Raw genomic sequence first — 48,784 nt, forward strand, 5'->3', positions numbered from 1 at the left:
CAGTAATGGTGTGGAGGGTAAAACCAAGCCGACTATCAGCATTGTGTTTGATAGGATCCATTTTAGCCAAAAGCTTAAATGGATTGCGAAGGGGGGAAGCAGACTTAAGACTCTGATGAGTTGTGAGTTTTTTTATCATTGATACACAAGCCGCCTGATCAGCGGGACAAGTCGAATCGGTGCGCTAGGAATAGTGATGTCTGGTGAGACAGGCCGTATATGGGAAGTAATTGTAGTCAAATTTGGTAGATTGCCTCAGTGCTAGAACGCCAAACCCTGCAATGAAAGTTACCACAATGTTAGAAAATGAACGATGTCCATAGGGCGCACGATACTAGATTGCAAATTAGCATTGTGTCACTTAGCAAGTGATATGAAGTATGCAGGAGCCGTATACGAGGCCCGTACGTACGGTTCTGTGAGAGGGATGAGGCGCAAGCCTCACCCTACTCGATATGTAAATATTGAAGGTGAGGCTGTTGCTATCTGTTGCAGTGATATAGATCTGTTATTATCTTTCTCTTTTTCTATCGGGATAACCATGACATTCAGCAACACCAATGACCTTGTTCAAGCAGTGAGCAATTCTCCTCAAGCTATCGAGTTTAACGACGTTATCGCGCTCGTTGATAGCGCCTTTGCCTTCACGCCAACCGCTTTCACCAATGGCGATGTGTCAAACGATGCAAATCAGAACAACGGCTCATGCAAACTACTCGCACTCGGTCAGTATTTAAACCTTAGTCAAGCACAAACACTGGCCTTGTTCGGGCGATTTTATCGTGAAGACGTACTCAATAACCCCGAAGGTGACGATCACGCCAATATCCGCAATTTTATGGAAACAGGCCATGAAGGCGTGGTATTTGAGGTGTTTCCGTTAGTTGAAGTTAGCAAATAAACGACTTTTCAGTGTGGTTTAAATAGGTGTACTTTGATGAAAGTACACCGTTTGGTTAAACTTAATTTCTCTCACTTAAAATCAATTCATTCGTCTTTGGCAGTATGGCGAAGTCGAACTCACCCAACACATTCATGCCCAACAGGCCATCGGTATCGGGAAGGGCGTCTTCGGGTAAAACAATGGCGGAAACATCATTGAACTCGTATCCCGCAAAGTAAAAGCGCGGTATTTGAACAAGTGGAGCTTCTATCGTTCCCGACGCGGTTCTCACGTTGAAGTTACCAATAAACGTGAGGTTACGCATACGCCCTAATCGAGCAAATAGCCGTGAGGATATTGCGGTGGTACTGGCACCGGTATCTAAAATCATCGTGGCTTTTTGGTTAAGGGCCTTTGTCTCAAGGCGGTATTGATCGCCAATGCGTTCCAAGGTCACGCGGGTTTGATATCGAGCAGTTCCCGGGCTTGTGGGTTCAATTTCGCTATCGTTCGGCGTGGTGTCTGCGCTAGCCATATCACGTATTTCATAGGCTTTATCGCGAATGATATTGGCGTCTCTGTCGTTTAATGGCAGAGCGGCGAGTACATCCTCCATTAGCGTAAGTTTTTGCTGGTAGGCGTACGCTTCGGCCAAATTAAGGGTGTAATGTTTAGCATCGGGTATTCGCTGGTATAAGGGCTCGTTTAGTCGGGCGACTAATTCCCATTGTTCGTCTTGACTGAGTTGAGTTTGCGCCTGCTGATAAAGGGTGGCAATTTTTGTATCGATAAGCGATAGCGTTTCGTTTGAAAGAGGAAGTTCAGCCACGTCGTAATAATGCACGAGCGCCGTGGGGAGGGGCTTTGTTAACTCAATCAGCTCACCTTCTAGCAACAGCAGCGATTCGTTGAACGGGTCATTTTTTAAAAAGTTCGATAGCTCAGTAGCGAGCAACGCGTACTGTCCGTTGTTGAGCAGGGTAGTCAGTGAATCTACATCGTCTTGGTTAAGTTGTGCTGAAGTTGAGCGCCGATCTTCACCTTCACTTGATAGCGTATTAGCGCCGTTAGCATTCAACAATGAGGTGGGAGAACGTCTTTTATGGAAGGGCTCTGCCTTGCCCTTTAGGTGTGCTTCGCTGTCTAACGCTGATTCGTCTTCTAAAAGGTGTTCATAGCTAGCCTCTATCCCATAAGCTGTATCGTTATGCTGCTTTAAGCTAAGCCATAGGTAAACGTTTATGCCTAACGACACACACAGAAATAATGTAAGCAGAACAGCCAGCCATTTTTTCATTATTTTATACACGCCTTTCCGTAAACATCTATAAATTGCTTCGGCATACGCTTTGGTGCGCCAGTATCAAGGCTAACGCATACGAAGGTTGTCACGGCATCAAAAACCGTTTTGTTTCGCTTGGGGCAGATAAACTGGAACTGGCGTTTCAAGGTCAGTTTGTTATCACAATGCACAATCCAAGTGGCGCATTCTAAGATGTCGCCAAGATGAGTTGGCAGATGATAGTTAAGTTCGTGACGCTTAATCACCATGCCTCGGTTTAGCGCCTGGTAATCTGCAAAGTGTAAGCCCAGCGAATTTGAATGTGCCCAAGCCAGATTTTCTACTTGAGACAGGTACGCTACATTATTCACATGCTGATAGTGGTCAATGTGCGTCTCATCTATGTGCCATTGCTGAACGTAGGGATTCTCTAACACCCAGTTTAGGTTAGTGTGGCTCAAATTTTTTCCTTGTTGCTTAAAATTCTCAGTAGAAAGCGGTATAAGTCAGCGATTAGACTAACTCTGTTACACGTTAGGTAAAGGGTTATCTTCAGGCAGCGCTACGTTTGCATCTAATAGCGCCTGCATTAATGCTTTTTCTCGTACCAGCACGGGTTGAATAAAGCTTTGTACGTCGCCCAGCGCTTTAAACGCATTGAAGCCCCGTTCTAAAAATTCATGAAGCGCAAGCAAGCCCGCAAGTTTAGCGGGGCGGCGAGACAGTGAAATCAACATACCGATACCACGAACTTTTATCACATCGGAAAGTTGATCGCCCAAATGTGAAATGATATCGATTTGATGCTTACGGTCGTCCATTCGGCCAACGGCTCGGTAAGCCAATGCGTAATTATCCCGATTAATAGGCTCATCGGGAAAATGTGTTTGAAGGTACTGGGCCATTTCCATGTCTAAATCAAAAGACAGGGCATTTAGCGCTAACGCGTCATCCATCGCATTCATGGCTTTGTCTGGCAACACTTTGGCTAACTTGGGAATGACCCGAACCAAGTCGGCATCTCGCTGGCTGAAATCTTTGGGTCCGTATAGCTCTTCAACGAAGAACCCCATGGCTTTTTGATAGCGACTTTGCGTCGCTAAGTCGTCGTGGGATACTAACAGGCGCTCACATTGCCAGTGTTGCAGTTGATGAATAACTGACATCACCCCTAACTGATTGGCTAAATCGCGAAGGGCATTTACCCTGTGAATATGTTTTGCTATATCTTGCGCCAAGTGAAGCACTCCGTAGTACGTCGTTTTTTATTCATGTCCGTTGTAAACCTAGATTGACCCATGCAAGCACGGCTTTCAAGTGAGATGACAAAGTTTTACTGATATACTCTTGCGCCATCAACTCAGCTTGCTTGTTAATATTTTTTGGACGTAATGAACACCCAACGTAGTCAAATTTCTCCTGAAGACATTGCTATCAAAGATATCACCATTGAAGAAAAAGGCGGCGCACAAATCGCAAACGCTGAAATAGACAATGATGTTCCCACGTTAATCTCATTATTTAATAGCACCTTTGAAGATTACAACACCCGATTGGTGTTAGGTGACGATGAGCCCATTTATATCCCGGCAGGCGACGATACGGGTTACCACCAGATAGTTTTTGCACACGGCTTCTTCTCGAGTGCGTTACACGAAATCGCGCATTGGTGTATTGCCGGTGAGAAGCGCCGACAGCTCGAGGACTACGGCTATTGGTATTGCCCCGATGGGCGAGACGAGGCCCAACAAGCAGACTTTGAAAAAGTGGAAATTAAGCCGCAAGCCATTGAGTGGGCTTTTACAGAAGCCGCCGGCAGAAAGTTTCAGGTAAGTACCGATAATTTGAATGGGGCAGAGCCTGATAGAGAAGGCTTTACGCGAAACGTAGCGGCTCAGCGTGCTCATTACAACGAACACGGCTTTCCCCCACGAGCAAAGCGCTTCATAGAGGCTTTATCGGCAACATTTAACGGTGATAGGCAAGCTAAACCAACAGGAGCAGATGCGGCATGAATGAAACTGGTAGTAGTAGCCCAGCCTTGTTTAAACTTGGGGTTGTGGTAAACCCGTTTGCCGGTATAGGCGGCGCGCTCGCGTTAAAAGGCAGCGATGGTGCTGAAATTCGTGAAAAAGCGCTGGCTATGGGGGCCGAGAAAAAAGCCAATGAAAAAATGGCGAAAGCGCTCAGTATTCTTGAAGCGCTGTCAGGTCAATTTACCGTATTCACAGCGTCCGGTGACATGGGTGAGACGGTGTGTGAATCCTTGGGTGTTTCTTACAAGGTAATCTACGCCTCTGACGCTGAACAAACCGAAGGTGAAGATTCAGAGCGCGCGGCAAAAGCCATGGTAGATGCTCAAGTCGACTTACTGCTATTTGCCGGAGGCGACGGTACCGCGCGCAATATTTGCAGTGTGGTTGGCACTCAAGTACCGGTTTTAGGTGTGCCAGCGGGCTGTAAAATTCACTCAGGCGTTTACTGTGTATCACCAGCGGCAGCGGGGCAGGTAGTAAGCCAAATGATCGCCGGTGAACTAGTAAGCGAAATGGATGCCGAAGTGCGTGATATTGACGAAAACGCGTTTCGCGAAGGGAAAGTTATTGCCAAACACTATGGTGAAATGCGCGTGCCGGCCGAGTTAACTTACGTACAAGCGGTAAAAATGGGCGGCAAAGAAGATGAAGCACTGGTGCTTGATGATATTGCTGCCTATGTAAGCGAGATTATGGATGATGAACCCGATACGTACTTTGTCATGGGGTCAGGCTCCACTGTAGGCGCTGTCATGGAGTTTCTTGGCTTAGACAACACCATGCTAGGTGTGGATGTGGTAAAGCAAGGAGAGTTAATAGCAAGTGACGTTACCGCTGATGAACTTGTTTCATTGACTCAAAACAAACCGACCAAAGTCATTTTAACTGTGATTGGTGGTCAGGGCCATATTTTAGGGCGTGGAAATCAACAGTTAAGCCCGGCTTTTATTCGCCAAATTGGCAAACAAAACATGCTTGTTGTGGCTACAAAGCAAAAGCTACAGGCATTAAACGGCAAACCGCTTCGCTTAGATTCAAGCGACGCCGCGCTTGACGCTGAATTGGCAGGTGCGTTTACGGTTATTACCGGCTACAAAGACAAAGTACTTTGCCAGGCTGTTTAAACGATTGGCGTTTGGTGCGAACCAATTCCATCTCGAATTGAAAATTAAAATATAGAAAACTGATATACAACAACAGGAAGGAGTAAGACGTGTTACCACCTGCTGCAGCCCCTCAAGGGGTAGTGAAAGCTATCGCTGAAATTGAAGCATCACTTGATGACGTGGTGAACCACGGCAGTGACGATGAACTTTTCATTGCAAGTTATTTGCAAGGCCACTTCGCGGTAGAAGCGCGACAGCTAGAAATGCGTGAAGACGCTTCATTGGAATTGTTAAACGAAAAAATGCTATCAAGCCTTGAAAGTGCGTTTAAAAACAATGAACTGGAAAGCGAGGATGCAAAGCAAGTTAAAGCGCTTTGGGCACGACTAGTCGCAATATAATTGCGACCTCTAGCCTTGAGCCTAGACATTTAAATCTCCACGCTCGATATTTTTTCTCTTTTTACAATCCGTTACAGTTTTCAACGTCATAATCCTTTATTAACTGCCAGATTGATTTATCTTTAAGGCAGGCATAGCGCCGCTTTGTGGTATTTAGCACAATTAAAAAGATTAAGGATGACGAAATGAGTGTACTTAAACACCTCACCAAGCGCTTAAAAGTAAGCGTAGGTGTATTGGCAGTAAGTAGCACGCTGGTAAGCTCAGCGTTTGCTAAAAACGACATAAATATCGACTACGAAAAGTTTACTGCCGATAATGGGTTAACCGTAATTGTCCATGAAGACCGCAAGGCGCCAGTGGTAGCTGTGGCGGTATGGTACAAAGTAGGCTCCAAAGATGAGCCTGAGGGTAAATCTGGGTTTGCGCATTTATTTGAACACTTAATGTTCAATGGCACCGAAAATTATGACGACGAATGGTTCGGTCCGCTTCAAGAAGCCGGTGCTACTGGCTTAAACGGCACCACAAATTTTGACCGCACAAATTACTTCCAAACCGTTCCTACTCCAGCCCTTGACCGCATATTGTGGATGGAATCAGATCGCATGGGGCATCTTTTAGGTGCGGTAACACAAGAGAAGTTAGACGAACAGCGTGGCGTTGTACAAAATGAAAAGCGCCAAGGTGAAGATCAGCCTTATGGAAGCGTGTTTACCCACATCTTTGAAGGCTTATTTCCTGTAGGGCATCCTTATCACCACACGGTGATTGGTTCAATGGAAGACCTTAACTCAGCGTCTTTAGACGACGTAAAGGGCTGGTTTAATAAATATTATGGCCCCAATAACGCAATTTTAGTGTTAAGCGGTGATATTAACGCCGAAGAAGCGAAGCCGCTGGTAAACAAGTACTTTGGGGATATTGAGCCGGGTCCTGCGCTATCTAAATGGCAAGCATGGGTGCCGAAACGCAGCGTAAATACCCGTGAAATTATTCAAGACAAAGTGCCTCAATCACGTATTTATCGCCTTTGGGTGTCGCCTGAGAATACATCTTCAACCGCAACTGATTTGTTTATTGCTGCAAGCGCGTTAGGTGACGGCAAAAATTCTCGTCTTTATAAAGAACTGGTTTACGACCAACAAATCGCAACCAATGCTTCAGTGTTCAATTACGAGCTGCAAATGGCATCAATTTTTGGCGTTACGGTTGACGTGAAAGACGGCGTTGACGTGGCTAAAGTGGAAAAAGAAATCGACAAAGTCATTAGTGAGTTTTTGCGTAAAGGTCCAAGTAAAGATGAAGTCAAATTGGTGTCGACTAAACGTCGAGCTTCAATTATTCGTGGTCTTGAAGAAGTGGGTGGTTTCGGCGGTAAAGCCGATACGCTTGCTACTGGTGAATTTATTGCTGGCGATCCTAATTACTTTAAAACCGAATTAGATGAGCTGGGACAGGCAACACCTAAAGGCGTTAAAGCGGCAGCGAATAAATGGCTAAAAGAAGGGTGGCACCAAATTACGGTTGTACCTTTCATTGAGCATGCAGCCGTTGCTGAAGGTGTTGATCGCAGTTCAGGTTTGCCATCAATTGATAGAGAAACACAGTTAAGCTTCCCTGACGTTACGGAAACTACGCTTTCTAACGGCGTTAATGTGGTGTTTGCAAAACGCTCGACGGTTCCACTGGTGAATGTAGCGGTGCAATTTGACGCAGGCTACGCCGCTGACGCAGGTGGCAAGCTGGGCCTTGCAAGCTTTACCACGCAGATGCTCGACGAAGGCGCGGGTAAATACGATGCCTTAGAACTAGCAGCAGAGCTTGAACAGTTAGGAACCAATTTAAACGCTGGCTCAAATTTAGATACCACGACAGTTGGCATGTCGATGCTAACGGAAAATATGGAACTTTCTTTGGAACTTCTCGGTGATATCTTAAAATCACCTACGTTTAAAGAAGAAGAGATTGAACGTCAACGTGCGCTTATTTTGAGTAATATAGCACAGCAAAAAACTCGCCCTGTAAGTATTGCCCTTACTTTGCTTCCACCGCTTATCTATGGTGATGACCATGCCTATGGTATTCCATTTACCGGTACCGGAACCGAGCAAGACGTGAAGGCAATTACGCGAAGCGACTTGGTTAACTTTAAGAATACATGGCTTCGCCCTGATAACGCGACTATATTTGTTGTTGGCGACACCACATTAGACGCGATTAAGCCAATGCTCGAAAAAGAGTTTGGCAAATGGAAAGTTGCAGGTGACAAGGGCACCAAGCAAATTGCCCAAGCATCAATGCCTGATCAAGGCCAAGCAATTATTATCGACCGTCCTGGAGCACAGCAGTCTCTTATACTTGCTGCGCATTTAGCACCACCGACTGGTGCTGAAAACAATATTGCCATCAAGGCCATGAATTTAACCTTAGGTGGCGCTTTTACTGCTCGCATTAATATGAACTTACGTGAAGATAAAAGCTGGTCTTATGGTGCGTACACTTTCTTACAAGATGCTCGAGGTCGACGTCCATTTATGGTTTATGCTCCGGTTCAAACCGATAAAACAGGCCCGTCGTTGCTAGAACTTAAGAAAGAGCTTAATGCCTACATAGGTGATAAGCCGCCAATGGCACAGGAACTTGAACGAGCACGACTTGATGAAGTTCGCTCACTGCCAGGTCAGTTTGAGACAGCCAATGCGGTGCTGTACAGCCTATTGTCGAGTGAAAGGTTCAACAGACAATACAACTACCCAGAGTCTTTGGTCGAAAAGTACAACAGCTTGTCTTTAGGTGACCTCAGTAAAGCGGCTGAAGAAGTATTGCACCCAGATAAACTAACGTGGATCATCATCGGCGATGCTGAAAAAATCAAAGCAGAAGTTGAAGCTGCAGAGCTTGGTCCTGTCAGTGTACAAAGTATGAATTCACTGTAACGACCTAAACCTTAAATTGAATTTTAGGGCCGAAAATAATCGGCCCTTTTTTCTTACTCACTTTCACTAAATTCATCGAAAGCACGCAGAGCGTCTGCCGCGTACATGAACGAGGGGCCGCCACCCATGTATACAGACATACCGCAGACTTCTTCAATTTCAGCTCTTGTTGCACCTAAATGAACCAGCGCTTTAGCGTGAAAACCAATACAGCCATCGCACCTTGTCGCTATACCAATAGCAAGAGCAAGGAGCTCTTTTGTTTTTTTATCCAGTGCGCCGTCGGCAGTCGCTGCTTTAGCCATAGCCGAAAAGCCTTTCATTACTTCAGGTACACCTTTTTTCACCTCTGCAAGATAAGGATTAAGGCCTTCTGTGATTTCTTTGTAGGATTTAGACATGATGACTCCTTTTTGTTGTCGGTATGGTTATTTACCGTGTTATCAGATAAACAGCAATTATTGTGCAAACCGAAGAATAGATTACATGATTCAAATCAATAAAAACGGTAAGCTAGGTCAATATATGCACCTTTGGTAGAATGGATAAGCTAAAAGGGATCATCTAATATTGCGAACGTATATCTTCGTCTTTTCTTTTTCTAGTAAGAGCATGTTTCTTTGCAAAATATAACGCGTTATCGGCTCCTGTTTCGCCACTTTCTACTATGTGCATTCGTTTATTTGGTGAGTGCCCCACACGCTTATTCCTCGAATTCCGACAAGCTTATGAACGAATACTCCGTCGAGCTGCTTACCGCTGACGATGGTTTTGTTTCTTCTGAGATATATTCCATTATTCAGGACCGCCAAGGCTTTTTGTGGTTCGGTACAGCTGAAAACGGCGTAATGCGCTACGACGGTCGGCAGGTCAAGCTTTTCGAGTCTAACGCAGAGCAAATAAACACTTTATCTCATGATGACGCTGGCAACCTGATGTTAGACAAAGACGGTAACATATGGGTAGGAACTTGGGGAGGCGGCGTTAATAAGTACAACCCAAAGACCGGTATATTTCAGCGCTTTTTACACGTTCCAGGCGACAAAACAACACTCTCTTCTAATCGAATTCAATCGTTACTTCACGATACAAATGGCGACATTTGGCTTGGTACTTACGATCAGGGTTTGAATAAGTATCTTGGCGAGAACGCATTTCAGCGGGTTAAAAAAACAGAGGGTAATTCAGCGGGTTTATCGCATAATCGTATTTGGGATATGCTTGATAATGACGAAAATAGCTTGTGGGTAGCAACCAGTTTCGGCTTGAACTTACTGAACAAAGAAACCTTAACAGCAACCCACTTCTTCCCGGATAAAGACAACAATACCGCCACGGGCGCCAATGAAATACGAAGCCTGCTTTTAACCACATCAAACCAATTTTTTGTTGCTACACAAGATGGGCCTTTTCTTTTTCTTCCACAAGGCGGGGAGTTTATTCCGCAAACCACGAGCGATGGAAAAGAGATAGGCCAAGTGAACTCTATGCTTGAAGACAGTGAAGGGAGTGTGTGGTTTGTAACGACAAACGGTTTATATCGCCATACAGACACTGGCAACGTGGTCGAGAAAATGGATTTTGGCTACACAAATGGCCTGAGGATCATATTTGAAGACCACACCGGTACGAAATGGATAACGAGTGAAGTTCACGGCATTTTTAAGTTGTCTCCACGACGCACAGTGAAGCTTATTAATAGCGATGCGCTTGTTGCCCCTAATGGGATTGAGCTCGATGAAAATGGCGATGTACTCATTGTTACTGCCAAAGCAGAGATTTACACATGGCGTGTAAACGAGCAGCGCTTAGAAAAAAACGCTTCTTCGATTTTTGCTTCCTTTGATGGGTATGCTGAAAGTGGGGTGATAGAACGACCTATAGTCGTCCAAGACGATAACGATACCCTGTGGGTTGCGCAGGACAACTACCTAGCGAGATTAAATCGTCAAACAGGCGAAGTAACACGTATAGAGTACCCTAAATCAGACAATAGTTATCGTCGGTTTCAGGAGTTTAGAGCATTGGCAGTAGATGATAATGGCGATTTGTGGGTAGGTACCTACAAAAATGGCGTGTATATCTATCGCATCAGTGACAATAGTTTTGAGCACTTAACGCAAGCACAAGGTTTATCTCACCCTGAAATTCATATTCTTTTTAAAGATAGTGCTGGCAAAATGTGGGTTGGCACGGGCAAAGGCGTCAGCGTGTGGCCTCGTAATGGCAACAAGTTTGTTACTTATTCTGCCGATGTGGCGCGAGAAAACAGCCTATTAGGTAACATAATTGAAGATATACACGAAAGCCAAAGTGGGCAGATATGGATCGCTACACAAAAAGGGTTAAATCTTTATTTACCGAGTACCAATACGTTTCAGCAATTCAATGAACAGCACGGGCTACCGACACCGCTTATTCGCGGGCTAGCGGACGGTGAAAATGGCACCTTGTGGCTTACGACTAACAAGGGAATATTTCTCTATGATCCCGAAACTCAAAAAGCGACCAACTATAATAGTAAAACCGAGTTAGCAGGAAAAAATTACTACTCAAACAGCTTGCTTAACGCGGCTCAAAATACCTATTTTACCAGCAGCCAGCGGGGAATAGAGTATTTTAACTATCAGAAGGGGCAGCGGGAAGTTCGCGATTCAAATATAGTGCTGACAGGTTTTAATAAAATGGGCCAAGAAATACGGCTTAGTAAACCGCTATCCTATGTCACCGATATCTACCTTTCATATACAGACTATTTCTTCTCCTTAGAGTTTGCTTTACTGGATTTTTCAGCGTCGCAAAAACCGCACTTTGCCTACAAACTGGAAGGTTATGACGAGCAGTGGATAGATACGGGAGACCACAATAAGGTTTCCTTTACCAATTTAAACGGTGGTACCTACACATTGTTAGTAAGAGCAATGAAGCCAAATGGAGAGTGGGGCGAAAATCATCTGTACGTGAACTTACACGTAGCTACGGTTCCTTGGAAAACGTGGTGGGCATACACACTATATTGCGCCTTACTTATTGGCGTAATAATACTGGTAGTGTATTTGCGCACCCGGTTACACCAAACGGAAATAACCAAACAGAAGCGCTTTGTTCATGCGCTTGAACAACAGGTTTCAGAAAAAACTGCATCCCTCGAAGCACAGGCCCACAACCTTAAAAACGCGCTGGAAAAAGCTGAAGAAGCAACCAAGCTAAAATCAGAATTTCTTGCCAATATGAGTCACGAGATAAGAACACCGATGAACGGTGTTATTGGTATGCTCGACTTGCTTAAGAAAAGTGACTTAACCGTTGAACAAGGGCAACGGGTTAACATAGCGAGTTCAAGCGCCAGCTCTCTGCTAGTACTTATCAATGACATTTTAGACTTTTCAAAAATAGAAGCTAACAAGCTTGAAATTGAATCGGTTGATTTTGATTTGCGAAGTTTAATCGAGACCTTGGCGCAATCTATTGCGCACACGGCTCAGTTAAAAGGTTTAGCGGTTATTGTTGATGTTTCTAAAGTCGACGCATCAAAAGTTAACTCCGACCCCACACGAATTCAGCAAATTCTCACTAACTTATTAAGCAACGCAGTGAAGTTTACCGAGCAAGGCGAATTGAGTATTACCGCAGCACTATTACCTTCAAAAAATGAAGGGCAATATGTACTGCGCTGCGCTGTCAAAGACACGGGTATAGGCATAGAGCCGCGTAAGCTAGCACAGTTGTTCGAAGCGTTTACGCAAGTCGATGCATCGACGACAAGGCGCTATGGCGGAACTGGACTTGGTTTATCAATTACCAAAAAGCTTTGTGAACTGTTAGGTGGTGATGTAAAGGCCTCTAGCGAAGTAGGAAAGGGAAGCTGCTTTGAAGTTATTTTTGAAGTGAACAAGGTTAATGACGCTAAAAGCGTGGCGCCTTCAGATGTTGCCCCGCATACACACTGCCTAATAGTTGACAGCAACGTTTCAAATAGAGAAGTCCTGAAACGCCAGTTAAATGTTTGGGGTGTAGAAACTTCAGTGGCAGATTCATCCAAAGGTGCGCTTGCACACTGTAAGGCCAGTTTGAAGTCTTCATCGCCAATCACTTTAGTTATTATCGACAATAAAATGCCAGATATGTGCGGTAAAGACTTTGCTATGGCGCTTTTTGAAGAACCAAGATTTGCCGATATTCGGATAGTGGTAATGACTGAACTTCAAGATATCGAAAGTGCGCAGCACTTTAGAACACGAGGGATCGCATCAATTTTCCCGAAACCCCTCACCACCGAGAATCTTAGACACATCTTGGCCAAGGTCCCCAACGAAATAGAACATAAGGCTGATGATTTTGGGCGCAGTGCGCCTGTAGAGGAGGCCAGCCATAACGCTACACCTCACAATTCGCCTGAGGGTTTGCGGGTACTGTTAGTTGAGGATAACGCGATAAATCAGCTAGTAGCAACAACGATACTCGAAGGTGAAGGGCTCACAGTAGATGTGGCAAACAACGGTAAAGAGGCCTTAGCGTTTTTACAGCAGCCGCAACAGGCAAAGCCTTATTCACTCGTGGTTATGGACTGCCAAATGCCTGAAATGGATGGTTTTGAAACAACAAAGCATATAAGAAGTGGGGCAGCCGGTGCGCACTATCAAAGCATACCTATTGTGGCTATTACTGCTAACGCTATGCAAAGTGATAAAGATAAGTGCCTTCAGTCGGGCATGAACGACTTTCTTACTAAACCTATTGACCAAGAGAAAGTAATCCTCACGTTACAAAAGTGGCTAGCTTAAAATAATAAGAACACTCCTCAAATCATAAAAATACGTTAATATGCAACATGTATTTAACAAGTTGTGAGAGCGTTAATGCTAAATCGTGCATCAAAACCCTTTGTAAAACTCGTCGAAAGATATCTTCCCGACCCCTATATTTTCGTTTTATTGTTAACGCTCATAACGCTTGTCTTTGCGGTGGTCATTCAAGATCAATCTCCACTTGCCACAGTTCAACAGTGGGGAGATGGATTCTGGGGGCTGCTAACCTTTTCAATGCAAATGCTCTTAGTGTTAGTAACCGGATTTATGCTGGCATGCACGCCGCTAGTCAAGACACTGCTGGAAAACCTCGCCCGTTTAGCTAAAAGCCCAGGAAGCGCTATTGTACTGGTTACTTTAGTGTCGCTTACAGCCAGTTGGATAAACTGGGGCTTCGGGCTAGTGGTAGGCGCGTTGTTCGCCAAAGCACTTGCAAGAAAAGTGTCGGTAGATTATCGACTATTGGTGGCGAGCGCATATTCAGGTTTTATCGTATGGCATGGCGGCTTGGCGGGCTCTGTACCGTTAACTATTGCAACACCGGGCCATTTTTCAGAGGCACAAATAGGCGTAATTGGTACCAGCGAGACTATTTTTAGTGGCTTCAACTTACTGTTGTTGGTAATTATGTTTGTAGTTATTCCCCTTGTGAATCGTTTAATGCTACCTCCTAAATCTGAAAGCGTGATTGTTGATAGCACAAAGCTACAAGACGATGTTTTACCTTCATCAGCAAACGAAAGACCCGCTGATAGACTCGAAAACAGCAAAGCTCTTGGTTTACTTGTCGGTTTCGCTGGGCTTGCTTATCTTACGAACTATTTTATTTCTGGCGGCGGGTTAAACCTAAACATCGTTAATACGCTATTTCTTTTTCTTGCTATTGTCCTTCATGGTACGCCACGTAATGTATTACATAGCTTGCAGCAAGCCGTTCAGGGCGGCAGCGGGATTGTAATACAGTTTCCGTTTTACGCGGGGATCATGGCGGTTATGGTGCAATCTGGATTAGCTCAGAGCATGTCAGAATGGCTAATTAGTTTTGCATCTGCAGAGTCGTTGCCCGTGTGGAGTTTTATAAGTGCAGGCATTGTAAATATTTTCGTACCCTCGGGAGGAGGACAGTGGGCGGTGCAAGCCCCTGTAATCCTACCCGCTGCTGCTGAACTGGGTGCGCAAGTTAATAGGGTAGCAATGGCGGTGGCATGGGGCGATGCCTGGACGAACTTAATTCAGCCGTTTTGGGCATTACCCGTACTTGCCATAGCGGGCTTAAAAGCCAAAGATATAATGGGTTTTTGCTTAGTTCAGCTTATCGTAACTGGCGTTATTATTTCCTTGGTTTTACGATTTGTGTGAAGAAGCTTTGCGTTAGCCGTTGTAGTGTTATATGAAAAAGGGCATGTTTAGTAACTAATGCACTACCACCGTTGATTTAAGTGCCTTGTGCGGTGGTGCTTATACTATCTCAAACATTATAGTCTTTCATATTTAACGTGTTGCGAATGCTGGGAATGCACTCTTCTGGATTGTGATTAACATACAAGAGAGTACTGGTGCCAGCCTTAGCCAATTTATCAATAAGCTTAAGCGCTTTTTGCCGATTGAAGTCGTCTAAACCGTTGCAGGGTTCATCTAATATAAGCAGTGCAGGGTGTTTTACCATAGACCTCGCTATAAGCACTAATCGCTGATCGCCAAACGATAGCGACTGAAACGGTGTGTTCTTCTTCTGTTGTAAACCCAGAACAGCAAGCCATTGTCCTGCTACGTTTCGCTCAGCAACGTTGGGCGGGTGTATAGACCAATGCTGTCGTGAAAGCCTGATATGATTACATGTTCAACACTTGCGTTTACTTTGTATTGCATGTGCAGCGAATTCGACATAATGCCAATGTGCTTCTTAATATCCCATATGCTTTCGCCAGTTCCCCGTTTTATGCCAAACATTGTTAAGTCATTGGTATAACAATGGGAATTATCACCAGTAAACATTTGAAGCAAACAGGTTTTACCTGACCCGTTCGGGCCCGTTATCTGCCAATGGTCATTTTTATTAAGCGTAAAGTTAAGCTTTTCAAATACAGTGCGTTCATCGAAACGCACAAAGCCGTCATTCAGCTGAATTAAGGTATGGGGTAGTGCATCAAGCTCACTGTTCTGCTTATTGTGATTTTGGTCCTTGCGGTTTGTGTCATTAGCGTTAAGCGCTGCAGGTACATCGATATCATCAGACTCTAGCGCAAACCACGTACTTAATTCTGAGCGCAAGTCATCATAATTAAGTGCGCCGTCAGATTTCCACGTAATAGCAAGATCATCCATAACAATGAGTTGTGCATGAAGGCCCTCAGGAATGTCTGCAAGCTTGTTGGCGGTCAACGCCAGTGCGGCTTGTTGTTGAGAAACAAGAAAGCGACTAAATGCGTTAATCGCTTCAACATCTAAGCCTTCGAAAGGTTCATCAAGCAAAATAATTGCGGCATCGCTCAACCACGCCAGCATGATAATTACCTTGCGGGTTTCACCTGTTGAAAGTGAAAGAAACGCATTATCTAGCAAATGCTCAATTCTAAGAGCGGAGGTTAGCTCGTTGTAATAAAGGTGATTTTGATAATCCTCATTGGTGCGTAAGAATAACTCTCGAACTTTTGTTGGCTCAGCGATTACGTCTAAAATATCCGCACTGTCTTTTTGTTTTTCTTCTTCAATTAACGCTTGTTGTTTAACAACCGATATTTCTGCAACAACCGAACTACTCTCGCGAACACCGCTTTCTACTTTACCGTTACCCGCAAGCGCAGAAATTAGAAGCGACTTCCCGCTACTATTTCTACCTGCAATAAGGTAGTGCGAGGGTGGTTTTTCATTATTTAGTGTTAACGAAAATGCAGGGGTAATATATTGGTTAGAAAGCTTTGTTTGAAATTCAGAAAGATACAGCATTAATGATCGCGAGTGGATAAGAAGTAGAACTATTGTGAAGTTTTCTGTTTATGTGTCAATGTTGAATAAGGCTTCAGCACCTCGCTTTGCTACCGAATTCCACAACGATAACTATCTAACCGCAAGGCGGCTTAAACACAAATTGTAAAATTTACGGCTATTTTCTAACCTTTTCCCGTAAGAATCTTACTGAAAAGCTGAATTACCTACACATAATAATTCTGTTATCTAAACCTTGTCATTTCCTGTTCGTTAGAATAATTAATGTATTTCAATGGTTTGTGTCTTCTCTTATTGCTTGGCACTTGTTTTGCGACCTTATGTATGTGTGTATTTTCAAGGAAAGGAACAATGGAAACCGAACAACGAGCCATCAAGCATACTGTTCAATTGCGCAATAGTAATCAATTGGGAGCGAATTCTTCAGGTCGCGTCTCAGCGCCTAAAAAGCGAACTTCTAGCATAACGAAAAGACTCATTATCGCTGCTGCTTCTTTCTGGTTACCCTTGGTAGGTGTTGCCTCGACCGTTTCCACTTCAACGCCTAGAGCATTGGAAGAGGCTAGTACTGCTTCTGCCTTACAAGCACAGTTAAAGCAAATGAAAAGTGCCTATGCTTTTTATTCCTCTATCGCCCAGCAAGGTGGCTGGAAAGCCTTAAATGAAGACTTACTTCTTAAAAATGGCGCGTTAAGAAAAGCTGCTGCTGATGAAACGCCCATTTACAGTGAAGAGCGGGCTCAAGCAATAACTGCATTGGTCTCTCGTTTGGGCAGAGAATACCCCTCAATAAATACAAACTGTACTCATGCATTAACAGCAGTTAACTCCGCGCCATGCGTTTTCAATAAAGACGTTGAAAACGCTGTGAAAGATTTTCAACGCCGTCACGGCCTTCTAGTAGATGGTGTAGTTGGAAGAAAAACCCTTGCAGCGCTAAATGTGACAGCAAAAAAGAAAGCGCAGCAACTAGCGCTAAACATTACGCGCTTGGAAATGTTTGAAGAAAAAGACAGTGACGCTTATGTGTTAGTTAATATTCCCGAGTTCCGTCTTCGATATATTAGTAACGGTAAAGTAAAAGCCACTAAAGACGTGGTAGTAGGTAAGCCAAGCTGGGCGACGCCTTCATTTAGCGATCACATAGAAAAATTTGTAGTTAACCCAGAATGGCGTATCCCGATTTCTATTGCCACGAAAGAAATAGCACCAAAAGTGGCGGATAACCCAAACTACTTAGAAGAAAACAACATTGTTATTCGCAAAGACAGTTTTGTTGATGATGAGTTGGTTGACCCCAATACGATTGATTGGGAAGACATGAAGCCTTATCAGTTCGACCATTTTTTAGTAAAGCTCCCCAACGAAAAAAATCCGTTAGGCAAGGTTAAATACCTTTTTCCAAACCGACACGCTGTATACGTGCACGATACCCCTTATCAGCAATGGTTCAAAGAAACGAACAGAGCCGCCTCTCACGGTTGCATTCGATTAGAAGACCCTTTTTCTTTAGCCCAACTTATAGCGGAAGAGCAGGGCGTAGATAGCTTAATGGATAATGTTATTTCGGCTCGCGAGCTAAGTCAGTCTAAAACCTTTCACCTTGAAGAGCCTTTGCCTATTCATTTGGTGTACTGGACCGCGTGGGCCGATGAAAACGGTAAGGCTAACTTTAGAAACGATATTTATCAGCGCGATAGACGCGATGCCGAAGCGCTAACGCAGGTAGCGTCTTTGTGAAAATAGGGTAAGTGATGATGGTAACAAAAGATATGAAGATGATAGTGAGCACCTTAAAAGCTTCGGTAGTGGCCCTAGTAATGCTCTCGACCGCGCAAAACGTAAATGCGAAATCCGTCGAAATGGTTCAGGGTAAAGCTTCTCAAACGGCCGCTCGTGCTGCGCCACATGAGCCAGTTGTAGTTGAAAACAAAGCTCACTTAGAAGACGCGGAGTTTAGTTTAAAAATTGATAATATTGTGGTGCCTTACAACGCTTTCTCGCTATTTGTATTGCCTGAAGAGGTTACCGAGCTAGAAATTATTTATCCACAACCGGACAAAACCTATCAGTTGTTTGAAAACGGTGTAATGGTTGAAAAATCCGAGTCTATGACATGGCATTGGCAGGCGAAAGATGTCCCTGGTGAGCAGCGCCTAGAAATAAGAAGCGAAGACGGACAGGTCAATATGTCGTTAAATGTGTTTGTTATGGTTCCTGCCGAGGAAGTCCAAGGCGGACGATTAAAGTATTATCATATCGGGCCTTATCCAGATGAAAGTGAAATTAAAAACAAAGATGTTTATGTTGAACCTGAAGGGTTTATTGAAGTAACAGAAGAAAACCAAGAGCTACTTTTATCTCCTCATTTCAAGTTAAAGGAGTTCACCAGTAAACAGCGCTCTGGCTACCCTAAGTTTGTATATCTTCGCCCGTCTCTGCTGTTAAAGCTGGAAATGCTTAGAAGAGAGATGAACATGAACAGTATCAATGTATCGAACATGGTGATCATGAGCGGTTACAGGACTCCCCAGTACAACAAAGCTATCGGCAACGTTAAATTTAGCCGACATGTCTATGGCGATGCCGCCGACGTTTTTGTAGATAATGACGGTAACTACAGAATGGACGACCTAAACAAAGACGGCGCGGTAAGTATCAAAGATGCTGACGTTATGGCTAGAATGATAGCCGAGCTTAATAAACGTAGTGAATATAAAGGCTTAATTGGCGGTCTAGGGGTATACGGCCCAAAACCTCACCGGGGGCCGTTTATTCACGTTGATACCCGAGGGATCAAAGCGCGATGGAGAAAGCCTTAAGCTCAGCAAATCTAAGGGACTGTTCAACCGTTTAAATATAAAGCTGAATAGCGTAGCTACTTTGCATGAGCGACAGGCATACGTTATTTTAGCGTACTAATTGTTATTAATTCTAAACTTAAGAGAGATTATGAGTATTACTAGCTTGCTTGGCGACAAGCAAAGATTCGATGTAAAACCTGATGATACGACTATGAAGGCTGTGGTGACCATGGCGAACGGTGGTTATGAGCAGTTAAATTACACCGATGTCCCCATGCCAAAACCACTTGCTGGCGAGGTGCTAGTTCAGGTTTTAGCAGCTGGTGTCAATAATACAGAAATTAATACTCGATTAGGTTGGTATTCTTCTAAAGTCACTCAAGGCACTGACGCGTTGGACGAGAATGACGAAGAGAAATCAAGCGCAGCAGAAGAGTTAGACGGTGGATGGAATGAACAAACCCCGTTTCCGTTTATTCAAGGGACTGACTGTTGTGGTCGAATCGTGGCGGTTGGGGAAGGCGTGGACCCTACACGTATCGGAGAGCGAATTTTAATACGTTCTTGCATCCGTAAAGATTCTTGGGACTCACTAGAAAATATTTGGATGGCGTCAGACTTCGATGGTGCTTTCGCCCAGTACGTAAAAATAACGGCGAGTGAAGCCTTCGCTGTAGAGTGCGATTGGTCGGATGCCGAACTCGGAACCATACCTTGTGCTTATGGTACTGCTGAAAATATGGTTCATCGAGCCGGCGTTTCTAAAGGGGAGCATGTTTTGGTGACTGGGGCTTCAGGTGGTGTAGGTTCTGCTGTTGTGCAGTTAGCTAAACGCCGTGGTGCGACAGTTACCGCCGTTGTTGGTAAAAATAAAATGGATGTGCTTAAGGAAATAGGTGCAGACCGCGTTATCGAACGCAACAGCGACCTAGTTGAAGTGTTAGGAGAAAAGTCCGTAGATGTAGTTGTCGATAACGTTGCAGGTGAAGGATTCACTCAAATGTCCGTGGTTATGAAACGCGGTGGTCGCTACGCTTCTTCCGGCGCCATCGCAGGGCCAATAGTCACGCTTGATATGCGCAACTTTTACTTGAAAGATCTTACCTTTATTGGTTGTACTGCGTGGGACGAGCCGGTTTTCCCGAATCTTATTTCATATATCGAGCGCGGTGAAATAAAACCTATGTTAGCTAGAACTTACCCGCTGGAAGATATCGTAACAGCACAAAAAGATTTCTCTGAGAAAAAGCACATGGGTAAAATTGTGTTGTTGCCACCCGAGCAGACTACAGCGCAACAAACGTATATTGATAAGTTGAATCGCTAGCTCAGTACTGGAAGAAAACGTGCGCGAATGGCAAATGCATAGCATATGGCGATGCTAACCGCATTTGCCTTGCACCCCATAATTCACCTAATTAACCAAAATGTTTTGTACTAAATCTTCAGTATTCACAATAGGGTCTTTGCCAAACCATATGGACCACAAGGCATCGGCTAACGCTTGATTTTCAGTTTTGACAACTAAGGTATTGTTGAAAAATACATTAAGCTCCTTTTGAGACAATCGAGACAACGTTAGGGTGGAATGCTTTTCTACTTCATCCTGAAAGCCAGAGGATAACCTTTCGATATCTTCTTTAATCTTACTCAGGTCAGAATCAGCGTTATTTTGCTCAATACCTTGCATGAGGGCTTCTTCTATTTGCTCTCGGGGTACATCTCTCAGGAACTCTAGTTCGATGCGCTGTTGTGTGTTTGCATTCAAGATGAACGTGATAAGCGAATCTTTTGTAGGGAAATCACTTTTAGGCTTTTCCATAAAGTGGCTCAGTCTGTAGACGTTAAAGAAAAAGCGCTTTTTAATTGTTGTACCACTCAACGAAAGGGAACTGTGGATGTTTATTACAGTGTTTTCACTAGAATCGTTATGGGTATATGACGAATCAGTCGCGGCAACTACCGACAAAGAAAAGCAAGACATGACTAAAAAACTATAAACGCGGCTAAAAATTACTTGCGACAAAACTGTTCCTTTGAAAAAGCTGTTGAAATAGGTAACAAGGGTAATACTGATATCGTTAATTACAGTTAACGACTACTTACGATCAATTTCGATACTTTCTCAGTACGAAGATAAATGACAAAAAATAGAGACTATCTTGAAGTTTATACGCTTTCTTCTTTTCGTTCCCCTTATTATTACTTTGAGTAAACAAAGCCATGCAGATTACCTACAAGGCTGCGATGATTCCGAGTACCTAGCGTATATCGAGCAGCGTTTTGCGTATCTTGAATCAAGGAATCGTCGATTGCTTAGTGATACATTGCAAGATTATCAACTGAGTTTATCTAACAACAGTAATTCATATAAGGTCCTTAATAACTTAAGCCGGCACATAAAATATAGTGCGCAGTTTGAGCCTATTGAGGTAGCTGAATTGAAGATAGAGCGCGCATTCGACAATGCAAATAAAATGAGCATTGAACAACAAATTGCGGGCGACGTTTACGATGGCTTTAGCAGTGAAAACCACTACGTAGATATCGCGAGAGCGTGGATTGCCTACCGAAAAGGTAACGTTGAGAAGGCATTTAGCGCCCTTCAAAATTCAATAAATGATATAGATTCTGCGTTAATAGGCGCTTTTGGCCCAGACTTTGATTTGGTGCGTCAACTTTATAATGATGGTTATGTTGAACCGGTGGTCGCATATATTAAAAAGACCGAATCGTTCTGGACTGGAAAGCGACCGGATGCATTGCGTGGTGCGTGGCTTGGTATGATAAACGCTGGCTGTAAAATACAGTTTGACTCCATTGATACGATAAAAGCTGAACAGTTAGGGGTTAGTGCGATTAACGTTCAAAAAGCGCTTGGTCTCGATTAACAGGGATGTTTTGTTTCAGTCATAAACGCTAAGCGTATTTATCCAACCCACCAAAAGCATATAGTGTGATCGCAAACTCTACCTATATTCATCAAAAAATTTACAGAGCACTATTAGACACAAGCTCGAATATTTAACTAGAACCATTTAGAAACTTTTAAGTGCTTAAGTTCAGACGAAGGGGAGGGCGGTCACTTCAAAACGGCATTTTATTTAACACAAGCGGCAACAAGTTACCGTCTTTTTCTTTATTTAGTCATTTAACACTAAACATGGTGTGCGGGCTATCGATTTGTTTGTGACCTTTCGGGACGCACTAAAACAGGCATTTAGCTTAAAAATCGACATATGGCGCTTTGTAGAGCCCGTCCGCATCTTCATAGTGCCGGTGTTTGGTGCGATTATTGCAGTTTGCGTTTAAAAAGATTTATTAAAATGTCAGCCTTAAAAGCTGCGCAACGGTTCACATCGGCTTTTGCGTTTTTAGGCGGTGATAATTTGACGTTTTTTAACGGACATATCTAATGAATAGTATGATAAAAAATGACGCTTACGCTTTTTTGAAAAACAGCGGTAGTCGGTTAGCAAAGGTGATGTCATGTGCAACACTGTGCGTTGGTTTGCTCGTGGGCTGTTCAACACTTGAAGAACCAAAAGGGCAGTTTTCGCAAATCGATACCAGTGAGGTAACTGCCTTAGGCAATGTGGAATATCACACATACATGTTGGCCAACGAGCTTTTTGCTGATGTGGGTCCGGCACGTCAGTCACGCTACGCGGTAGTCGGCTTTGTACCTGCCGATACCATGAAATACAGTGCCGACCATCAACATCCGTTAATGTTGTTGGGCCATCAACTTGAACAGGGAATAATTACTGAGGCGACGAAAAGAGGCTTTTCTACTCAAGAATTTAAGCTTTCGAACGATATAATTGTTAGTAACGAAAGCGACAGAGTGTTAACGCGCAATATCGACCAGCTTTCCAACATTGAGCGCGTCGATTTTTATATTACCGGCACTATGGTGTACCAAGAGTCTGGTGCGGTGGTTAACGCTCGAATTATCAACGCTAGAAATAAAAACATTGTCGCTGCGGCAACACGCTTTTTCCCTGCCGAACTGTTTTGGCGAGAAGGGCAAGTAACAACCCGAAACGGCAAGTTATACAGAACTGAAGGTACGAGGTAACCCCATGAAAAGACGAAATCAATACGCGGCGCTTTCGCTCTGTGCCTCACTGCTAAGCGTTAGCGGGTGCTCTATGATGATGGGGGAGGAAGAGGTAGCAGAACAAGCGCCTCAGCGCCCGGCCATGAATGTTATCGATATTACAGCCGCTGACCGTGCTCCCTCAAAGCCAGTCGAAAGTACCAATGATACCCAATCTCAGGGTATGGACGCGTATGGCGCCATTGGTCAACCTCCTTTGTATTCGAGCGTACAGGGCGCGTATAAAGGTCGACCTCTAACCAAGCACATTGGCGACTATGTGAAGAACATGGCGCAAGACTTAATTGCGAATATGGAATATGTGAATAACAAGACACCTATCGGTGTAACCCATTTCGCATTGTTAGACACTGACTTGCAGAAAACGGATTTGCTAGGCCGTCAGATGGCGGAATCTTTTGTTCACGAACTGCATAAATTCCGCGTGCCGGTTATCGACTTCAAAGCCACCGAGTATATTCGCATTACTGACGATGGCGATTTTGTATTAAGCCGAGACTATTTGGAATTGAGCAGCAGCCTTCCTATTGAATATGTGCTAACCGGAACCATGACCAAGCATCAAGGTGGCGTTTTGGTTAACGCGCGTATTTTAGGCATGGAGTCACGTGCCGTCGTAGCAACCGCACAAATGTTAGTGCCGTTCTACGTGGTAGATGCACTTATTCCAAGTGACGGTAGTCAGCAAAACGGCATGCGCGATGGCGTAAAGTTAAGTCGAGGCTAGGAGCAGCAACATGATGTTTAGCCGTAACCTCAATGTAGCGCTTAAAAAGCGACTGACCTGCGCGCTGGTGTTTTGTGGTTTGTCGCTTAGCGGTTGTACAAGCACCAAATCCATAGGTTCTTTTTGGCTAGGTGAAGATGGCGAAATTACCCATCATGAAGAGCCGGTCCCTGTGCCCAGCCGTTCAGGCTTACAATACACACCAGACTCGCGAGATAGAGAATATCAGCAGCATGTTGCGGTAGAGCCCGGCTATAAAGACCCGCTACATAATGGGTACTCACCGTCCCAAACCCACAAGCGGCTGAACGATTACGCCTCGCAGCTGGCCATGGAGTTAATGGAAAATACAACCCGGTTAACTCAACAAGACATGGTAGGTGTGGCGAGTTTTGTTCGGCTTAATCAGTCGCTCAACAACAGCACAGTGCTTGGGAATCAACTTTCTGAATATTTAATTGCCGAACTTCAAGATTTTGGATTAGCGATTGTCGATTTTAAACTGGCAGGTGGGATTACCGTTACACCTGTAGGCGATTTCGTTTTAACTCGTGATGGGGCAGCCCTTGCTAAACAGGTTGAAATGGACCATGTGGTAACCGGCACTATTATCGAGGATGACCGCGGTGTGCGTGTTAATGCGCGTATTGTGTCGCTAAAGAACAAGCAAGTTGTGGCAAGCGCAAACGTGTATATTCCTGCGTTTATCGTAATGGACTTAAACAAAATGGCGAGGGCCGTCTCGCCATAATCCTATCGAGTAACGCCCACCTAATAGCGTTACTCATTTCTTTAGCATAACCGCTATCTATCTACGTTCAACTAAGTACGCTATACAGTGCGTAACATATTCTCTAGCCTAGCTCTGGCTTCTTATCATCTCTCTTGTCATAAAGCGGCTTGTGTTCACCGCATTGAGAAGGTCATTGCTTAGTGGCAATGGCTCCTTGCATAAACTGCTTACTAGTACCTCAGCCATCAATGGCGCCGTAGTTAAACCACGTGAGCCTAAACAGGTTAGGGTACTGACCACGCTGTTAGGCAGCAACGGCGCGCTTGTCAGTGGTTTACCTACGCTTAACATGGCGAACTGGCTTTTGATCACGTCAAAGTTATGCAGAGCACCAACCACAGGCTGATGGTCAGGCGAGCCCAAACGCGTAGCCGCCCTTGCTTTGCCGTCGTGTTGTAATGCCTGAACTATGCTGGTGTTTGCCAGTGCCTGTTCATGTGTGGCAAGGTTCGTTTCAGTTTCTTCGTTTCGAACCTCCGTAGTTAAGTCGTTTTTCACGTAGGTTGAACCTAGCGCATGCCTACCCTCTAATGCCGGAGTCATATAGCCCTTGTGACATAAAACCGTATTAAGACCGTCGATAGGAGGTTGCGTAGGAATGGCTTCTACTTGGCCGCGAACAGGGCGAAGAGAGAGACTGTTAAAATCTTCTGAATTTATTGCCCCTGCGCCCAACGCAAGGATAAGGTGATCGGCAATAACGTTTTTTTCATTACCGCTGAGTGCCGGCTTCTCTTGGGGTAAACCGGCATTGGCAGTAGCGCACGCCGTTTCATTTCCACCATATTTTTCAGGCTCACTAACATTAAAACGAATTTGTACTTGCTGTCTTACTGCCCCGTTAACGGCCTCGCCTGAAGCTATTTCCACATCATCCGCATCAAGAACGCCGGGTGAAGCGCCACCTTCTTGATTGTGTGGCGTTCCCTCAATCACTTTATGCGATACATAGGTGTGATTGGGTTTCAGCGTGAGTTTGCCGCTTTGAAGTGCTTCTTCAATCATGGCATTAACTAGCTGTGGAGGAGAAAGCCATCCGCCCAAGCCAATGTACAAGCCAGAGTAAGGAAAGGCTAGGTTAGCGATATCGCTCACTTCTTTACTGTCCACGGGCTTAATCAAAGCTTCAGGCCATACATCGGCTGTCGCAAGTTTATTTTGGCGCTCTGCTACTTTGTCGTTAAAGCTTAGTTGAATTACGCCACAGAAATCATGGGCAACGTCGGCTAGACCATTGTCTTTTACATGTTTAATAATATGGTCGTAGGCTTGGCGCGCATATAAAAAACCTGTGTGCCTGAATGCGGCTAGCAATGCTTGCTTCACTGTGAAGCTGGGGGTAAAACCCACCTTGCGGGTTGCCAGACGCACCACTTGCAAGGGTGTCACCATCAAAATATAGCGTGGTGTTAATGCCGCGCTTCACTAACGCAAGGCACGCCGTGGCTGCCGCAAGGCCTGAACCAACCACTGCAACTTTGCTCGCCTCGGTAACTGCACTATTAACGTAGCGGTAGTATGGACCATTTGGCAGGCGAAGCTTATGTTGTACACTGTCGTTAGCGGTGTTAAAAACGCCGGTCAGCATGTCGCGCTTACGGCCAAACCCCTTACGCTTTTTGATGTCAAATCCTACGCCAGCAAGCCCACGCTTTACGATGCCCGCAGCGGTAAATGTGCCAAAGGTTGTGCCGGTTTTTGACAAGCGAGCCATTTGGCTAAACAGAGCATCGGTCCACATATCAGGGTTTTTGCTTGGAGCAAAACCATCTAAAAACCAAGCATCGATGAGGCCATTTACAGGAGAATGCCATTGAGGTAGAAGTTCGTGAACATCACCAATCCACAGGTCGAGCGTTGTAGAGTGGCTATCGAAATGTAAGCGATGACAACCTTCAAGTCCCATAGGGTAAAGCGAAGCGAGTGCTTGCGCTTCGTCTTTAAGGGTAGGAAAAGCTTCTAGCGCACGCTGCATATCCTGTTGAGGCAAAGGAAACTTTTCCGTAGTAATAAAGTAAAGGTGCTTAAGCGGATGATTCGGGTTCGTTGCTTTAAATTCATTAAAAGCACGCATGGCAACTAAGAAATTAAGCCCAGTCCCGAAGCCTGTTTCAGCGATGACAAAAGTAGGGGCGCGCCACTGTTGCCAGCGTTCAATAAGGTCGTTGCCTGCTACAAAAACGTGTTGGGTTTCATCTATACCGCTGTCGTTAGAAAAATAAACGTCGTCAAAATGGTCGGCGACAGGCGTACCGCTCTCATTAAAATGAACCTGTGCATGCTTTGATTTCACGGTTTATTTTTCTCCGTTTATGTCGTTGTTGTGTTGGCACTTTGAATTGGAGGCAGTTTTCACTACTTCAACAGCTTGCCCATCCGATGCTTGTTTTGAAACGCCAGAGCTAGCCTGGCTTTTAGATGGACAGGACACTTCTACAGGTGTTGAAAAGTGCGATGTTACTTTACTGGTCACGAGCTGCGCGTCAAGCATACCGCCAACGGTGTACCAAGAACCGTTAACGTTAATCAACCCGCGATGATCCATCGTAGGCGCTTCAGCTTCTGTTTTTGAAATAACCCAGGTTTCTTCTGCAATATCAAAGGTCCAAATTGCGCTATCCGCATTTGAAGGCTCGCCGTTATAGCCAATGCCATTGTAGTTGTAGGGGTTAGTCGAGCCACCCACAAAATAGATTTTGTTCGTTGCCTTGTCGCCAGCTGCCGCCATTCGATAGCGCGCAGTACCCGTTGGATGCTTAAGTGTACGCCAATCAATTTTCAAAGGGTTTTTATTATCAATTACACCTTTAAAGCAGGCGGTTTCAGCAGCAAAGCTGCGGCGTTTATCGCTGTGCGGTGTTACCGATACGCCGTCACAAATTACCATAGTGTTATTAACGATGCCGCCAGCTTGTCCGAATACCGGATTACCTAAGAATGGGCTCGCCTGTTGCCATTGGCCGGTTTGCGTATCGTAGGCCTGCACAAGATTTACGTTGCCATCGTTGTGCCAGCCAGAAACTAAGTACACGTAACGGTCTTGGTAAACCAGTGCAGTTGCATCATCAACAGGGACGGGCATAGGCGCCAATAGCGTATATTCCCCAGTTGTGGGCGAATATTTATAAACATCTGGCGTACTAATTTCATTGTGATGTTCATCCACCGTGTAGCCGCCAAAAATATAAACGCTGTCTTTAACACCCACGGCTACGGATGCCAAGCGGCCTTTTAGCGCAAGGCTGGATGGAACTGGGGGAAGGGCTTGCCACTGCAAAGGTTTATCTTTGTTGTTGATAACAAGCTGCCAAGCACGGTTGTGAACATCGTTATGGGTTTTACCTTTGCCCAGTCCCATAAAACTAAATACATATTGTGTGTCGTTTATAGTGACAGAAGCTACGGCATTGTTTGAAACTGGCTCTGGTAGCGCGGGGAGGGCGATAGGCGCAGCTGTTGCTGAGACAGTCGCTGCAGAAGCAATGATAAAGGCAGCCACCACGAAAGAAAGTCGGGGCACCGCACTTAGGAAAATGCGTAGAGCAATGTTTCTTGGCTTTTTTAATAACACAGCAATCTTCAGTTTTATTTAAATTTCGAACGTTTAGCCGCGTATTCTACCTGTCACCTTTTTGTTTTTCCGCAAAAGTTTGTACCTGCTTAAAACTCTTCTTTTCTTATTGCTTCTGTAAATAACAATCTATCAGTAAAAACAATACGTTTATTGAATTGCTGTTGTAAGTAATTTATTAAATTTAACTGTGAGTCTATTGAAGGCAGTTCAGGGAGAAGGTATGGCGGGCGTGTTTCACCAATGTGGTCAAAGCATTTGCAAACGCACTAGAGACGAAATGGATGCTCGTGCACGTATCATTGCACATGCACTTGCTGAGCAATGTTGCAAATACACGATACTCTGCCAAGAGAAGATACGGGCAAAATATTTAAGAACAAACTTAGAGCTCAATTTAGTCAATAAAAGAAACCACTAAAGCTATTTTGAAGGTTTTGTGAAGGTATAAATTAACGCTAGTCATGACCCTGTGCATTCGTGCTACATTGGAAATATTAAGAACAAGAAAACTTAGACTAAGACGGCAAAAAACGAAAAAGAAGGGAAGTGGAACCTACCTGTTTATACACATATGCCCAGAATTGAAACAGATACTTCAACGCTGACGTTTGGCTAATTTGAGTATGGCAGATGGCAGAGCAGACCACTTTACCATTCAAAATCGTTACCATAAGCCGCAACAACGCAAAGGGTAAACTATGAGAAGAGCAGTTATCACCGGTCTTGGTATCGTATCAAGCATCGGCGTAAATAAAGAAGACGTACTTGCTTCACTAAAAGCGGGTAAGTCTGGAATTACATTTTCAGAACAGTTCGCCGAAATGGGCCTTCGCAGCCAAGTTTGGGGCGACATCGATATCGATTTAAAAGAGCACATCGACCGTAAAGCAATGCGTTTTATGGGCGATGCAGCAGGCTACGCATACGTGGCAATGCAGCAAGCTATTGCAGACTCTGGGTTAGAAGAAAGTGACATTTCAAACGAGCGCACAGGTATAATCGCAGGCTCAGGTGGCGCGTCTTCTGAAAACCAAGTGCTTTCTGCGGATATTCTTCGCGAAAAAGGCGTTAAGCGTGTGGGCCCCTACATGGTGCCTCGCTGTATGGCGTCGACGGTATCAGCTTGCTTAGCGACACCGTTTAAAATTCGCGGCGTGAACTATTCAATTGCCTCTGCGTGTGCCACCAGTGCCCACTGTATAGGTAACGCACTAGAGCTTATTCAACTTGGTAAGCAAGACGTAGTATTCGCCGGTGGCGGTGAAGAGCTACATTGGTCACTATCAAGCCAATTCGACGCGATGGGCGCGCTAAGCTCGAAATATAATGACAACCCAGCGGTTGCATCACGTACTTATGACGCAGCACGCGATGGCTTTGTAAGCTCTGGCGGCGGCGGTATGGTTGTTGTTGAAGAACTTGAGCACGCGCTTGCACGCGGCGCAAAAATCTACGGCGAAGTAGTAGGTTACGGCGCTACATCAGACGGTTTCGACATGGTTGCACCGTCGGGTGAAGGCGCAATTCGCTGTATGAAAATGGCAATGCAAAATATCGATGCTCCAATCGATTACTTGAACACCCACGGCACGTCTACGCCTGTAGGCGATGTGAAAGAACTTGCGGCGATTCAAGAAGTGTTTGGCCAAGCGGGCGTACCTATTAGTGCAACAAAGTCACTGACAGGTCACGCATTAGGTGCAGCGGGTGTAAACGAAGCTATCTATAGCTTGTTGATGATGGAAAATAACTTTATCGCGCCATCAATTAACATCGACACGCTGGACGACGCGGCACAAGGCTTAGATATTGTTACCGAAGCACGTGAAGCAACGCTAAACACAGTGATGTCAAATAGCTTTGGCTTTGGCGGCACTAACGCAACGCTGGTTATGCAGCGTTATAATGGTTAAACAAAACCGTTAGAACCAATAAGTTTTTAGCTTCATTTAAGAAGCTTGAAAACAAAAAGGGCGTAAACCTGAACACCACGAGTGTTTGTGTTTATGCCCTTTTTTATTGGTGTTATCTATAGCTTTCTAAAGTAAAGATTGCGAACACGACCGTTAGATATCCTAAAGCCATTCACCTTGCCGTGAACATCACGCTCAAATAGGATATCGCCAACGTGAGAGCTAAAAAAGTCATCTTTGACTGGCGCAATATAATGGTCGCTTAGACGGTGATGAGAAATTTTCAGCTGTTTATTTTCTGGTGAAAAGTGATAAGTGGAAGAAAGTTCAGGGCTGAAGTAACTGCCGGCGAATTGCGATAACCAGGTTTTGGTTATTTTGACTGGTGTATAGGCAACCGACACATACGTATCGACATTGTCTACTTTCACTGTCATTAAGCTTTTCTCGTCATTTTTAGTAAATTTAACATAAATCTCTCCCTCTACATTCAGCATCTTGAATGTGTTTTTGCTGATAGGAGCGAGGGCGCTTACGTCGTCTTGGCCCCTTGAATACATTAATTTACCGTTTTCTAAATATATCTCTCGTGAGTACGTTTCTGGTTCATACCAATAGTGACCCACAAAGGCATTTAGTATGTCTTCACTTAACTCAAGAGAATCAGATATTTGTTTAGGTGAGATTGACTCCAGAAATGCGTCAGCAATCGCGTTCTGAGGGGGAGGGTTTGTTTTTCTTTATAAGCCTGTCAGCAATTTGCAGAGCCAATTCCCAAGGTCTTGCATCTGCGCCATTATTCAATATTGCTATTGCTAAATTTTGTTTAGGAAATCGAGCCAAATACGAACGAAATCCTGCGTCTCCGCCGCTATGCTGAATATATTTGGTACCTTTGTAGTAGCTAATAAATTGCCCATATGCACCACCAAATGTTTCTCCGTTGTTTAAGGACGCAAGGGTATTCATTTGCTCGATTACGGCAGGGCTACCCACAGTCGGTTCGGTGAAATTAGCCGACCATTTCAGCAGATCTTCTGCTGTCGTAAACAAACTTGTTGCACCTACATTTGAAAAGTTCAGCACACTTTTTTTGTAACCATTGCCGCTGCGTTCGTATGAGTAGGCCCTATTGCTAACGATCTTTTGATGGTCGTCGTAAAACAAGCTGTTACTCATATTCAATGGCGTGAACAGCCTTTCCTGTGTGAATTGAGCAAAAGATTTACCACTAACACGTGCAACAACCTCTGCTAATAGTGTGAACCCGGTATTTGAGTACAGAAACTCTTCTCCCGGTTTGAAGTTTAGCTCTTTCTGTTTTGCTACCATTTTTAGTACGTGTTCGGTAGTGATTACGTCATCTAATCGCCAACCAGCCATACGCAACAAATTCCATTGATCACGCATGCCGCTTGTATGTGATGCTAAGTGTCGTAAGGTTATAGTGTGACCAAAATCCGGTACTTCTGGAATGTATTGTCGTATGTCATCATCGAAATTTAACTTACCTTCTTCAGCAAGTAGAAGAATGGCGAATACGGTAAATTGCTTCGATACAGATGCAACGTGAAACATAGTTTCTGGCGTAACAGGTATATCGTATTCTAGGTTTGCGCTGCCATAACCTTTTGAAAATATAATCTCTCCATCCTGCATTACTGCAACTGAGGCCCCTGGCTTATTAATATCATCGAATTGGGTAAATAGCCGGTCAAACTCGAGTGTTTGTTGTGAAGGGCCATTAAGAGGCTTTTCAGGTTTTGAAGATGGTTGGCAGGCGCTTAAACCAATCAATAGTAGTAAACTAATGACTAGACGCGCTGCAAGATTAGGCATTTTAACGATTCCTTGTTATCACTTATTTTCAATTTTTTCCGACGAAGAGCAAACGTCAATACGCTGTAGAAAAACGCAAAAGCTATTAAACCGCATAATAAGGCAGTGACTCAAATATAACACACGATTTTTGTTCGACAGCTGCTTTTACGCAATCCTTGCGCTACTTGCTACTTCTCAAACAACATAAGATTGCTCGATACCGGTCATGGCTGATTTGAGTGTTAGGCCACTTTTTGTCTTTTGAAGCCAGTGATTTTGAGGGGCCGACGTGTACGTGAAGCAGAAGGTCGGATTTTGATTAAGTGCAGTGTTTCGAGTGGCGCTAAACTAGTCGTTTAACGAAGTGCTCTGGAGCCACCTGTTAAGCCAAACTTTTATCACTTCATTGGCAGTCTTTGCCAATATCTGCCATAATTTACCAATGGTGAATATTCGGATATAGACAATGGCAACTTTAAATGTATCACTTCCTGACGAAATGCGTACGTGGATTGATGAACAAGTAAAAACTGGCAAATTTGCTAATGCTAGTGATTATATTCGCGATTTAGTACGTCGCAATCAGAGTGAGCGAGAGGCAATTAGCTTAGCTCTGATAGAAGGTGAATTGAGCGGGAAAAGTCATAAGAATGTTTTGGATATTATTCAAGCTAAGAAAACTCGAGCTTTAAAATGAATAAATACACCCTCTCTAACAAAGCAGAGGAAGATATCTCCGGGATTTACGATTATTCAGCCAATATTCATGGCGTAACTCAAGCTGAAGCCTATCTTGTTGCCCTACATGAAGCTCTCGTTATTTTGGCGGAAAACCCTAGTATCGGTACTTCAGCGGAGGATATTAGAAAGAATTACCTCCAACTCCCAATTCATAGGCACATAGTCTTCTATAAAAAAGTCGATGACGGCATTTTCGTCATTAGGGTGCTTCATCAACAAATGAAATACTCTATGCATCTATCTGATTGAAACTCTCAGGAAAGACCTAGTAATGCGGCGAAAGTGCCAAGTCAAATAGAGAAACAAATTACTCATTAAATGTCTGCTCATTTATTTCGAGCAACAATCACTACAGTAAATGAGCGATTCCGCTAATTATTTCGGTCAAATAAACTGGTAACGACCAAACAAAGTATCTGGCTCGGGAATGGTGATTTTCCCGTAATGCCGTTTCAGTAAACCTTCATTTTCTAGTTCACCTAAAAGCTGATTAACCGTTTGCCTGCTGCTGTTTATCATTTGCGCTAAAGACTCTTGCGAAAGGGTGAGGGTAATCGCATTGTTTCTTGGTAAGTGCTGACCGTAGCTGGTGGTAAGCATTAAAAGCCGCTTTACCAGTTGGTGCTTAAGGCTAAGCCCTGCGCTCGAGTCAATAAACTGAAAAGCACTGCGCACCCGTGTGCATAAAAGGCGAGTAAAATGTGGGTAGAGTTCAGGGTACTGCTCGAGCAGTGCTTTAAACGCGTTTTTTTGGATAATAGCCACGGTGCAGTTTGTCTCGCAGAAGTTGTCGTGAGTTCGAGGAAGGTCGTCAAACATCGATATCTCACCAAACCAGGTGCCGGGGCCCAATAACGCAAATAGCATTTCGCGACCATTTACACCCACAGTAACAACCCTTAAACGCCCTTCGCACACACCGTAAAAACCTACGCCATCTTCACCTTTGGCATGCAGTTGCTGCCCTGCTTTTAGGTGTTTTAGGCGCATCTTGTCGAACATAGCGTCCTGTAAATAGGAAGGAAGCGCGCTAAACCACGTAGAGCTCGCCAAAATCGGCTTAAATTTTTCCATTTAACAAATATCTTACAATGTCGTATATCCGACAGTGTATAGCAATTACTGCGCGTAATGTAGGCGGTAAGAAAAAGTAAATGGAAGTTTCATTGAAGCGCATATGGTGTCGGGCCTAAAGCAGACGGCTGACACACCTCAATGAAATCACTTTAGACATAAAAAGAGTAAAGCTATGACAGATTCAGTAAAGTCGAAAGTAAGCAGTGAAGAATGGCAAACACGTGTTGATCTCGCCGCATGTTACCGCGCAGTTGCCATGTATGGTTGGGACGATCTCATTTTTACTCACATTTCTGCCCGCGTTCCTGGGCCTGACCACCATTTTTTGATAAACCCTTACGGTTTGATGTTTGATGAAGTTACTGCGTCTAGTTTGGTTAAAGTAGATCTTCACGGTAATAAAGTAATGGAAAGTGAATACGACATAAACCCAGCAGGTTTTACTATTCATAGCGCCGTTCATGAGGCTCGAGACGACGCCAAATGCGTGTTGCATTTGCACACAGCAGAAGGTGTGGCGGTATCTATCTTAGAAGAAGGGTTACAGCCATACTCGCAGCAATCGCTTTTTCCGCTGGCATCACTTTCTTACCATGCTTACGAAGGCGTGGCGTTAAATCCTGACGAAAAGGCACGGTTGGTGCGCGACCTGGGTGATACGCAATTCATGATTTTGCGCAATCACGGGCTTTTAACCTGTGCAGACAATATTCCCGATGCGTTTTTGTTCATGTTTATCATGCAGCGTGCCTGTGAAATTCAGTTAAAAGCGCAGGCAACAGGTAAACCGCTTATTCCAATTCACTCGGCTATTCTTGATGGCATTCGTACACAGGCCGATCAAGTCACCCGGCAGGCAGGTGGTTCATTGGCGTGGCCGGGTATCAAACGTCGCGTTGAGCGTCGCTTCCCTGGGTACGATAAGTAACGGTTTGAAGTTGAACGTTATCTAACGCGGTGCTCGCAAAAAAGGAGGTGAATAAAAAGAACGAGCTTAAGAGCGCTTGTCTTGAAAGCTCCCGTCTTAAAAGGTTGTGTGTATTTCGGCCGTAACTTACATGTAGCGGCCTAACGTGTATCAAAATGACGTAAATAAGAGCCAATTACTGACAAGATAAATTAAGGTCGCTGGGTTACTAAAAGCCTGACTTGAGGTACACTTAGCGCCATGAAAATACTTCTTGAAGATACCATTCCGTTTGGCACCGATTACCTTAACAGCGTAGGTGAGGTTGAAACCTATGCTTGGCAATCTCTTGTGCCTGAAATGCTGCGCGATGTAGATATTCTTGCGCTACGTTCTACTACTAAGGTTACCCCTGAACTGCTGACTAAGGCTAACAAGCTCAAGTTTGTTACTACGGCAACGGCGGGAACCAATCATCTAGATAAAATACATTTGGACAAGGTCGGTATTGCACATAGCAGCGCAGCAGGCTGTAATGCCGTTGCAGTTGCCGAGTATGTGTTAAGTGTTTTGCTGCACGCGCAAAAAGCCCAAAAGCTTGATTTATATAATGCGACAGTGGGAATAGTAGGCGCTGGTAATGTGGGGACTGCACTATCACGTATTTTAACGGCAGTTGGCATTGAACACTGCTTGTACGACCCTCCGCTACAGCAAGCGTTAGCCGGTACTGGTAAAACACAGCACAACGGTCAGTCGTTTGTAGATTTAGCACAAATAGCACAGTGCGACGTTGTCTCGCTTCATGTGCCTTTTATTAAAGGCGGCGACTATCCCACTTATCAGATGATCGACCAAACTTTTCTTGAAGCATTAACACCTGACCAGCTGCTTATCAATGCATGCCGGGGCGAGGTTATAGATGAAGAAGCGTTACTTAACCTGCTTCAACAAGAACAGACGCCAACAGTAGTGCTTGATGTATTTGATAATGAGCCTGCCATAAACACAGCACTATTTGACCACGTTTGGTTTGTTACGCCACATATCGCGGGTCATTCTGTAGAAGGAAAAGTTCGCGGTACGCAAATGATTTACGAACAAATTTGTGAGGTAGTGGGTACAGCACCAAACAAAGCGCTTAGCGACTTTTTAGAGAAGACCAACCCGATCAAAGCTGCGTTAAATTCGCCCGAGGCAACGCGGTTGTCGGTTGATGATCTCATTGCCGTATTCCACAATGTGTATGACATTGCCATAGACGATGAGATAACGCGAAACGCATTTGCGTTAACGTCAGGCCATGATGAAACGCCAGACGCACACATTGCGAATACGTTCTCGGCACTGCGCAAGCAATACAGAGTGCGTCGCGAGTGCAGCGCCTATGCGTTACACTTGCCACAGAACACCAGTAAGCAAATTCAAAACACATTCACCGAGCTTGGCTTTCAGGTAAGCTTGGTTTAGTTATATATAAATTAGGAGCATAAAGCATTATGTCGCAAGCGTTTGACGTCGCGGTACTTGGCGCCACAGGTTTAGTGGGCCAAACCATGATTGAACTATTAGAAGAGCGAGACTTTCCGGTAAACCGTTTGTATCCGCTTGCCAGTAGACGTTCAGCTGGTAGTACCGTATCGTTTAAAGGCGAAGACATTGAAGTGTTAGATGCTGATGACTTCGATTGGTCATTAGTGCAGTTCGGCTTTTTCTCAGCGGGTGGCAGCATTTCTGCAAAATTTGCCCCGCTAGCCGCAGAGGAAGGCTGTATTGTTATCGACAATACTTCAGAGTTTCGTTACGAGCCAGATATCCCTCTTGTAGTGCCAGAAGTTAACGCACATGCACTGGCAGAATTTCGCAATAGAAACATTATTGCCAACCCTAACTGCTCGACCATTCAAATGATGGTTGCGTTAAAGCCTATTCAAGATGCTGTAGGTATCGACCGCATTAACGTCTGTACCTATCAATCAGTATCGGGTGCTGGCAAAGAAGCAATGGAAGAACTGGCTAAACAAACCGCTGGCTTGCTAAACGCTCGAGAAGTTAAAAATGAAGCGTTCAGCCGTCAGATTGCGTTTAACGTTATCCCTCAAATCGATGTCTTCCAAGACAACGACTACACCAAAGAAGAAATGAAAATGGTGTGGGAAACGCAGAAGATAATGGGCGATCAAAGTATTTTGGTGAACGCGACAGCGGTACGTGTACCCGTGTTTTATGGGCACGCTGAGGCAATCCATTTAGAAACTAGCTCACCCATTGATGCGCAGCATGTCAAAGAGCTATTAGCTGATGCTCCCGGCGTTACTGTTTATGACGGAAACGAGCAGTTTCCTACTCAGGTAAGCAGCGCGAGCGGCAATGATATCGTGCACGTTGGAAGAATTCGCAACGATATTAGCCATCCATGTGGTTTAAACCTATGGGTTGTTTCTGACAACATCCGTAAAGGCGCAGCGACAAACAGCATTCAAATCGCAGAGACCTTGATTCGCGACTATCTATAGTTAGTAAAAGCGGTTAATTTTTTAGCCGCTTGTTCGGCTAAGCACAGGAAAAGGTAAATATTTTTCTGTGCTTGCCGATACGCAATGAAAGGGCTGTTATTGAAGTAACATAGACGGTTAACTTAAGGGGCATAGTAAGGCAATACTGTCGTCAAACTAGATCACCCTTGATAACTGGTTTATAGTTTGTAAAGTTAGGAACAAAACAACGTTAAAAAACAATAGACAGTCAGACACTTAGGCAAAGTGTAAGAACACTTAAAAGCGCAAAAAAATCTTACTGCCAAGGTCATAACAACTGTTAAACGCCAACTTGATGAGAAACACGACAAGGTGGCTTCAGAATAAAAATAAAAGCCAATATTTTCTTCAGTACTGATTGGCTAAAAAATCCGCCCACAGGTCACGGGTGGTAAAGACGCTTGAGGGCATATAGGACTGCTATGAAATTGCATTTGACGGGCTTACTTTTACTCACACTATGTTTGTCTGGCCCTATTATTACTGTAGATGCACAGGAACGTGTTACCTTTCTAAAAGGTCCTAAGGACGCTACCGACCAATTTTCAGGGTTGGAATATGGCCCTATAGATGCCAACGACACTCTGTGGCGAATTGCCGAGCGTTACCGCCAGAATAATAACCTGAGTGTTTATCAGGTGATGGCTGCCATTTATGAACTTAACCCCAACGCTTTTGAAAACGGCAATTTAAACCTATTGGTTGATGGTGCTGTTTTGAAGCTGCCATCAGAACGCTACATAGCTCGTATTGATAAGCAAAAAGCCCAAATGCGCGCTGAACAGGACGATAGGGCATTTGCAGAAATGCTTAACCAGCCTGGCAGCAGTGTCAAAAACATTAAACCGGCGTCTCCTTTAGTTAATCAGCAAGACCTTACCCAAACACAAACTGACATTGAGCAGAAGATAACCCGTTTAGATGCAGAGCAAACACGTCAATTCGATGAGTTGCGTATGCAATTTGCTGCTTCATTGGAAAACGTAGAAGCCATTCTTAACGAAAACAGACGGCTGTACGAGCGCGTTGAAGCAGTGAATGGGGAGCTAGAATCACTACGAGGGCAAGTTGAAGGCGACGTAAAATCACAGCTTGATATGCAGGTAGCGCTGCAGCAAGAGTTGCTGGATATGATTAAGGCCGAGCAAGCACAGCGCGAAGCAGAGAAGCAGTCATCTTTTCTTTCAGCACTAACTAGCCCAATTAGTTTAATAACCGGTTCGGCGCTGCTCTCGCTATTGCTCGTGGGTGGCTTAATCATGTGGCTATTGAAACGCAATAGCAAACCGGAAGAAGAACCTTCGCCCGGCCCTACGATTACTTCCGAAAGTGATGATGTACCTGTGCCTGACGCGGATATCGGCGATCTTTCAAGTGCTCTTGCGCCAGATTTAGACGATAACGCAGAGTTGTCAGACGATGATTTATTTAACGACGATGATTTACTTGATGACGTACTGACATCTGATTTAGAGGAAAGCTTGGATGACGAACTTGAAACGTTTGCAGACCTTGAAGACGACATGTTGGTGCCAGATGATGGCGGCGACGATCTATTTGAGGCCGGTGACGACGAGTTGGACCAAAGTGAGTTAGACAGCCTGTTCGATGACGATGACTTATCAGATAAAGTCTTAAATGATAACGATGATGATGACCTAGAAGGTTTCGACTTATCAGGCGATGACGATGTTTTCGAAGAGAGCGGCGACGACAGTAGCGAGCAGGAATCAAGCGAATCTGACGATGAATTAGCAAGCGATGACGTTGAAGACTTCGATATCGATGACTTACTCGACGATGTGCAGAGCCAAGAAGCGAATGAGCCAGATACCGACGAACTGGCGGATGTCGATGATATAGACCCTGATGAGATTTTAAATGAGGTCAATGAAGCATCTGAATCAGGTAACGTCGATGAAGATGATATTGACGCGTTACTAGCAAGCTCTGTGGAAGAGGTTGAAAACGACGTTGATGATAAAGAAGAAAGCGAAAGCCTAACCTCGCTTCCGAGTGTGGAAGATGAGGATGATAAGCCCGAGATAAGTATTGACGACTTGCTAGAAGAGCATGGCGTTGACGCGGGGCTTACCGATGAATTAGATAGCAATGATGACCTCATTAACGAGGATATGCTGAGTAAGCTTGATGACGAGATTAATCAGCAGAACAAAGAAATAGACAAAATAACCGACGATTTGCTTAATGAAATTGAGCAGATAGAGATGATGGGCGGTCTCGGTGACGATGATGAAGATGACGATTTTGATGAAGAAATAACGACAACGTCTCCTTCGCCGCAGTCTATTCAAAGCCTTGACGCTATCACTGATGATTTAGATGAATTTGATAGCGATGAGATAATTGATAGTGACGAGATAGAGTTGGATGCTGATTTTAGCGACCCACTATCCGACGATCTTATTGCAGAGCTACAGGCCGAGGATGAAGCTGCTGAACCGGATGGTGAAGAGCCTTCAGCGGAAAAACAGCCTCTTTCTTCTGACGCCCCGTCAGAAGAAAGCGCCCCTTCGGATGTGTCGGAACCAATGTCTGAAAGCGATGATGGTGAATTCGAAGACCCATTTACCGATGAATTACTTGCTGAACTTGAAGCTGAATTAGAAGAAGAGCCTGAGGTTAGTCCTGAGTCTGATGACGAAAGTATAGACATTTCAGACGGTGTAGATACGGACAATGCCGAAAGTACCGAAAGTACCGAAAGTGAAGACAATGAAGGCAGCGAAGATAATGAAGCAGACTTTAGCGACCCATTAACTGACGAACTACTCGCGGAACTGGAAGCGGAAGAGTCGAAAAGTAGCGAAGATGTAGACCTACTAACCGACGAATTATTGGCGGAACTCGAATCAGACGCAGTACAGGACAGCGACGAAGCCGCCGAGGATGAAGCAGAGTTAGAGCCTGCGCTCGAAGAAGACGAATCAGCAGGCGAGGCCGCAGATGAAGCAGCAGAGTTAGAGCCTGCGCTCGAAGAAGACGAATCAGCAGGCGAGGCCGCAGATGAAGAAGCAGAGTTAGAGCCAGCGCTCGAAGAAGACGAATCAGCAGGCGAGGCCGCAGATGAAGCAGCAGAGTTAGAGCCTGCGCTCGAAGAAGACGAATCAGCAGGCGAGGCCGCAGATGAAGAAGCAGAGTTAGAGCCAGCGCTCGAAGAAGACGAATCAGTAGGCGGAGTCGCAGGTGATGAAGTAGAGCTAGAGCCAGCGCCGGAAGAAGACGAATCAGCAGGCGAGGCCGCAGATGAAGCAGCAGAGTTAGAGCCAGCGCCCGAGGAAGACGAATCAGCAGGCGAAGTCGCAGGTGATGAAGTAGAGCTAGAGCCAGCGCCCGAGGAAGACGAATCAGCAGGCGAGGCCGCAGATGAAGAAGCAGAGTTAGAGCCAGCGCAGGAACAAGGTGAAACATCTGGCGATCCACTAGATGATGCTATTGAAGCGTTTGAAAGAGAAATGATGGATGATATTCCATCGTTTAGTCAGATGGATACTGATGCTGTTGACGAAGAAGATACTAGCTCAGCGCAAGAGAGTACCTCACAACAAGATACGCCTATCGAAGATGAGCCGTCTTCCGATAAGGATGAATATGACGATAGTTTGTTAGATGCGGCGTTTGATGACATAGACAGTTTTGAACTTGAACAGGAGGTTGATGGTGTTGTTGACGATGAAGCGCCACAAGCAGAAGAAAGTGTCGAAGATGATGCGCTTTCAATAGATGAAGAAACTCCTGCTGCTGCAAGTTCAGACGAAGAAAACCCAATTGATGAAAATAGCGTTCAGGATAGTAAACAAAGCGAGTTTAACGAGCTTGACGATGTACCAGGCCTTGATGATTGGTTAACTGGTTCAGACGATGAAGATTCGGTGGACGACAATGAAATACTGGACGATTTAGATAGTGCAGAGTTTGATGAACTACTTCAAAGTCTTGAGTCGGACGGTTTAGCTGAACCTGCTGATATTGATGATGAAGATGAATCCACGGATTCTGAGCCAAAGCAAGATAACGAGGCTGAAGATACCTTCGAGCTTGAGCAAGATGATGAGGCCGAAGATACCTTCGCGCTAGAGCAAGATGACGAAGCCGAAGACACCTTTGAGCTTGAGCAAGATGATGAGGCCGAAGATACCTTCGCGCTAGAGCATGATGACGAGGCTGAAGATACCTTCGAGCTAGAGCAAAACGACGAAGAAGAAAGCACCTTCGAGCTTGAGAACGACACAGACGAGTTAGATGATCTTGCCATTCCAGATGACGTTGATTTAGATATCGCCACGCCATCTGAGGTCGAGCCCGATGGGCCGCTGTCAGAAGAAGCACAAAGCTCTGAAACGCAAGAGAACGACCTGAAGCTTGATAACCCGGACTTAGACCTAGCGGCATTATTAAGTGACGGAGAAAGTGAAGGTGATTCGCAAACGCCACCTGAAGATTTTCTAGACGTAGAATCGTTAATGGATGACGGTGATGATGGAAATACAATAGACCCAGACAGCCAAATGCTAGACCTTGACGTGAGTTTATCTGATTTCACAGGCGTATCTGATGAGGATACTGTTATTGATATTGATAAAGACGCAGGTCAGAACGCTAACCTTGATTTGGCGCGAGCTTATATAGAAATGGAAGATGTGGAAGCGGCAAAAGAGTTACTTGACGAAGTAATAAAAGAGGGTAGCGAAGAGCAAAAGCAGGAAGCGGAGTCCATACTGGCTAAAATCGTATAGCGGACAATAGTTTTTAAAAAATTAATGAATATCGGCCTGTTTACTTTTACGGTATACAGGTCTTTTTATATGGGGCTTTTAGGTAGTCACGTCGTTGCAAGTTGCTAATGAGATGACTACACTTAGCGCCTTTTTAGCGAAGGGGTAACACAGACATGGGGCGAATTGCCTTAGGGATTGAATACGATGGGGCTGCTGTTTACGGTTGGCAACGCCAGCGGGAGGTACCCAGTGTTCAAGAGCATCTTGAGAAAGCATTATCAACGGTGGCCAATGAGCCTATTGAGGTGCAATGCGCTGGACGCACTGATGCAGGTGTTCACGCCACTGGCCAAGTTGTTCACTTTAACTGTGACGCACCACGGTCAGAGCGTGCATGGACGTTAGGTGTAAATGCTAATTTACCAAACTCTGTTGCCGTTACATGGGCAAAAAATGTGGCTGATGATTTCCATGCACGTTTTTCAGCTACCCATCGCCGCTATCGCTATGTTATCCACAACGCCAAAATGCGCCCCGCCATACTCAGTTCGGGCGTTACCCACATTCATCGCGAATTAGACGCAAAAAAAATGCACCTTGCTGCTCAAGCACTATTGGGTGAGCAGGATTTTACGTCGTTTCGTGCCGCGCTATGCCAAAGTAAAACGCCGTTTCGCAACGTTACCAATGTAAGCGTGTACCGCCAAGGTCGCTATGTGATTATAGATATCCGTGCCAATGCTTTCCTGCATCACATGGTTCGCAATATCACTGGCGCGCTTGTTGAAATTGGGGCAGGGGAGCAAAATGTAAACTGGATTGCTCACCTGTTAAGTTTAAAAGATAGAAGCAAATCAGCAGCCACGGCGAAGCCAAACGGCTTGTATTTAGTCGATGTAACCTACCCAGAAGAGCACGGCTTACCTAAGCCGCCACTAGGGCCGCTGTTTCTTCCAGAGACCTAAACGTAAGGCTCTTCACGGCTAAGTTAGCTGCTTTACAGGTAGCAGCTAACTTTGATAGCGCTAAAGCTAACCCTCTCATACCACCTCTTACCAACTTCTTAGACCAGTTTTGTTTTTTCCATTTCGTTGTATTGTGGTCTAATAGCGCGCTATATTAGGTAGCTGTTCTATTGTGTTACGCATTTTTTCTTTGTAATACAGTATGAAACTTAAAAATTTAATGTGTTGTTGACCACAAGTATGAACAAATATTAATCGTCACGGTCGGCAAACAAAAACAAAGGATTCAATTTCCATGAGCTGGATTCAAAAAATTTCTTCCTCGCACGCAAACATCGCACAAAGGTAATGTACCTGAGGGTATTTGGACAAAGTGTGGTTCGTGCCAAGCTGTGTTGTATAAAAGCGAACTGGAGAAACTTCAGGAAGTTTGCCCTAAGTGTGATCATCACATGCGAATTACAGCACGCCGCCGCATTGATGCGTTCCTAGACGACGGCGATCGCGTAGAACTCGGTGCCGAGCACGAACCTCAAGACGTACTTAAATTTAAAGACTCAAAGCGCTACAAAGACCGTATAGTAGCTGCGCAAAAATCCACTAACGAGAAAGACGCACTAGTGGTCATGCAGGGTAAGCTTAAAGGTATGCCAGTTGTAGTTGCCTGCTTCGAGTTCGCCTTTATGGGTGGCTCAATGGCCTCGGTTGTCGGTGCGCGTTTTGTTGCCGCAGTGAATGCGTGTTTAGAAAACGACATGCCGCTTATTTGTTTTAGTGCAAGTGGTGGCGCGCGTATGCAAGAAGCCCTCATGTCACTAATGCAAATGGCAAAAACCTCAGCAGCCTTGGCCAAAATGAGTAAAAAAGGTCTGCCTTACATCTCAGTTTTAACAGACCCTACAATGGGTGGTGTTTCTGCAAGCTTAGCTATGCTTGGTGATATCAACGTGGCAGAGCCAAAAGCGCTTATTGGTTTTGCTGGCCCTCGCGTAATTGAACAAACGGTAAGAGAAAAACTGCCTGAAGGTTTCCAGCGCAGTGAATTCCTTGTTGAGAAGGGCGCAATTGATATGATTGTTGACCGCAGAGATATGCGTGATAGATTACACAGCCTGTTGGTTAAGTTGCATTATAAGAATTAGTGAATAACGAAAACAATCTAAAAGCTGGCTCGGCGCCAAACGCAAAAGAGGGCACATTGTCTTCAAATACGCAAAAAAGCCTGGGCCAGTGGCTATCCTACCTCGAATCTATTCATCCTAGTGCCATTGATATGGGGCTAGACAGAGTTAAAGCTGTAGCGCGGTCTATGGCGCTTTCTTTATCGCAATCGCTTGTTATTACGGTAGCTGGTACTAACGGTAAAGGCACCACGTGTCGTTTGCTCGAGCAAGCTATGCTGTCGCAAGGAAAAAGTGTTGCGGTATACAGTTCGCCTCATTTAACCGATTATCGAGAACGGGTTCGTTATAATGGTGAGTTACCGCCAGCGAATGAGTTCGTTAAAGCTTTCGAGTTTGTTGAAAAGTCGCGAAAGGAAACGGAAGGCGACCCCATCACCTTAACCTATTTTGAATTCGGCACCTTAGCGGCAATGAAAATGATGCAGTCGTGGGAAGTGGATGTGGTTATTCTAGAAGTAGGACTTGGCGGGCGACTCGATGCGACCAACATTATCCACCCAGATCTGGCCATCATCACTACTATCGACCTTGACCATCAAGATTGGCTAGGCAATACCCGTGAAAAGATTGCCCGAGAAAAAGCAGGCATTATGCGTAAAAACGGTAATGCGGTGGTGGGCGATTTATTCCCGCCATCTTCGCTTTACGATGTGGTAAACGAGCTCCAGGCGAATGTGCGCTGGGCAACACAAGACTTCGTTACAGTAGTAGCAAGTGATTATAGCGAGTGGAGCTGGAAAGGAAAAAACAGCAGCTATGCATCGTTACCTTATCCAAAGATCCCACTTCAAAATGCAAGTACTGCGCTTGCCGCATTAGAATTCCTAGAGTTATTGCCTGAAGAGCAAGTGGTTCGAGATATTATTAAAAACACCACTATGCCAGGGCGACAGGAAACCATTAGCGAGTCGCCATTAGTGGTTGTAGATGTGGCGCATAATCCACAAGCAACGTCTGAGATGCAAAACTGGCTAAACCGATACGATGTAAGCAAGATGCGTATTGTGGTAGGCATGCTTAAAGATAAGTCTATAGCGGAAACATTGGCCCCTTTAGCAGCGCTGAATGCTGATTGGTATGTAGCATCCACAAGTGGCCCGAGAGGGTGTGAGGCAGAAGTACTTGAAAATGCACTTGTTAATGCCGGCACAACCATAGAGAATATAGAGACGTTTCAAACCGTGGCCTCGGCATATCAACGCGCGCTTGCAGATTATCAAACCGGTGAACTTATTCTCGTTTTTGGTTCTTTTGTTACCGTAGCAGACGTGCTTGCTGAGCAAAGCTAACACGGTCTTAGTAGAGTAAAAATACGTGTATTCAAGCAGGAGAGCACAGTGACATCGGCATTAAAGAATAGACTGGTAGGAACGATTATCGTCGTTGCTTTAGCGGTCATTTTTTTACCAGACTTTCTTGATGGCAAAAAGCAAACTAACAGAGAACCTTTCGCCTCTGTCCCTGCTAACCCTCCCAAGAAACCAATTGTAGATCCTGAACCTTTTCCTTCTGAGCGGGTGGCAAAAGCGGCGGTTCCTGCTGTAAAACTAGAAGACGAAATGGCGATTGACGATGAGCCCGCACAGGCTCAGTTGTCTGAAAGCTCGAAGGCAAACGTAGCGAAATCGCCACAAACGAAAGTTATTGAAGAAGATAAGCTTGCTAGTCAAACCGTTGTCGATACGAAAAGTGCTACGGCCGACGACGATGCGGGTTGGGTAATTCAACTTGGAAGTTTCCGCCACGAAAAAAAATGTTAAGGCGCTACTAGCTAAGCTGGAAAAAGCAGGCTATCGCGCGTTTAGCCGTAAAATCCAAACAAACTCGGGGCCACTTAATAAGGTTTTTGTTGGCCCTGACCTAGATAAAAAGAAGCTTGAATCAGCGTTGCCACATTTAAAAGAACTCACGAGTCTTAAAGGTAAAGTCACCACGTTTAAAGTGGAGTAGCTCCTTAGCTTTAGTGTGACGATTAGCATTACAGACTAGTAATATTTCTATCTTCTGTTAGAATGCGCGCCATCTCGCCAAAGGCTCGTTGCTTCACAACTGACAGCAACATCAACGCAATAAAGAGACGATGAACTGGGTAGACTCTTCCATACTGGGTATCATTGCGGTATCTACCTTAATAAGCCTTATTAGAGGGTTTGTTAAAGAAGCCATCTCATTAGTGGTATGGTTTGCTGCACTCTTTATTTCAAGCAATTTCTACGCTGACCTCGCGGTGTACTTCACGGCCATTGACGATCCCTATCTAAAAAATGGCGCTGCCATTGCCGCGCTATTTGTCGCAACGCTCATTTTGGGCGGTATGATCAATTATGTAATTAGCCAGCTTGTACTGGCCACCGGGCTGTCTGGTACAGACAGAGCCTTAGGTATAGTTTTTGGCGCATTGCGTGGCGTGCTTATTGTTAGCGCATTGCTCTTTTTCATGGATACCTTTACTAGTGCAGCCACTGCAGCGTGGTGGCAAGCGTCGGTACTCATCCCAGAGTTTGGTGTCATTATTGAGTGGTTTTTCAGTTATGTGAAAGACTCCTCCAGTTTTTTAAATCCCGCTTGAAATAGGTAACGCACATGTGTGGTATAGTCGGAATAGTTGGTAAAACGCCCGTAGCTCAGTCACTGTACGACGGTCTAACGGTTATTCAGCACCGTGGACAGGATGCCGCAGGCATAATGACTATCGACCAAAATATGTTTAATTTGCGTAAGGCAAATGGCTTGGTTCGGGATGGTTTTTCATACGCGTCATATGAAAAGGCTATCGGGCAATATGGGAATTGGTCATGTACGCTACCCAACTGCCGGTACATCAAGTTCAGCTGAAGCCCAGCCGTTTTATGTGAACTCGCCGTTTGGTATTGCCTTTGCGCATAACGGTAACCTTACTAACGCCCATGAGCTTCAAGAAGAAGTTTTCCGCATTGCTCGTCGCCATATCAATACCACCTCAGATTCAGAGCTTCTACTAAACATTCTTGCTCATGAGCTTCAGCAGGTAGCGGGTTTAAGCGTAAGTGCTGAACACATATTTGAAGTGGTAACTAAAGTTCACAAGAAAATACGTGGTGCCTATGCCGTAGTGGCTGCCATTATTGGTCAAGGTATTGTGGCGTTTCGCGACCCGCACGGTATTCGCCCATTAGCGCTGGGCAAGCGTATGAGCGAACTGGGTGAAGAATGGATGGTCGCCTCTGAAAGCGTTGCACTTGATGCGGTAGGCTTTCAGTTTGTACGTGACGTTATGCCGGGTGAAGCGGTATTTATTACCGAAGAAGGTCAGCTACACACCAGACAGTGTGCTGAAAACCCAGTCACTTCACCTTGTATCTTTGAGTTTGTTTACTTTGCACGTCCAGATAGCTTTATTGACGGTATCTCAGTTTATGCGTCACGTGTAAACATGGGTCGTAAACTTGGTGAGAAAATAAAACGTGAGTGGGCTGACCTCGATATCGACGTGGTTATTCCTATTCCTGAAACATCCATGGACGTCGCGCTTCAAATTGCGAATACACTAGAGCTGCCGTATCGCCAAGGCTTTGTTAAAAACCGCTATATAGGGCGTACATTTATTATGCCTGGCCAAACCATGCGTAAGAAATCAGTACGCCGTAAGCTCAACGCCATTTCATCTGAATTTAAAGGCAAAAGCGTATTACTTGTCGATGACTCTATCGTTCGTGGCACAACATCAGGGCAAATTATTGAAATGGCCCGAGAGTCTGGCGCGAAGAAAGTGTACTTCGCATCAGCTGCACCAGAAATTCGCTTCCCGAACGTATACGGTATCGATATGCCTTCGGCTAACGAACTTATTGCCTACGGCCGTGAAATCGATCAAATTGCCGAGCTTATTCAGGCGGATGGGCTCATTTTCCAAGACATTTCTGACTTGGTTGAAGCAGTTCGTGAAGAAAACGAATCAATACAACGATTTGAAACGTCTGTTTTTGATGGCAACTACATCACTGCCGACATTGACCAAGAGTACCTTGAGCGCATCGACATGTCGCGCGGGGAGCAGTCGCGAAATGCGCCTGTTGTTCAGGCTGAGCTAAGTAATCTTGATGTACACAACATTGACGCAGCAGACTAATTACAGTTGATATGCCTAATAAAGAAAAGCCGCTTTAAGAAGCGGCTTTTTTGTTTGCCCAGCGAAGCTGGCAAACCCGTCAGGTTGAAAGAAACCTGAATCACCCTGACTGAGGGGAAGATAATCCGAATGGCAAGGGCGCTGTTGGCCAACGATAGGGTCTGAAGGAAGCCATAGGAAGTTAGAGGTACACAACGAAAGTGAACCTGATTCGGCAAGGCAGGTGGGTAAGCGTGCAAAATAGCGCGAAGCCCGATACTCAGTCAGACCTGTTTTGTGTTTGAGGGTTGGAATTTCTAACAGGGAGCCAGTGCAGTAACTGGGGAAGCCTGGCATTGGATCCAATCAAATGGTTGGACGTATCGTTCAA

Annotated in this window: 34 protein-coding genes and 5 pseudogenes; 27 read left to right on the forward strand and 12 right to left on the reverse strand. The window is 44.9% G+C overall.

What is annotated here, in order from left to right; translation table 11 throughout:
• Window positions 1-541: 541 nt before the first annotated feature.
• Window positions 542-901 (forward strand): HopJ type III effector protein, encoded by a 360-nt coding sequence (locus ACX5J7_RS18115; RefSeq protein ID WP_278384559.1) that lies wholly within the window; start codon window positions 542-544, stop codon window positions 899-901.
• A 61-nt stretch (window positions 902-962) separates the two neighbouring features.
• Here the strand turns inward: ACX5J7_RS18115 and ACX5J7_RS18120 are convergent, their stop codons facing one another.
• From ACX5J7_RS18120 to ACX5J7_RS18130, 3 genes are all read right to left on the reverse strand, one after another.
• Window positions 963-2,180 (reverse strand): retropepsin-like aspartic protease family protein, encoded by a 1,218-nt coding sequence (locus tag ACX5J7_RS18120; RefSeq protein ID WP_278384558.1) that lies wholly within the window; start codon window positions 2,178-2,180, stop codon window positions 963-965.
• On the reverse strand, window positions 2,180-2,626 hold the full coding sequence (locus tag ACX5J7_RS18125) for an acyl-CoA thioesterase (RefSeq protein WP_020743873.1): 447 nt from the start codon (window positions 2,624-2,626) through the stop codon (window positions 2,180-2,182). The genes ACX5J7_RS18120 and ACX5J7_RS18125 overlap by 1 nt, the downstream gene beginning before the upstream one ends.
• Before the next feature lie 66 nt (window positions 2,627-2,692).
• Window positions 2,693-3,403, reverse strand: a complete 711-nt coding sequence (locus ACX5J7_RS18130; protein WP_020743872.1) for a DUF8198 family protein — start codon at window positions 3,401-3,403, stop codon at window positions 2,693-2,695.
• Between the two features lie 153 nt (window positions 3,404-3,556).
• Here ACX5J7_RS18130 and ACX5J7_RS18135 point away from each other — a divergent pair, with 153 nt between their 5' ends.
• From ACX5J7_RS18135 to ACX5J7_RS18150, 4 genes are all read left to right on the forward strand, one after another.
• Window positions 3,557-4,180, forward strand: coding sequence for an elongation factor P hydroxylase (locus ACX5J7_RS18135; protein ID WP_015067547.1), 624 nt, complete (start codon window positions 3,557-3,559; stop codon window positions 4,178-4,180).
• Window positions 4,177-5,325, forward strand: coding sequence for an ATP-NAD kinase family protein (locus ACX5J7_RS18140; RefSeq protein WP_474371764.1), 1,149 nt, complete (start codon window positions 4,177-4,179; stop codon window positions 5,323-5,325). The genes ACX5J7_RS18135 and ACX5J7_RS18140 overlap by 4 nt, the downstream gene beginning before the upstream one ends.
• Window positions 5,326-5,414: 89 nt before the next feature.
• A complete protein-coding gene (locus tag ACX5J7_RS18145; RefSeq protein ID WP_012518866.1) occupies window positions 5,415-5,708 on the forward strand; it encodes a YfcL family protein in 294 nt (97 codons plus the stop codon).
• Between the two features lie 185 nt (window positions 5,709-5,893).
• Window positions 5,894-8,647: a M16 family metallopeptidase gene (locus ACX5J7_RS18150; protein WP_474371763.1), complete on the forward strand. Its 2,754-nt coding sequence runs from the start codon at window positions 5,894-5,896 to the stop codon at window positions 8,645-8,647.
• A gap of 53 nt (window positions 8,648-8,700) precedes the next feature.
• Here ACX5J7_RS18150 and ACX5J7_RS18155 read toward each other — a convergent pair whose 3' ends face one another.
• Window positions 8,701-9,048 (reverse strand): carboxymuconolactone decarboxylase family protein, encoded by a 348-nt coding sequence (locus ACX5J7_RS18155; protein WP_012518864.1) that lies wholly within the window; start codon window positions 9,046-9,048, stop codon window positions 8,701-8,703.
• A gap of 327 nt (window positions 9,049-9,375) precedes the next feature.
• On the opposite strand from ACX5J7_RS18155, the gene ACX5J7_RS18160 reads away from it, so the two are divergent.
• Together ACX5J7_RS18160 and ACX5J7_RS18165 are read left to right on the forward strand one after the other, a co-directional pair.
• Window positions 9,376-13,431 carry a hybrid sensor histidine kinase/response regulator gene (locus ACX5J7_RS18160; protein ID WP_498707775.1) on the forward strand — a complete coding sequence of 1,352 codons (4,056 nt, stop codon included), beginning with the start codon at window positions 9,376-9,378 and terminating at the stop codon, window positions 13,429-13,431.
• A 75-nt stretch (window positions 13,432-13,506) separates the two neighbouring features.
• Complete coding sequence (locus ACX5J7_RS18165; RefSeq protein WP_020743868.1) at window positions 13,507-14,814, forward strand: short-chain fatty acid transporter; 1,308 nt, start codon at window positions 13,507-13,509, stop codon at window positions 14,812-14,814.
• Window positions 14,815-14,923: 109 nt separating this feature from the next.
• Here the strand turns inward: ACX5J7_RS18165 and ACX5J7_RS18170 are convergent.
• A pseudogene (locus tag ACX5J7_RS18170) lies at window positions 14,924-16,434 on the reverse strand (ATP-binding cassette domain-containing protein).
• A 318-nt stretch (window positions 16,435-16,752) separates the two neighbouring features.
• Between ACX5J7_RS18170 and ACX5J7_RS18175 the strand changes: the two are divergent.
• From ACX5J7_RS18175 to ACX5J7_RS18185, 3 genes are all read left to right on the forward strand, one after another.
• Complete coding sequence (locus ACX5J7_RS18175) at window positions 16,753-18,141, forward strand: L,D-transpeptidase family protein (protein ID WP_498707776.1); 1,389 nt, start codon at window positions 16,753-16,755, stop codon at window positions 18,139-18,141.
• A gap of 14 nt (window positions 18,142-18,155) precedes the next feature.
• Entirely contained in the window at window positions 18,156-19,223 is a 1,068-nt protein-coding gene (locus ACX5J7_RS18180; RefSeq protein WP_498707777.1) for a YcbK family protein, read from the forward strand.
• A 130-nt stretch (window positions 19,224-19,353) separates the two neighbouring features.
• Window positions 19,354-20,532: an alcohol dehydrogenase family protein gene (locus ACX5J7_RS18185; RefSeq protein ID WP_474371757.1), complete on the forward strand. Its 1,179-nt coding sequence runs from the start codon at window positions 19,354-19,356 to the stop codon at window positions 20,530-20,532.
• Window positions 20,533-20,619: 87 nt separating this feature from the next.
• On the opposite strand, the gene ACX5J7_RS18190 is transcribed toward ACX5J7_RS18185, so the two are convergent.
• On the reverse strand, window positions 20,620-21,111 hold the full coding sequence (locus tag ACX5J7_RS18190; protein ID WP_498707799.1) for a chalcone isomerase family protein: 492 nt from the start codon (window positions 21,109-21,111) through the stop codon (window positions 20,620-20,622).
• 256 nt (window positions 21,112-21,367) lie between these two features.
• Here ACX5J7_RS18190 and ACX5J7_RS18195 point away from each other — a divergent pair, with 256 nt between their 5' ends.
• From ACX5J7_RS18195 to ACX5J7_RS18210, 4 genes are all read left to right on the forward strand, one after another.
• Window positions 21,368-22,096, forward strand: coding sequence for a hypothetical protein (locus ACX5J7_RS18195; protein WP_498707779.1), 729 nt, complete (start codon window positions 21,368-21,370; stop codon window positions 22,094-22,096).
• Between the two features lie 524 nt (window positions 22,097-22,620).
• Window positions 22,621-23,286 carry a FlgO family outer membrane protein gene (locus tag ACX5J7_RS18200; protein ID WP_498707781.1) on the forward strand — a complete coding sequence of 222 codons (666 nt, stop codon included), beginning with the start codon at window positions 22,621-22,623 and terminating at the stop codon, window positions 23,284-23,286.
• A 4-nt stretch (window positions 23,287-23,290) separates the two neighbouring features.
• Window positions 23,291-24,055, forward strand: a complete 765-nt coding sequence (locus tag ACX5J7_RS18205) for a FlgO family outer membrane protein (protein WP_012518850.1) — start codon at window positions 23,291-23,293, stop codon at window positions 24,053-24,055.
• Window positions 24,056-24,065: 10 nt separating this feature from the next.
• On the forward strand, window positions 24,066-24,806 hold the full coding sequence (locus tag ACX5J7_RS18210; protein ID WP_020746178.1) for a FlgO family outer membrane protein: 741 nt from the start codon (window positions 24,066-24,068) through the stop codon (window positions 24,804-24,806).
• 108 nt (window positions 24,807-24,914) lie between these two features.
• Here the strand turns inward: ACX5J7_RS18210 and mnmC2 are convergent.
• Both mnmC2 and ACX5J7_RS18220 read right to left on the reverse strand, forming a co-directional pair.
• Window positions 24,915-27,141: pseudogene (gene mnmC2, locus ACX5J7_RS18215) on the reverse strand (tRNA (5-methylaminomethyl-2-thiouridine)(34)-methyltransferase MnmC2).
• A gap of 3 nt (window positions 27,142-27,144) precedes the next feature.
• Window positions 27,145-28,419 carry a Kelch repeat-containing protein gene (locus ACX5J7_RS18220; protein WP_498707785.1) on the reverse strand — a complete coding sequence of 425 codons (1,275 nt, stop codon included), beginning with the start codon at window positions 28,417-28,419 and terminating at the stop codon, window positions 27,145-27,147.
• 701 nt (window positions 28,420-29,120) lie between these two features.
• Here ACX5J7_RS18220 and fabB point away from each other — a divergent pair.
• On the forward strand, window positions 29,121-30,335 hold the full coding sequence (gene fabB / locus ACX5J7_RS18225) for a beta-ketoacyl-ACP synthase I (protein WP_118493712.1): 1,215 nt from the start codon (window positions 29,121-29,123) through the stop codon (window positions 30,333-30,335).
• Window positions 30,336-30,451: 116 nt separating this feature from the next.
• Here fabB and ACX5J7_RS18230 read toward each other — a convergent pair whose 3' ends face one another.
• Both ACX5J7_RS18230 and ACX5J7_RS18235 read right to left on the reverse strand, forming a co-directional pair.
• On the reverse strand, window positions 30,452-30,895 hold the full coding sequence (locus ACX5J7_RS18230; protein ID WP_498707787.1) for a hypothetical protein: 444 nt from the start codon (window positions 30,893-30,895) through the stop codon (window positions 30,452-30,454).
• Between the two features lie 142 nt (window positions 30,896-31,037).
• Complete coding sequence (locus ACX5J7_RS18235; protein WP_498707788.1) at window positions 31,038-32,174, reverse strand: serine hydrolase domain-containing protein; 1,137 nt, start codon at window positions 32,172-32,174, stop codon at window positions 31,038-31,040.
• Between the two features lie 448 nt (window positions 32,175-32,622).
• On the opposite strand from ACX5J7_RS18235, the gene ACX5J7_RS18240 reads away from it, so the two are divergent.
• Both ACX5J7_RS18240 and ACX5J7_RS18245 read left to right on the forward strand, forming a co-directional pair.
• Window positions 32,623-32,853: a type II toxin-antitoxin system ParD family antitoxin gene (locus tag ACX5J7_RS18240; RefSeq protein WP_071959480.1), complete on the forward strand. Its 231-nt coding sequence runs from the start codon at window positions 32,623-32,625 to the stop codon at window positions 32,851-32,853.
• Entirely contained in the window at window positions 32,850-33,146 is a 297-nt protein-coding gene (locus ACX5J7_RS18245) for a type II toxin-antitoxin system RelE/ParE family toxin (protein ID WP_287148556.1), read from the forward strand. Before ACX5J7_RS18240 ends, ACX5J7_RS18245 begins: the two co-directional genes overlap by 4 nt.
• Window positions 33,147-33,281: 135 nt before the next feature.
• Here the strand turns inward: ACX5J7_RS18245 and ACX5J7_RS18250 are convergent, their stop codons facing one another.
• On the reverse strand, window positions 33,282-33,971 hold the full coding sequence (locus ACX5J7_RS18250) for a Crp/Fnr family transcriptional regulator (RefSeq protein ID WP_287148555.1): 690 nt from the start codon (window positions 33,969-33,971) through the stop codon (window positions 33,282-33,284).
• 175 nt (window positions 33,972-34,146) lie between these two features.
• Here ACX5J7_RS18250 and ACX5J7_RS18255 point away from each other — a divergent pair, with 175 nt between their 5' ends.
• The 10 genes and pseudogenes from ACX5J7_RS18255 (at window position 34,147) to purF (ending at window position 48,414) form a co-directional block, all read left to right on the forward strand.
• A complete protein-coding gene (locus tag ACX5J7_RS18255) occupies window positions 34,147-34,902 on the forward strand; it encodes a class II aldolase/adducin family protein (protein WP_039222671.1) in 756 nt (251 codons plus the stop codon).
• Window positions 34,903-35,142: 240 nt separating this feature from the next.
• Window positions 35,143-36,351 (forward strand): 4-phosphoerythronate dehydrogenase, encoded by a 1,209-nt coding sequence (locus ACX5J7_RS18260; protein WP_498707791.1) that lies wholly within the window; start codon window positions 35,143-35,145, stop codon window positions 36,349-36,351.
• Window positions 36,352-36,380: 29 nt separating this feature from the next.
• A complete protein-coding gene (locus tag ACX5J7_RS18265; RefSeq protein ID WP_498707793.1) occupies window positions 36,381-37,397 on the forward strand; it encodes an aspartate-semialdehyde dehydrogenase in 1,017 nt (338 codons plus the stop codon).
• Between the two features lie 443 nt (window positions 37,398-37,840).
• Window positions 37,841-42,175, forward strand: coding sequence for a FimV/HubP family polar landmark protein (locus tag ACX5J7_RS18270; RefSeq protein ID WP_498707795.1), 4,335 nt, complete (start codon window positions 37,841-37,843; stop codon window positions 42,173-42,175).
• A 155-nt stretch (window positions 42,176-42,330) separates the two neighbouring features.
• A complete protein-coding gene (truA, locus tag ACX5J7_RS18275; protein ID WP_278385562.1) occupies window positions 42,331-43,122 on the forward strand; it encodes a tRNA pseudouridine(38-40) synthase TruA in 792 nt (263 codons plus the stop codon).
• 295 nt (window positions 43,123-43,417) lie between these two features.
• Window positions 43,418-44,264: pseudogene (accD, locus tag ACX5J7_RS18280) on the forward strand (acetyl-CoA carboxylase, carboxyltransferase subunit beta).
• Entirely contained in the window at window positions 44,264-45,595 is a 1,332-nt protein-coding gene (gene folC, locus ACX5J7_RS18285; protein ID WP_474371749.1) for a bifunctional tetrahydrofolate synthase/dihydrofolate synthase, read from the forward strand. Before accD ends, folC begins: the two are co-directional and overlap by 1 nt.
• A 48-nt stretch (window positions 45,596-45,643) precedes the next feature.
• A pseudogene (locus ACX5J7_RS18290) lies at window positions 45,644-46,256 on the forward strand (SPOR domain-containing protein).
• A 130-nt stretch (window positions 46,257-46,386) separates the two neighbouring features.
• On the forward strand, window positions 46,387-46,875 hold the full coding sequence (locus ACX5J7_RS18295) for a CvpA family protein (RefSeq protein ID WP_498707796.1): 489 nt from the start codon (window positions 46,387-46,389) through the stop codon (window positions 46,873-46,875).
• A gap of 14 nt (window positions 46,876-46,889) precedes the next feature.
• A pseudogene (gene purF / locus ACX5J7_RS18300) lies at window positions 46,890-48,414 on the forward strand (amidophosphoribosyltransferase).
• A 15-nt stretch (window positions 48,415-48,429) separates the two neighbouring features.
• Here the strand turns inward: purF and ACX5J7_RS18305 are convergent.
• Entirely contained in the window at window positions 48,430-48,750 is a 321-nt protein-coding gene (locus ACX5J7_RS18305; protein WP_498707798.1) for a hypothetical protein, read from the reverse strand.
• Window positions 48,751-48,784 lie beyond the last annotated feature (34 nt).

It is taken from the genome of Alteromonas infernus (assembly GCF_902705815.1).

Bases quoted from the DNA above. Each gene is read 5' to 3' on its own strand.
- ACX5J7_RS18115 (WP_278384559.1), top strand. From the start codon at position 542: ATGACATTCAGCAACACCAATGACCTTGTTCAAGCAGTGAGCAATTCT.
- ACX5J7_RS18120 (WP_278384558.1), bottom strand. From the start codon at position 2,180: ATGAAAAAATGGCTGGCTGTTCTGCTTACATTATTTCTGTGTGTGTCG.
- ACX5J7_RS18135 (WP_015067547.1), top strand. From the start codon at position 3,557: ATGAACACCCAACGTAGTCAAATTTCTCCTGAAGACATTGCTATCAAA.
- ACX5J7_RS18140 (WP_474371764.1), top strand. From the start codon at position 4,177: ATGAATGAAACTGGTAGTAGTAGCCCAGCCTTGTTTAAACTTGGGGTT.
- ACX5J7_RS18150 (WP_474371763.1), top strand. From the start codon at position 5,894: ATGAGTGTACTTAAACACCTCACCAAGCGCTTAAAAGTAAGCGTAGGT.
- ACX5J7_RS18155 (WP_012518864.1), bottom strand. From the start codon at position 9,048: ATGTCTAAATCCTACAAAGAAATCACAGAAGGCCTTAATCCTTATCTT.
- ACX5J7_RS18160 (WP_498707775.1), top strand. From the start codon at position 9,376: ATGAACGAATACTCCGTCGAGCTGCTTACCGCTGACGATGGTTTTGTT.
- ACX5J7_RS18165 (WP_020743868.1), top strand. From the start codon at position 13,507: ATGCTAAATCGTGCATCAAAACCCTTTGTAAAACTCGTCGAAAGATAT.
- ACX5J7_RS18175 (WP_498707776.1), top strand. From the start codon at position 16,753: ATGGAAACCGAACAACGAGCCATCAAGCATACTGTTCAATTGCGCAAT.
- ACX5J7_RS18180 (WP_498707777.1), top strand. From the start codon at position 18,156: ATGATGGTAACAAAAGATATGAAGATGATAGTGAGCACCTTAAAAGCT.
- ACX5J7_RS18185 (WP_474371757.1), top strand. From the start codon at position 19,354: ATGAGTATTACTAGCTTGCTTGGCGACAAGCAAAGATTCGATGTAAAA.
- ACX5J7_RS18200 (WP_498707781.1), top strand. From the start codon at position 22,621: ATGAATAGTATGATAAAAAATGACGCTTACGCTTTTTTGAAAAACAGC.
- ACX5J7_RS18205 (WP_012518850.1), top strand. From the start codon at position 23,291: ATGAAAAGACGAAATCAATACGCGGCGCTTTCGCTCTGTGCCTCACTG.
- ACX5J7_RS18210 (WP_020746178.1), top strand. From the start codon at position 24,066: ATGATGTTTAGCCGTAACCTCAATGTAGCGCTTAAAAAGCGACTGACC.
- fabB (WP_118493712.1), top strand. From the start codon at position 29,121: ATGAGAAGAGCAGTTATCACCGGTCTTGGTATCGTATCAAGCATCGGC.
- ACX5J7_RS18230 (WP_498707787.1), bottom strand. From the start codon at position 30,895: ATGTATTCAAGGGGCCAAGACGACGTAAGCGCCCTCGCTCCTATCAGC.
- ACX5J7_RS18235 (WP_498707788.1), bottom strand. From the start codon at position 32,174: ATGCCTAATCTTGCAGCGCGTCTAGTCATTAGTTTACTACTATTGATT.
- ACX5J7_RS18240 (WP_071959480.1), top strand. From the start codon at position 32,623: ATGGCAACTTTAAATGTATCACTTCCTGACGAAATGCGTACGTGGATT.
- ACX5J7_RS18245 (WP_287148556.1), top strand. From the start codon at position 32,850: ATGAATAAATACACCCTCTCTAACAAAGCAGAGGAAGATATCTCCGGG.
- ACX5J7_RS18250 (WP_287148555.1), bottom strand. From the start codon at position 33,971: ATGGAAAAATTTAAGCCGATTTTGGCGAGCTCTACGTGGTTTAGCGCG.
- ACX5J7_RS18255 (WP_039222671.1), top strand. From the start codon at position 34,147: ATGACAGATTCAGTAAAGTCGAAAGTAAGCAGTGAAGAATGGCAAACA.
- ACX5J7_RS18260 (WP_498707791.1), top strand. From the start codon at position 35,143: ATGAAAATACTTCTTGAAGATACCATTCCGTTTGGCACCGATTACCTT.
- ACX5J7_RS18265 (WP_498707793.1), top strand. From the start codon at position 36,381: ATGTCGCAAGCGTTTGACGTCGCGGTACTTGGCGCCACAGGTTTAGTG.
- ACX5J7_RS18270 (WP_498707795.1), top strand. From the start codon at position 37,841: ATGAAATTGCATTTGACGGGCTTACTTTTACTCACACTATGTTTGTCT.
- truA (WP_278385562.1), top strand. From the start codon at position 42,331: ATGGGGCGAATTGCCTTAGGGATTGAATACGATGGGGCTGCTGTTTAC.
- ACX5J7_RS18295 (WP_498707796.1), top strand. From the start codon at position 46,387: ATGAACTGGGTAGACTCTTCCATACTGGGTATCATTGCGGTATCTACC.
- ACX5J7_RS18305 (WP_498707798.1), bottom strand. From the start codon at position 48,750: ATGCCAGGCTTCCCCAGTTACTGCACTGGCTCCCTGTTAGAAATTCCA.